The sequence below is a fragment of the Cellulosimicrobium sp. MI9406 genome, from assembly GCF_040595865.1.
Taxonomy (GTDB): domain Bacteria; phylum Actinomycetota; class Actinomycetes; order Actinomycetales; family Cellulomonadaceae; genus Cellulosimicrobium; species Cellulosimicrobium funkei.
Window position 1 is genome coordinate 1 of record NZ_JALIZI010000011.1, and the last position, 57,671, is coordinate 57,671.

The 57,671-nt window shown below is 73.7% G+C and carries 49 protein-coding genes (1 of these 49 running past the window's edge); 39 read left to right on the forward strand and 10 right to left on the reverse strand.

Annotated features, from left to right (window positions below; all coding sequences use genetic code 11):
- Positions 1–869: 869 nt before the first annotated feature.
- Genes gatC through MT994_RS18165 form a run of 4 tightly spaced genes read left to right on the forward strand, consistent with a single transcriptional unit; the run spans position 870 to position 4,819 of the window.
- On the forward strand, positions 870–1,166 hold the full coding sequence (gene gatC / locus MT994_RS18150; RefSeq protein ID WP_034652217.1) for an Asp-tRNA(Asn)/Glu-tRNA(Gln) amidotransferase subunit GatC: 297 nt from the start codon (positions 870–872) through the stop codon (positions 1,164–1,166).
- Between the two features lies 1 nt (position 1,167).
- Entirely contained in the window at positions 1,168–2,706 is a 1,539-nt protein-coding gene (gatA, locus tag MT994_RS18155) for an Asp-tRNA(Asn)/Glu-tRNA(Gln) amidotransferase subunit GatA (protein ID WP_354807385.1), read from the forward strand.
- Complete coding sequence (gene gatB, locus MT994_RS18160; protein WP_061268762.1) at positions 2,703–4,208, forward strand: Asp-tRNA(Asn)/Glu-tRNA(Gln) amidotransferase subunit GatB; 1,506 nt, start codon at positions 2,703–2,705, stop codon at positions 4,206–4,208. Before gatA ends, gatB begins: the two co-directional genes overlap by 4 nt.
- Before the next feature lie 5 nt (positions 4,209–4,213).
- On the forward strand, positions 4,214–4,819 hold the full coding sequence (locus MT994_RS18165) for a GNAT family protein (protein ID WP_043654210.1): 606 nt from the start codon (positions 4,214–4,216) through the stop codon (positions 4,817–4,819).
- Between the two features lie 101 nt (positions 4,820–4,920).
- On the opposite strand, the gene MT994_RS18170 is transcribed toward MT994_RS18165, so the two are convergent.
- Positions 4,921–5,799 (reverse strand): serine hydrolase, encoded by an 879-nt coding sequence (locus tag MT994_RS18170; RefSeq protein ID WP_308820959.1) that lies wholly within the window; start codon positions 5,797–5,799, stop codon positions 4,921–4,923.
- Positions 5,800–5,993: 194 nt separating this feature from the next.
- Between MT994_RS18170 and uraD the strand changes: the two genes are divergently transcribed.
- Genes uraD through pucL form a run of 3 tightly spaced genes read left to right on the forward strand, consistent with a single transcriptional unit; the run spans position 5,994 to position 7,796 of the window.
- Positions 5,994–6,491, forward strand: coding sequence for a 2-oxo-4-hydroxy-4-carboxy-5-ureidoimidazoline decarboxylase (gene uraD, locus MT994_RS18175; RefSeq protein ID WP_021480423.1), 498 nt, complete (start codon positions 5,994–5,996; stop codon positions 6,489–6,491).
- Positions 6,488–6,856 carry a hydroxyisourate hydrolase gene (gene uraH / locus MT994_RS18180; protein ID WP_021480424.1) on the forward strand — a complete coding sequence of 123 codons (369 nt, stop codon included), beginning with the start codon at positions 6,488–6,490 and terminating at the stop codon, positions 6,854–6,856. The genes uraD and uraH overlap by 4 nt, the downstream gene beginning before the upstream one ends.
- Before the next feature lies 1 nt (position 6,857).
- Entirely contained in the window at positions 6,858–7,796 is a 939-nt protein-coding gene (gene pucL, locus MT994_RS18185; protein WP_354807388.1) for a factor-independent urate hydroxylase, read from the forward strand.
- Positions 7,797–7,865: 69 nt separating this feature from the next.
- Here the strand turns inward: pucL and MT994_RS18190 are convergent, their stop codons facing one another.
- Complete coding sequence (locus MT994_RS18190) at positions 7,866–8,678, reverse strand: IclR family transcriptional regulator (protein WP_354807390.1); 813 nt, start codon at positions 8,676–8,678, stop codon at positions 7,866–7,868.
- 129 nt (positions 8,679–8,807) lie between these two features.
- Here MT994_RS18190 and MT994_RS18195 point away from each other — a divergent pair, with 129 nt between their 5' ends.
- The 8 genes from MT994_RS18195 to allB all read left to right on the forward strand — a co-directional run bounded on the left by MT994_RS18195 (position 8,808) and on the right by allB (position 19,436).
- Positions 8,808–10,304 (forward strand): NAD-dependent malic enzyme, encoded by a 1,497-nt coding sequence (locus tag MT994_RS18195; protein WP_021480427.1) that lies wholly within the window; start codon positions 8,808–8,810, stop codon positions 10,302–10,304.
- A 44-nt stretch (positions 10,305–10,348) separates the two neighbouring features.
- The gene (aceB, locus tag MT994_RS18200) at positions 10,349–11,995 is read left to right on the forward strand and encodes a malate synthase A (RefSeq protein ID WP_354807391.1); all 1,647 of its coding nucleotides are present in this window, start codon (positions 10,349–10,351) and stop codon (positions 11,993–11,995) included.
- Complete coding sequence (locus MT994_RS18205) at positions 11,995–13,344, forward strand: aldolase/citrate lyase family protein (protein ID WP_354807393.1); 1,350 nt, start codon at positions 11,995–11,997, stop codon at positions 13,342–13,344. The genes aceB and MT994_RS18205 overlap by 1 nt, the downstream gene beginning before the upstream one ends.
- 78 nt (positions 13,345–13,422) lie before the next feature.
- Entirely contained in the window at positions 13,423–14,253 is an 831-nt protein-coding gene (locus MT994_RS18210) for a bifunctional allantoicase/(S)-ureidoglycine aminohydrolase (RefSeq protein WP_354807395.1), read from the forward strand.
- Between the two features lie 200 nt (positions 14,254–14,453).
- Positions 14,454–15,260, forward strand: a complete 807-nt coding sequence (locus MT994_RS18215) for a TIM barrel protein (RefSeq protein ID WP_021481127.1) — start codon at positions 14,454–14,456, stop codon at positions 15,258–15,260.
- A 64-nt stretch (positions 15,261–15,324) separates the two neighbouring features.
- Positions 15,325–16,209, forward strand: coding sequence for a 2-hydroxy-3-oxopropionate reductase (locus MT994_RS18220; protein WP_354807397.1), 885 nt, complete (start codon positions 15,325–15,327; stop codon positions 16,207–16,209).
- Between the two features lie 44 nt (positions 16,210–16,253).
- Positions 16,254–18,029, forward strand: a complete 1,776-nt coding sequence (gene gcl / locus MT994_RS18225; protein ID WP_021481125.1) for a glyoxylate carboligase — start codon at positions 16,254–16,256, stop codon at positions 18,027–18,029.
- Between the two features lie 27 nt (positions 18,030–18,056).
- Entirely contained in the window at positions 18,057–19,436 is a 1,380-nt protein-coding gene (allB, locus tag MT994_RS18230) for an allantoinase AllB (protein ID WP_085387609.1), read from the forward strand.
- A gap of 208 nt (positions 19,437–19,644) precedes the next feature.
- Here allB and MT994_RS18235 read toward each other — a convergent pair whose 3' ends face one another.
- The 3 genes from MT994_RS18235 to MT994_RS18245 form a co-directional block, all read right to left on the reverse strand.
- Entirely contained in the window at positions 19,645–20,133 is a 489-nt protein-coding gene (locus tag MT994_RS18235) for an SRPBCC family protein (protein WP_085387610.1), read from the reverse strand.
- Positions 20,130–20,498, reverse strand: coding sequence for a metalloregulator ArsR/SmtB family transcription factor (locus MT994_RS18240; RefSeq protein ID WP_043654229.1), 369 nt, complete (start codon positions 20,496–20,498; stop codon positions 20,130–20,132). Before MT994_RS18240 ends, MT994_RS18235 begins: the two co-directional genes overlap by 4 nt.
- Positions 20,499–20,611: 113 nt before the next feature.
- The gene (locus tag MT994_RS18245) at positions 20,612–21,991 is read right to left on the reverse strand and encodes a deoxyribodipyrimidine photo-lyase (RefSeq protein WP_354807401.1); all 1,380 of its coding nucleotides are present in this window, start codon (positions 21,989–21,991) and stop codon (positions 20,612–20,614) included.
- Between the two features lie 51 nt (positions 21,992–22,042).
- Between MT994_RS18245 and MT994_RS18250 the strand changes: the two genes are divergently transcribed.
- Positions 22,043–23,674, forward strand: a complete 1,632-nt coding sequence (locus MT994_RS18250; RefSeq protein WP_354807403.1) for a peptide MFS transporter — start codon at positions 22,043–22,045, stop codon at positions 23,672–23,674.
- An 86-nt stretch (positions 23,675–23,760) separates the two neighbouring features.
- On the opposite strand, the gene MT994_RS18255 is transcribed toward MT994_RS18250, so the two are convergent.
- The gene (locus MT994_RS18255; RefSeq protein ID WP_354807405.1) at positions 23,761–24,345 is read right to left on the reverse strand and encodes a DoxX family protein; all 585 of its coding nucleotides are present in this window, start codon (positions 24,343–24,345) and stop codon (positions 23,761–23,763) included.
- Positions 24,346–24,665: 320 nt separating this feature from the next.
- Here MT994_RS18255 and ilvD (MT994_RS18260) point away from each other — a divergent pair, with 320 nt between their 5' ends.
- Complete coding sequence (gene ilvD, locus MT994_RS18260; protein ID WP_085387612.1) at positions 24,666–26,528, forward strand: dihydroxy-acid dehydratase; 1,863 nt, start codon at positions 24,666–24,668, stop codon at positions 26,526–26,528.
- Between the two features lie 78 nt (positions 26,529–26,606).
- Here the strand turns inward: ilvD (MT994_RS18260) and MT994_RS18265 are convergent, their stop codons facing one another.
- Positions 26,607–27,167 (reverse strand): hypothetical protein, encoded by a 561-nt coding sequence (locus tag MT994_RS18265; protein ID WP_354807407.1) that lies wholly within the window; start codon positions 27,165–27,167, stop codon positions 26,607–26,609.
- A gap of 135 nt (positions 27,168–27,302) precedes the next feature.
- Between MT994_RS18265 and ilvD (MT994_RS18270) the strand changes: the two genes are divergently transcribed.
- From ilvD (MT994_RS18270) to MT994_RS18280, 3 genes are all read left to right on the forward strand, one after another.
- Entirely contained in the window at positions 27,303–29,021 is a 1,719-nt protein-coding gene (gene ilvD, locus MT994_RS18270) for a dihydroxy-acid dehydratase (protein WP_021482630.1), read from the forward strand.
- Positions 29,022–29,101: 80 nt separating this feature from the next.
- Positions 29,102–29,776 (forward strand): VOC family protein, encoded by a 675-nt coding sequence (locus tag MT994_RS18275; protein ID WP_354807409.1) that lies wholly within the window; start codon positions 29,102–29,104, stop codon positions 29,774–29,776.
- 68 nt (positions 29,777–29,844) lie between these two features.
- The gene (locus MT994_RS18280) at positions 29,845–30,657 is read left to right on the forward strand and encodes a hypothetical protein (RefSeq protein WP_354807411.1); all 813 of its coding nucleotides are present in this window, start codon (positions 29,845–29,847) and stop codon (positions 30,655–30,657) included.
- A 36-nt stretch (positions 30,658–30,693) separates the two neighbouring features.
- Here MT994_RS18280 and MT994_RS18285 read toward each other — a convergent pair whose 3' ends face one another.
- Positions 30,694–32,058 carry a cytochrome P450 gene (locus tag MT994_RS18285; protein ID WP_354807412.1) on the reverse strand — a complete coding sequence of 455 codons (1,365 nt, stop codon included), beginning with the start codon at positions 32,056–32,058 and terminating at the stop codon, positions 30,694–30,696.
- 128 nt (positions 32,059–32,186) lie between these two features.
- On the opposite strand from MT994_RS18285, the gene MT994_RS18290 reads away from it, so the two are divergent.
- The 11 genes from MT994_RS18290 to MT994_RS18340 all read left to right on the forward strand — a co-directional run bounded on the left by MT994_RS18290 (position 32,187) and on the right by MT994_RS18340 (position 45,918).
- Positions 32,187–33,281: a ketoacyl-ACP synthase III gene (locus MT994_RS18290; protein WP_240696671.1), complete on the forward strand. Its 1,095-nt coding sequence runs from the start codon at positions 32,187–32,189 to the stop codon at positions 33,279–33,281.
- Positions 33,282–33,304: 23 nt separating this feature from the next.
- The gene (locus MT994_RS18295; RefSeq protein ID WP_194523028.1) at positions 33,305–34,069 is read left to right on the forward strand and encodes a glycosyltransferase family 2 protein; all 765 of its coding nucleotides are present in this window, start codon (positions 33,305–33,307) and stop codon (positions 34,067–34,069) included.
- Positions 34,066–35,358, forward strand: coding sequence for a cytochrome P450 (locus tag MT994_RS18300; RefSeq protein WP_354807415.1), 1,293 nt, complete (start codon positions 34,066–34,068; stop codon positions 35,356–35,358). Before MT994_RS18295 ends, MT994_RS18300 begins: the two co-directional genes overlap by 4 nt.
- Positions 35,355–37,187, forward strand: a complete 1,833-nt coding sequence (locus tag MT994_RS18305; RefSeq protein ID WP_354807417.1) for a class I adenylate-forming enzyme family protein — start codon at positions 35,355–35,357, stop codon at positions 37,185–37,187. Before MT994_RS18300 ends, MT994_RS18305 begins: the two co-directional genes overlap by 4 nt.
- Positions 37,184–38,164 (forward strand): NAD(P)-dependent oxidoreductase, encoded by a 981-nt coding sequence (locus tag MT994_RS18310; RefSeq protein ID WP_354807419.1) that lies wholly within the window; start codon positions 37,184–37,186, stop codon positions 38,162–38,164. The genes MT994_RS18305 and MT994_RS18310 overlap by 4 nt, the downstream gene beginning before the upstream one ends.
- A 47-nt stretch (positions 38,165–38,211) precedes the next feature.
- Positions 38,212–39,258: a DUF4037 domain-containing protein gene (locus MT994_RS18315; protein WP_354807420.1), complete on the forward strand. Its 1,047-nt coding sequence runs from the start codon at positions 38,212–38,214 to the stop codon at positions 39,256–39,258.
- A 19-nt stretch (positions 39,259–39,277) separates the two neighbouring features.
- Positions 39,278–41,146, forward strand: a complete 1,869-nt coding sequence (locus MT994_RS18320) for an alpha-glucosidase (protein ID WP_354807422.1) — start codon at positions 39,278–39,280, stop codon at positions 41,144–41,146.
- A 376-nt stretch (positions 41,147–41,522) separates the two neighbouring features.
- A complete protein-coding gene (locus tag MT994_RS18325; protein WP_061268746.1) occupies positions 41,523–43,433 on the forward strand; it encodes an acetolactate synthase large subunit in 1,911 nt (636 codons plus the stop codon).
- Between the two features lie 98 nt (positions 43,434–43,531).
- On the forward strand, positions 43,532–44,056 hold the full coding sequence (gene ilvN, locus MT994_RS18330) for an acetolactate synthase small subunit (protein ID WP_021481958.1): 525 nt from the start codon (positions 43,532–43,534) through the stop codon (positions 44,054–44,056).
- A gap of 114 nt (positions 44,057–44,170) precedes the next feature.
- The gene (gene ilvC / locus MT994_RS18335) at positions 44,171–45,196 is read left to right on the forward strand and encodes a ketol-acid reductoisomerase (RefSeq protein WP_021481959.1); all 1,026 of its coding nucleotides are present in this window, start codon (positions 44,171–44,173) and stop codon (positions 45,194–45,196) included.
- Between the two features lie 182 nt (positions 45,197–45,378).
- Positions 45,379–45,918 carry an ASCH domain-containing protein gene (locus MT994_RS18340; RefSeq protein WP_354807424.1) on the forward strand — a complete coding sequence of 180 codons (540 nt, stop codon included), beginning with the start codon at positions 45,379–45,381 and terminating at the stop codon, positions 45,916–45,918.
- A 73-nt stretch (positions 45,919–45,991) separates the two neighbouring features.
- On the opposite strand, the gene MT994_RS18345 is transcribed toward MT994_RS18340, so the two are convergent.
- The gene (locus tag MT994_RS18345) at positions 45,992–47,212 is read right to left on the reverse strand and encodes an ROK family transcriptional regulator (RefSeq protein ID WP_354807425.1); all 1,221 of its coding nucleotides are present in this window, start codon (positions 47,210–47,212) and stop codon (positions 45,992–45,994) included.
- A 132-nt stretch (positions 47,213–47,344) separates the two neighbouring features.
- On the opposite strand from MT994_RS18345, the gene MT994_RS18350 reads away from it, so the two are divergent.
- The gene (locus tag MT994_RS18350; RefSeq protein ID WP_076405733.1) at positions 47,345–48,388 is read left to right on the forward strand and encodes a 3-isopropylmalate dehydrogenase; all 1,044 of its coding nucleotides are present in this window, start codon (positions 47,345–47,347) and stop codon (positions 48,386–48,388) included.
- Positions 48,389–48,595: 207 nt separating this feature from the next.
- Positions 48,596–49,729 carry a branched-chain amino acid aminotransferase gene (locus MT994_RS18355; RefSeq protein ID WP_031317075.1) on the forward strand — a complete coding sequence of 378 codons (1,134 nt, stop codon included), beginning with the start codon at positions 48,596–48,598 and terminating at the stop codon, positions 49,727–49,729.
- Between the two features lie 110 nt (positions 49,730–49,839).
- Here MT994_RS18355 and MT994_RS18360 read toward each other — a convergent pair whose 3' ends face one another.
- A complete protein-coding gene (locus tag MT994_RS18360; RefSeq protein WP_354807427.1) occupies positions 49,840–50,433 on the reverse strand; it encodes a hypothetical protein in 594 nt (197 codons plus the stop codon).
- A gap of 335 nt (positions 50,434–50,768) precedes the next feature.
- On the opposite strand from MT994_RS18360, the gene cimA reads away from it, so the two are divergent.
- From cimA to MT994_RS18390, 6 genes are all read left to right on the forward strand, one after another.
- The gene (gene cimA, locus MT994_RS18365) at positions 50,769–52,427 is read left to right on the forward strand and encodes a citramalate synthase (protein ID WP_354807428.1); all 1,659 of its coding nucleotides are present in this window, start codon (positions 50,769–50,771) and stop codon (positions 52,425–52,427) included.
- A 35-nt stretch (positions 52,428–52,462) separates the two neighbouring features.
- Positions 52,463–53,512 (forward strand): biotin/lipoate A/B protein ligase family protein, encoded by a 1,050-nt coding sequence (locus tag MT994_RS18370; protein WP_354807429.1) that lies wholly within the window; start codon positions 52,463–52,465, stop codon positions 53,510–53,512.
- A gap of 296 nt (positions 53,513–53,808) precedes the next feature.
- The gene (locus MT994_RS18375; protein ID WP_043654072.1) at positions 53,809–55,116 is read left to right on the forward strand and encodes a sugar ABC transporter substrate-binding protein; all 1,308 of its coding nucleotides are present in this window, start codon (positions 53,809–53,811) and stop codon (positions 55,114–55,116) included.
- A 112-nt stretch (positions 55,117–55,228) separates the two neighbouring features.
- Positions 55,229–56,233, forward strand: a complete 1,005-nt coding sequence (locus tag MT994_RS18380; protein WP_085387622.1) for a sugar ABC transporter permease — start codon at positions 55,229–55,231, stop codon at positions 56,231–56,233.
- Between the two features lie 59 nt (positions 56,234–56,292).
- Positions 56,293–57,126: a carbohydrate ABC transporter permease gene (locus MT994_RS18385; RefSeq protein WP_228087653.1), complete on the forward strand. Its 834-nt coding sequence runs from the start codon at positions 56,293–56,295 to the stop codon at positions 57,124–57,126.
- Positions 57,123–57,671, forward strand: the beginning of a protein-coding gene (locus MT994_RS18390; RefSeq protein WP_354807430.1) for a glycoside hydrolase family 3 N-terminal domain-containing protein. 1,164 nt of this gene lie beyond the right edge of the window; only the first 549 of its 1,713 coding nucleotides appear in the window; its start codon is at positions 57,123–57,125; its stop codon lies off the right edge, out of view. Before MT994_RS18385 ends, MT994_RS18390 begins: the two co-directional genes overlap by 4 nt.

Sequence of the window (57,671 nt, forward strand, 5' to 3'; positions counted from 1 at the left end):
ACCCGGAAGCTAAGCCCTTCAGCGCCGATGGTACTGCCCTGGAGACGGGGTGGGAGAGTAGGACGCCGCCGGACAACCCTTCACCGAAGGCCCACCCCACACGGGGTGGGCCTTCGGCATATCCGCACCCGTAGTGCTGAGCTCTCGGCCGGCCGAGACAGGCCTGCGGTTCGCCAGACAGGACCGCGGTCGCGAGAAGCAGAACCGTGGTCGCGAGGTAGAACGGCTGCCGGGCGAGGTAGAGCCGTGGTTCTCGTGCTCGACGGCGCGCGGCCGGCCTGGACCGTCGAGGTGGTTGGTGGTGCCGCGTCTACCATCCGCCGCTCGTTCCTCGCGGATCCCACCAGGCCCGCCACGAGGCGGCACCAGCACCCACCCCGCCCGGCTTGTCTCACCTTGTCGTGGCTCGCCCGGCGTCCGCGCGCGGTGTCGTCTGTTGCTGGCGCGGTCCCGTCTTGCTCCGGCCCGCGCGGCTGGCTTTCGGGTCGCCTGACCACCGCTCACCCGGGTGCCCCGTGGTGTCGGCTTCACGAGCGAAGCTCGGCTGCCACGTCCGGTCGCCGCGCGTTGTTGCCCACCACCTTCCGCACTGCTGCGACGCAGGTTGGGGGCTCGCTGTCCTGGTCGCCTTCGTGACCGCCCTCGCGGTGGTGACGTCATGCCGAGCGGGCGGTTTCGGCTCATCTGGGGAGCCAGGAGAGCCATGGTTGCCTGTTCGTCCTGTCAGCAGCGCCTGGTCGGCCCGTCCCCAGACCGTCCAGCTCGCGCGGGCATGCTCGCTCTTCGGCCGCACGGTCTCGGTCACATCCGTGTGCCGGGAGGCCGGCGACGCGGTGGGCACGACGTCGGTCCCCACTAGAATGGCTGTCATGTCCACCATCTCCCGTGACGAGGTCGCGCGCGTCGCCGCGCTGGCCCGCATCGATCTGCGACCCGAGGAGCTGGACCGGCTCTCCGGCGAGCTCGACGTGATCGTCGACGCCATCGCCAAGGTCAGCGAGGTCGCGACGCCCGACGTCCCCGCGACGAGCCACCCGATCCCGATGTCGAACGTCTTCCGTGACGACATCCCCGAGCCGCCGCTGCCCGTCGAGGACGTCCTCGCGGCCGCGCCCGCGGCGGAGGACGGCCGGTTCTCCGTACCGCAGATCCTCGGGGAGGAGTGAGATGACGGACCTGACACGGCTCTCCGCGGCCGAGCTCGCCGAAGGGCTCGAGGCGCGCGACTTCTCGAGCGTCGAGGCCACCCAGGCGCACCTCGACCGGATCGGCGCGGTCGAGGGCGCGGTCAACGCGTTCCTCCACGTCAACACCGACGATGCGCTGGCGACGGCCCGCTCGGTCGACGACCGCCGCGTCGCCGGCGAGCCGGTGCACCGGCTCGCCGGTGTGCCGATCGCGGTCAAGGACGTCGTCGTGACGAAGAGCATGCCGACGACGGCCGGCTCCAAGATCCTCGAGGGCTGGGTGCCGCCGTACGACGCGACGCTCGTCGAGAAGATCCGCGCCGCCGGGCTGCCGATCCTCGGCAAGACGAACATGGACGAGTTCGCCATGGGCTCGTCGACCGAGCACTCCGCGTACGGCAACACCCGCAACCCGTGGGACCTCGACCGGATCCCCGGCGGGTCGGGCGGCGGCTCCGCCGCGGCGGTGGCGGCGTTCGAGGCCCCGCTCGCGATCGGCACGGACACGGGCGGCTCGATCCGTCAGCCCGGGGCCGTCACCGGCACCGTCGGCGTCAAGCCGACGTACGGCGGCGTCTCCCGGTACGGGCTCATCGCGATGGCGTCCTCGCTCGACCAGGCGGGCCCCGTCACGCGCACCGTGCTCGACGCCGCGCTGCTGCACGAGCTCATCGGCGGCTACGACCCGCGCGACTCCACGTCGATCCCCGGCCGCGGGCCGGCGCTCGTCGACGCCGCGGTCCAGGGCGCCACGGGCGACCTCTCGGGCCTGCGCGTCGGCGTGGTCAAGGAGCTCACGGGCGAGGGCTACCAGGAGGGCGTGAGCGCGCGCTTCGCGCAGTCGCTCGACCTCCTGCGCGGGCTCGGCGCCGAGATCGTCGAGGTCTCCTGCCCGCACTTCGAGTACGCGCTCGGCGCGTACTACCTGATCATGCCGTCGGAGGCGTCGAGCAACCTCGCGAAGTTCGACGGCATGCGCTTCGGCCTGCGCGTGGAGCCCGAGGAGGGCCCTGTGACCGCGGAGCGCGTCATGGCCGCCACGCGCGGCGCCGGCTTCGGCGACGAGGTGAAGCGCCGCATCATCCTCGGCACCTACGCGCTCTCGGCCGGCTACTACGACGCCTACTACGGCAGCGCGCAGAAGGTCCGCACGCTCATCCAGCGGGACTTCGCCGCCGCCTTCGAGCAGGCGGACGTCCTGGTCTCGCCGACGGCGCCGACCACGGCGTTCCGGTTCGGCGAGAAGCTCGACGACCCGCTCGCCATGTACCTCAACGACGTCGCGACGATCCCCGCCAACCTCGCGGGGGTCCCCGGGATGTCGGTGCCCTCGGGTTTGTCGGACGACGGCCTGCCCGTCGGGTTCCAGATCCTCGCGCCGGCCAAGGCCGACGACCGCATGTACCGGGTGGGCGCCGCGCTCGAGGCCGCCCTGGTCGGCTCGTGGGGCGGACCGCTGCTCGACCGCGCGCCCGCGCTGCCCACGGCCACGAACGCACAGGAGGGCCAGGTCGGATGACCGCCACGACCGTCGACCTCGTCGACTACGCCGACGCCACGCGCCGCTACGACCCCGTCATCGGGATCGAGGTGCACGTCGAGCTCGGCACGCTGACCAAGATGTTCTGCCCGGCCGAGGTGAGCTTCGGCGCCGAGCCGAACACCCAGGTGACCCCGGTCTCGCTCGGGCTCCCGGGCGCCCTGCCGGTCGTCAACGGCAAGGCCGTCGAGTACGCGATCCGCATCGGCCTCGCGCTCAACTGCCAGATCGCCGAGACGTGCCGGTTCGCGCGCAAGAACTACTTCTACCCGGACGTCCCGAAGAACTTCCAGACGTCCCAGTACGACGAGCCCATCGCCTACGACGGGTGGATCGACGTCGAGCTCGAGGACGGGACCGTGTTCCGCGTCGAGATCGAGCGCGCGCACATGGAGGAGGACGCCGGCAAGAACACCCACGTGGGTGGGGCGACCGGTCGCATCCACGGTGCCGAGTACTCGCTCGTCGACTACAACCGCGCCGGCATCCCGCTCGTCGAGATCGTCACGCGGCCGATCACGGGCGCGGGCGACCGCGCCCCCGAGGTCGCGCGCGCGTACGTGCAGACGCTGCGCGACATCTTCCGGGCGCTCGACGTGTCCGAGGCGCGCATGGAGCGCGGCAACGTCCGCGCCGACGTGAACCTCTCGCTGCGCCCGACACCCGAGTCGCCGCTCGGCACGCGCACCGAGACGAAGAACGTCAACTCGTTCCGCTCCGTCGAGCGGGCCGTGCGCTACGAGGTCTCGCGCCAGGCCGCCGTGCTCGACGCGGGCGGCACTGTGGTCCAGGAGACCCGGCACTGGCACGAGGACACGGGCATCACGACGTCGGGCCGCGTGAAGTCGGACGCCGAGGACTACCGGTACTTCCCGGAGCCCGACCTCGTCCCGATCGCGCCGCCGCGCGAGTGGATCGAGGAGATCCGTGCCGGGCTCCCCGAGCTCCCGGTCGCGCGCCGCCGTCGGCTCCAGGGCGAGTGGGGCTACGCCGACGCCGAGATGCGCGACGTCGTCAACGCGGGCGCGCTCGACCTCATCGAGGCCACCGTCGCGGCGGGCACCAGCCCGGCCGGAGCGCGTAAGTGGTGGATGGGCGAGCTCGCGCGCCGCGCCAAGCAGGACGAGGTGGCGCTCGAGGCGCTGCCCGTCACGCCCGCGCAGATCGCCGCGCTGCAGGGTCTCGTCGACGCGGGCCGCATCAACGACAAGCTCGCGCGCCAGGTGCTCGACGGCGTGCTCGCCGGCGAGGGGGACCCGGAGGCGGTCGTCACCGCCCGGGGCCTCGAGGTCGTCTCCGACGACGGTGCGCTGCTCGCCGCGATCGACGAGGCGCTCGCCGCGCAGCCGGACATCGTGGAGAAGGTCCGGGGCGGGAACCTCGGGCCCGTCGGCGCGATCATCGGCGCCGTGATGAAGGCGACGCGCGGCCAGGCGGACGCGGGCCGCGTGCGCGAGCTCGTCCTCGAGCGGATCGGCTGACCGCCGTGACGCGCGGACCGGTCGTCCTGGGGGAGATGGTGCGTCTGCGCCCGATCGAGGCGCGGGACGCGGACCGCATGTGGGAGTCGCTGCAGGACCCGGAGGCCAACCGGCTCACGGGGACGACGGCGACCTTCACGCGCGACCAGATCGACGAGTGGGTGGCGACCGTCAGCGACCGGGACGGCCGGTACGACTGGGCCATCACGCCGGGCGCGGTGCGTGACGGGCAGCCGGTGAGCGACGAGCTGATCGGCGAGATCGTGCTCAACGACCTCGACGAGCACGCGCGCTCGGCGAACCTGCGGCTCGCGCTGCTCCCGAACTACCGCGGGCGCGGCTACGGTCGCGAGGCCATCTTCGAGGTGCTGCGGTTCGCGTTCGACGGGTCGACGGACGTGGACGGCGTCCGGCACGAGGGACCGCGCCTGCACCGCGTGAGCCTCGACGTGCTGAGCATCAACCCCCGCGCCCGGATGCTCTACGAGTCGTTGGGCTTCCGCGAGGAGGGGCGACTGCGCGACGTCTACCGCGACGGCGACGGGTGGGCGGACGCGACGGTCATGAGCATCCTCGAGGACGAGTTCCGGGCGGGCCTCGGCGCGTCCTGAGCCGTCCGCGGGCACGACCGCACGAAGGGCCCGGCAGCATCCGCTGCCGGGCCCTTCGTCGTCCCGTCCTGCACCAGCTCCTCGCCGCGCGGACGTGCCCGTCAGGCGCGGTACGCCTGGCGCAGCAGCTCCACGCCGTCCAGCGTGCCCTCGAAGGACGTGCCACCGGTCATGACGACCACGAGCTCCTGGTCGGGGAAGAGCGCCAGGAGCTGGCCGCCCAGGCCGAGGGCGAAGACCATGCCGAGGTCCGGGTCGGCCCACCAGTGCCAGCCGTACGCGCCGATCCAGGGGTAGGTCCGGGTGCGGGGGCGCCAGCACTCGCGCAGCCAGTCGAGCGGCGCGACCTCCTCGCGCAGCACGGCGGTCCCGAGGCGCGCGAGGTCGGTCGGGAGGAGGCACAGCCCGTTGCCCGCGTGGCTGTAGCCGTTCCGGTCCGCGTAGAAGCGCCAGCGGCGGATGCCCGACGGGCGGAAGAGGTGCTCCTCCGCCAGCTGCTCGACGCTGCGACCCGTGCGCCGGTGGAGCACCGCACCGAGCAGGTGCGAGGACCCCGTGGAGTACCACATCGTGCGTCCGGGCTCGTCGACCAGCGGCCGCTCCACGACGGCGCGCAGCAGGTCCTTGCTCGCCGTGAGCGGCGGGGCCGAGCCCCGCCAGGCGCCGAACTCCGGCCACTCGAGCCCCGACGTCATCCCCAGCAGGTGCTCGACGGTGATGGCGCGCTTGCGCTCGTCGTCGACCGGCACGTGCGGCAGGTGCGCAAGCGCCGAGGACGACAGGTCGACGTCGACGAGGCCCGCGAGGATGCCGGTGACGCTCTTCGTCACCGAGTTCAGCTTGGCGAGGCGGTCCGCTCCGTCGTGCCGGCGGAACCACGTGCGCTCGGTGGTCCCCGCGTGCACGACGACGAGCGCGTGCACGCCGGCGGTGCGCAGCCGCCGCTCCCAGCGCGGGCCGGTCCAGAGGTCGTCGATCATGGGGCAGGAACGTAGCGGCTCCGGCTCGCGGCGGACGACGGGATTACCGACGCGTGGCCGGGACGCACCGTGGTTGACATCACCCGACCCACGACGTACATTCATAAGACGGAAACAAACTTCCGAGATGTGGAATCCACTCCGAAGGTCGGGCGGTGTGCCGCCCGGCCCGGTCGTCGAGAGGGAACGCAGCGATGACGCTGGACGAGTTCAACCGGTGGTCGCCGGACGAGGCGCGGGACGCGCTCCTCGCGTGCGCCCACGTGGACCGCTGGGCCGAGGAGGTCGCGGCCGGGCGCCCGTACGCGACCGTGGAGGACGCCGCCGAGGCGGCGCTCACCGCCGCCGACCCGTGGACGGACGACGAGGTCGACTCCGCGCTGGCGCGCCACCCCCGGATCGGCGAGCGTGCCGAGGGGGAGGCCGCGGACGCGAGCATGTCGCGCTCCGAGCAGGCCGGCGTCGACACCTCCGACGACGACGTGACGCGCCGGCTCGCCGAGGGGAACCGCGCGTACGAGCAGCGGTTCGGCCACGTGTTCCTCGTCCGGGCCGCCGGGCGCAGCGCCGAGGAGATCCTCGAGCAGCTCACCGAGCGGCTGGGCAACGACGCCGAGACCGAGCGGGCGAACGCCGCCCGCAACCTGCGCGAGATCGCCGCGCTGCGGCTGAAGGGAATGCTGACGGCATGAGCACCCACGCCAGCCACATCACCACGCACGTACTCGACGCGGCCAGCGGTAGGCCCGCCGAGGGGATCACCGTCCGCCTGGAGGCGGCTCCGGAGATCGCGGAGGGGACGACGGGGCAGGGCTGGTCCCTGGTGGCGTCCTCCCGCACGAACGACGACGGTCGCGTGCCCCAGCTCGGGCCCGAGACCCTCGTCCCCGGTACGTACCGGCTCGTGTTCGACACGGCCGAGTACTTCGACCGGCGAGACACCGTGTCCTTCTACCCGGAGGTCGTCATCGTCTTCCGGGTGGCGAGCGCTGAGCAGCACTACCACGTCCCCGTCCTGCTCAGCCCGTTCGCCTACTCGACCTATCGAGGGAGCTGACATGAGCACCACCACGACTGCCGAGCAGTCGGCGGCCACGCAGAGCAGCGGGGCCATCGTCCTGGGCAACAACCAGTGGGGCAAGGCGGAGGTGCGCCTCGTGCGCGTCGACCGCTCCACGCCCCGCCACGAGATCACGGACGTCAACGTCTCCTCACAGCTGAGGGGCGGGCAGGAGGCCACGCACCGCGAGGGGGACAACTCCCGGTGCGTCGCGACGGACACGCAGAAGAACACGATCTACGCGTTCGCCCGTGACGGCGTCGGCGCGATCGAGGACTTCGCGATCCGACTCGGGCAGCACTTCGTCGAGGACTTCGAGTGGATCGAGGGCGGGCGCTGGGAGATCGAGCAGTACTCCTGGAACCGGATCGAGACCTCGGACGGCGAGCACGACCACGCGTTCGTCCGCAACAACCAGGAGACGCGCACCACGGTCGTGCAGCGCGACGGCGACGAGGTCTTCGTCGTCTCGGGCCTCACGGACCTCGTCGTCCTCAAGTCGACGGGCTCGGAGTTCCACGGGTTCCCCCGCGACCGCTACACGACGCTCGTCGAGACGGACGACCGCATCCTCGCGACGTCGGTCACCTCGCGCTGGCGCTACACGACCACCGACGTCGACTTCGACGCGGTGTACGCGAAGGTCCGCGCGATCCAGCTCGAGGCGTTCGCGACGACGCACTCGCTCGCGCTCCAGCAGACGCTCTTCGCGATGGGCAAGGCCGTCCTGGAGGCCGTCCCGGAGATCGCGGAGATCAAGTTCTCGATGCCGAACAAGCACCACTTCCTCGTGGACCTGGCGCCGTTCGGCCTCGACAACCCGAACGAGGTCTTCTACGCGGCCGACCGCCCGTACGGTCTCATCGAGGCGACCGTCCTGCGTGAGGACGTCCCGGCCGAGCCGCGCGCCTGGGCGACCGTCACCGGGTTCTGCTGAGCCGACATGACGGACGGACGCGCCCTGCCCGGCCGCGGAGCCCCCGCGGCCGGGCAGGGCGCGCCCATCTCAGGGCGCCGCGGTGATGAGCTCGCGCGTGAGCTCGCTCGCGACGCGGTGCAGCACCGGGACCGCGTGCTCGCCGAACTCGTACGTCACGCGGGCCGCGGGCCCGGAGACGGACAGCGCGGTGGGGGTCGGGGCGTCGGGCACCGCGACGGCGAAGCAGCGCACGCCGAGCTCCTGCTCGCCGTCGTCGATCGCGTACCCGCGCTCGCGGGTCGCGGCGAGCTCCGCGAGGAGCGCGTCGACGTCGGTGATCGACTGGTCCGTCGCGGGGGGCATGCCGACGCGGCCCATGATCTCGCGCACCGTCTGGTCGGGGAGCTGGGCGAGGACCGCCTTGCCGACGCCCGTGCAGTGCGTGTAGACGCGCCGTCCGACCTCGGTGAACATGCGCATCGAGTGGCTCGACGACGCCTGGGCGACATAGACCGCCATGTCGCGGTCGATCATCGCGAGGTTCGCCGACTCGCCGAGGTCGTGGGCGAGGCGCTCCAGGTAGGGGCGCGCACCGGCGCCGAGCTGGCGGCCCGCCGACTCGCCGAGCCGGATGAGGCGCGGGCCGAGGGTGTACCGCCGCGACGGCGTCTGGCGCACGTAGCCCTGGGCGAGCAGCGTGCGCAGCAGGCGGTGGATCGTGGGCAGGGGGAGCCCCGCGTGCTGCGCGAGCTCGCTCAGGCCGGACTCCCCGCCGAAGTCGGCGAGCAGCTCGAGCAGCTCGATCGCGCGGTCCACGGACTGCACGCCCCCGGCCGGCTTCGTCGTCCGCGTGCCCGGCGCGGTCTCCGTCGGCTCCGTCGCCGCCGGTGTCTCGGCCATCTCACCATCTCCTGTCCACCAGGTGCCGCCCGACGGCGGGCGCACCTCGCCTGAGCAGTGCGGGAACCTCCCGCACTCCCTTCCGCATCACGGAAGACACGCATCAGCATACGAGAAGAAGGAACGAACATGACGTCCGAGACGAAGGCCCCGGAGACGCAGGCCGCGACGGCGAAGAACGCCGCGACCAGCCCGAGCTACTCCATCACGCTGCGCGTCGAGGCCCCCAGCGGTCACCGCACGGCGAGCGACCTCGTCGCGGCCGTGAGCGCGACGGGTGCCGCGATCACGGGCGTCGACGTCTCGGAGTCGGGCGCCGACCGCCTCGTCGTCGACATCACGGCCGACACCGTCGACGCCGCGCACGTGGAGCAGATCCGGGACGCGCTGAGCGCGCTCGACGGCCTCACCGTGCGGCACGTGAGCGACGCGACGTTCCTCATGCACCTCGGCGGCAAGCTCGAGGTCAACCCCAAGGTGCCGCTGCGCCACCGCGCCGACCTGGCCCGTGCCTACACGCCGGGCGTGGCGCGCGTGTGCCTCGCCATCGCGGAGCGGCCCGAGGACGCGCGCCGTCTGACGGTCAAGCGCAACACGGTCGCGGTCGTGACCGACGGCACCGCCGTCCTCGGCCTGGGCGACATCGGTCCCGCCGCGGCCCTCCCCGTCATGGAGGGCAAGGCCGCGCTGTTCAAGCAGTTCGCGGGCGTCGACGCCTGGCCGGTGTGCCTCGACACGACCGACACCGAGGAGATCATCCGCACGGTGAAGGCCATCGCGCCCGTGTACGGCGGGATCAACCTCGAGGACATCTCCGCGCCCCGCTGCTTCGAGATCGAGCGCCGCCTGCGCGAGGAGCTCGACATCCCCGTGTTCCACGACGACCAGCACGGCACGGCGATCGTCGTGCTCGCGGCGCTGACGAACGCGCTGCGCGTGGTGGGCAAGGCCATCGAGGACGTGCGCATCGTCGTCTCCGGCGTCGGCGCGGCGGGCAACGCGATCATCGCGCTGCTCCAGGGCCAGGGCGCGGGCAACATCGTCGCGTTCGACCGCCAGGGCGCGATCCACCCCGGCGCGAGCCTCACCGACGAGCACCGCCGCCGCCTGGCGGAGACGACCAACCCCGAGGGTTTCACGGGCACGCTGCGCGAGGGCCTGGCCGGTGCCGACGTCTTCATCGGCGTCTCGGGGCCGAACATCCTCACGGGCGACGACGTGGCCACCATGGCCGACGACGCGATCGTCTTCGCGCTGGCGAACCCCACGCCGGAGGTCGACCCGATCGCCGCGGCGCAGCACGCGACGGTCGTCGCCACGGGCCGGAGCGACTACCCGAACCAGATCAACAACGTGCTCGCCTTCCCGGGCCTCTTCCGAGGCCTGCTGGACGTCGGCGCGAGCGAGATCACCGACGAGATGCTGCGCGCCGCGGCCGTCGCGATCGCCGACGCGGTCGCGCCCGAGGAGCTCAGCGCGAGCTACATCGTCCCGAGCGTCTTCGAGCCGGCCGTCTCCACGGCCGTCGCGCGCGCCGTCGCCGAGGTCGCGGAGCGCGACCGCGCGGGCCAGGCTCAGGAGAGCAGCACGTCGGGCCACCACGTCGGGTCGGCAGCCCGGTCCTGACGCACCCTCGTCAGCCCGGCCCGCCCCGCAGAAAGGACACCACCATGACCACCACCACGGCCGTCACCGTCCACGGACCCGCCGTCGAGCGGTCCGACGAGATCCTCACGCCGGACGCGCTCGACTTCGTCGCCGACCTGCAGCGCCGGTTCGGCGCCCGCCGCGACGAGCTGCTCGCCGCCCGGGCCGCGCGGCGCGAGCAGGTCGCCCGCACGGGTCGCCTCGACTTCCTGCCCGAGACCGCCGACGTGCGCGCGGGGGACTGGACGGTCGCCGGCGCGCCCGCCGACCTCCGGGACCGCCGCGTCGAGATCACCGGGCCCCCGACGCCCAAGATGGCGATCAACGCCCTCAACTCGGGCGCGAAGGTCTGGCTCGCCGACCTCGAGGACGCGTCGACGCCGCACTGGAGCAACGTCGTCGGGGGGCAGGTCGCCCTGCACGACGCGACGCGCCGCACGCTCGCGTTCACGTCGCCCGAGGGCAAGCAGTACGCGCTGCGCCCGGAGACCGACGGCGACCCGCTCGCCGTCATGGTCGTGCGGCCCCGTGGGTGGCACTTCGACGAGGTGCACCTCACCGTGGACGGGACGCCCGCCGTGGGCGCGCTCGTCGACTTCGGGCTGCACTTCTTCCACAACGCCGCGGAGCTCGTCGCGCGCGGCTCCGGGCCGTACTACTACCTGCCGAAGATGGAGTCCCACCTCGAGGCGCGCCTGTGGGACGAGGTCTTCACGCACGCGGAGCAGGCGCTCGGCATCCCGCACGGGACGATCCGGGCGACGGTCCTCATCGAGACGATCCCGGCCGCGTTCGAGATGGACGAGATCCTCTACGAGCTGCGCGACCACGCGTCCGGGCTCAACGCGGGCCGCTGGGACTACCTGTTCTCCGTGATCAAGTACTTCCGCGACTCCGGGCCGTCGTTCACGCTGCCCGACCGCGGGTCCATCACGATGACCGCGCCGTTCATGCGCGCGTACACCGAGCTGCTGGTGCAGACGTGCCACCGGCGCGGCGCGTTCGCGATGGGCGGCATGGCGGCCGTCATCCCGAACCGCCGCGAGCCCGAGGTCACCGCCCAGGCGTTCGAGAAGGTGCGCGCCGACAAGCAGCGCGAGGCCGGCGACGGCTTCGACGGGTCGTGGGTCGCGCACCCGGACCTCGTGCCGGTGTGCCGCGAGGTGTTCGACGGGGTGCTCGGCGAGCGACCCAACCAGCTCGACCGGCAGCGCCCCGACGTCCACGTCACCGCCGACCAGCTCCTCGACGTGGCGTCCGCGCAGGGCGACGTCACCGAGGCCGGGCTGCGCAACAACCTCTACGTGTCCGTCGCGTACGTCGCGGCGTGGCTCGCGGGCAACGGCGCGGTCGCGATCCACAACCTCATGGAGGACGCCGCGACCGCGGAGATCTCGCGCTCGCAGGTGTGGCAGTGGGTGCGCTCGGGCGCGTCGTTCACCGCGGGCGAGAGCGCGGGCACGACCGTCACCGCCGACCTGGTCCGCACGCTCCTGCGCGAGGAGACCGCGCGGCTGCGGGACGACGTCGGGCACGAGGCCTACGACGCCGGGCCGTACGACCGGGCGGCGGCGCTCGTCGAGGACATCGCGCTCAACGAGCACTACGTCGACTTCCTCACGCTGCCCGCGTACGAGGACGTCGTCGCGCACGAGCAGGACGCGTCCTGATGCCGGCCGGTCCCGAGGCGGGCTCGGTCCGCGGCTTCAGCGAGGACGGCGTCGCGGCGCTGCACGCGTCGCTCGACGGTCTGCTCGCGCCCTGGGACGCGGAGCTCGCGGCCCGCTACCCGGGCGACGACGGCTCGCGCCAGCCCGTGCACACCGTCTACGTGCCGGGCGACCGGTACACGGCCGGCCTCGCACCGGAGTGGGCGGCCCGGGCGCGCGAGGCGGTCGACGGCGCAGGCGGCGTCCGCCGGCTCGTGGACCTGCTGGGCGTCGGGGAGGGGGCCGGGGGCGACCTCGCGGACGCCGTCGCGGAGCGCGTGAGCGCGAAGCTCGCGGTCGAGGCGATCGAGGACCTCCGGATCGACTTCGAGGACGGGTTCGGCGACCGCGGCGACGCGGCGGAGGACGCCGCGGTGATCGCGGCGGCGCGCGAGCTCGTCCGGGCCGAGGCGCGGGGCACGGCGACGCCGTTCGCGGGCATCCGCATCAAGTGCCTCGAGGAGGCGACGCGCCGACGCGGCGTGCGCACCCTCGCGCTGTTCGTCGCGGAGCTCGTCGCGGGTCGCGCCGCGGCCGGCGAGGCCCGCGCCCTGCCGGACGGGTTCGTCGTGACGCTCGCCAAGGTCACCGCGCCGCAGCAGGTCGAGGCGATGGCGCGCGCGTGCGAGCACGTCGAGGAGGCGAACGGCCTCGAACCGGGCACCCTGCGGTTCGAGGTCCAGGTCGAGACGCCGCAGGCGCTGCTCGCGGCCGACGGCACGGCGACGGTCGCCCGCCTGGTGCACGCCGCGCCGGGTCGTGTGACGGCGCTGCACTACGGCACGTACGACTACTCGGCGTCGCTCGGCATCGCGGCGGCGTACCAGTCGATGGAGCACCCCGCGGCCGACCACGCGAAGTCGGTCATGCAGCTCGCCGTCGCGGGCACGGGCGTGCGCCTGTCGGACGGGTCGACGAACGTCCTGCCCGTCGGTGACCCCCAGGCCGTCGACGCCGCGTGGCGACTGCACGGGCGGCTCGTGCGCCGCTCGCTCGAGCGCGGGTACTACCAGGGCTGGGACCTGCACCCCGCGCAGCTCCCGAGCCGGTTCGCCGCGACGTACGCCTTCTACCGCGAGGGCGCGGCGTCGGCGCTCGCGCGCCTCGCGGCGTACGTCGGGTTCGTGCCCGACGCCGGGGGCGTCCTCGACGAGCCGGCGACCGCCAAGGCGATGGCCTGGTTCCTCGGACGCGGCGTCGACTGCGGCGCGCTCACCGAGACCGAGGTCCGCACCGCGACCGGCCTCGACCGCGCCGGGCTCGACGCGGTCCGCGTCTCCGGGCGCGCGCCGCAGCCGGTCGCGGGCTGAGCGCCCGCCCTCCCATCCTTCCCGCCGTCCGCCGTGGTACCGCCACCGGCACGGCCACGACCTCCGAGGAGTGACCCCATGACCCAGACCACCTCCTACTACACCCCGCAGGGTGGCCTGCCCGGCCAGACCGAGCTGCTCACCGACCGCGCGATCGTCACCGAGGCGTACACGGTGATCCCGCGCGGCGTGCTGCGCGACATCGTCACGAGCAACCTGCCCGGCTGGGACAAGACCCGGCTGTGGGTGCTCGCCCGGCCGATCGAGGGCTTCGCGACGACGTTCGCGCAGTACGTCATGGAGGTCTCGCCCGGCGGCGGGTCGGACCAGGGCGAGGACGAGGAGACCGTGCAGTCCGTCGTCTTCGTCACCGAGGGCACGCTCGTGCTCACGCTCGCCGGGGTCGAGCACGTGCTCGAGCCGGGCGGGTACGCGTACCTGGCGGCGGGGGAGCGGTGGGCGCTGCACAACCGCTCGGACGCGAAGGCGGCGTTCCAGTGGATCCGCAAGGTGTACGAGCCGATCCCGGGCCACACCGCGACGTCGTTCGTCACGCGCGAGCAGGACGTCGAGCCGCGTGCGATGCCGGACACGGACGGCGTGTGGGTGACGACGCGGTTCGTCGACCCCGACGACCTCGCGCACGACATGCACGTCAACATCGTGACGTTCCAGCCCGGCGGGTCCATCCCGTTCGCGGAGACGCACATCATGGAGCACGGCCTCTACGTGCTCGAGGGCAAGGCGGTCTACCGCCTCAACGGCGACTGGGTCGAGGTGCAGGAGGGCGACTTCATGTGGCTCCGGGCGTTCTGCCCGCAGGCCTGCTACGCGGGCGGCCCCAAGCCGTTCCGCTACCTGCTCTACAAGGACGTGAACCGGCAGGTCAAGCTCGACCGTCGGCGCTGACGACCGTCGGCGACGTCGCGCGAAGGGCCCGGTCCCCCTGGAGGGACCGGGCCCTTCGTCGTCCGTGCGCTCCGGGTCGACGGCGATGTCGCTGTTGACGCCCGGCGACGCGCGTGCCTACACTTCCATACAGCAGAAGAAAAGTTCCGCAAGATGGAATCGCAACGCAGCGAGACGCGGACGGACCCAGGGAGACGACGATGAGCCCCGCACCGACGTACACCGTCAACTGCTCGATCCTGCTCACGGACCTGCCGCTGCTCGAGCGGCCGGCCGCCGCCGCGGCGGCGGGGTTCCGGGGCGTCGAGTTCTGGTGGCCGTTCGCGTCGCCCACGCCCGCACGCGACGAGGTCGACGCGTTCGTCGGCGCGATCGAGACGGCGGGCGTGCAGCTCACGGGCCTGAACTTCGACGCCGGGAACATGCCCGGCGGCGACCGCGGCCTCGTGTCGTGGCCCGCGCGCTCGGCCGACCTGCGCGCGAACCTCGACGTCGTCACCGCGATCGGGGAGCGCACCGGCTGCCGTGCGTTCAACGCGCTCTACGGCAACCGCCAGGAGGGCGCGACGCCCGAGGCGCAGGACGAGCTCGGCGCCGAGAACCTCGCGCTCGCGGCGCGGGCCGTCGGGCGCATCGGCGGCACGGTGCTCGTCGAGCCCGTGAGCGGTGCGCCGGCCTACCCGCTGAAGACCGCGGCCGACGCCGTGCGCGTCATCGACCGGGTCGCCGCCGACCACGGCGAGACGAACCTGGGTCTCCTGTTCGACGTCTACCACCTGGCCGTGAACGGCGACGACGTCGACGCGGCCCTGTCGACCTACCGCGGCCGCATCGCGCACGTGCAGGTCGCGGACGCGCCCGGTCGGGGCGAGCCCGGCACGGGCGACCTGCCGATCGAGCGCTGGACGAAGGACCTGCGCGCCGGCGGCTACGACGGCTGGATCGGCCTCGAGTACAAGACCGCGGCCGCCGACCCGTTCGCGTGGCTCCCTGCCGCCGAGCGCTGACGCGACCCCCGGCCGTCCGTCGGCCGCCCCGACCCCCGACCTGAACCACCCAGAGGAGCACACCATGGCCTCCATCGCCTTCATCGGACTCGGCATCATGGGCAGCCCCATGGCCGTCCACCTGCAGAACGCCGGGCACGACGTCGCGGGCTACAACCGCAGCCCCGAGAAGACCGCGCCGCTCGTCGAGGCGGGCGGTCGCGCGGCCGCGTCGGTCGCCGACGCGGTCTCGGGCGCCGACGTCGTCGCGATCATGGTCCCGGACTCGCCCGACGTGGAGGCGGTGCTCACCGGCGACGACGGCGTCCTCGCGAACGCGAAGCCCGGCGCGCTCGTCGTCGACTTCTCCTCGATCCGCCCGGACGTCACGGTCGCGCTCGCGCAGCAGGCGAAGGACGCGGGCCTGCGGATCGTCGACGCCCCCGTCTCGGGCGGCGAGCCGGGCGCGATCAACGCCGCGCTCTCGATCATGGTCGGCGGCACGCCCGAGGACTTCGAGGCAGCCAAGCCGTTCCTCGACGTCGTGGGCAAGACGGTCGTGCACGTGGGCCCGAACGGCTCCGGCCAGACGGTCAAGGCCGCGAACCAGCTCGTCGTCGCCGCGAACATCCAGGCGCTCGCCGAGGCGGTCGTCTTCCTCGAGGCCTACGGCGTCGACACCGAGGCCGCGATCGAGGTCCTGGGCGGCGGCCTCGCGGGCTCGGCGGTGCTGAACCAGAAGGCGCGCAAGATGCTCGACCGCGACTTCGGCCCCGGCTTCCGGATCGAGCTCCACCACAAGGACCTCGGCATCGTCACCGCCGCGGCCCGCGAGGCGGGCGTCGTCGCGCCGCTCGGCGGCCTCGTCGCCCAGCTCATGGCCTCCGCCCGCGCGAACGGCGACGGCGGCCTCGACCACTCCGGCCTGTTCCGCGGCGTCGAGCGCCTGTCCGGCCGCGACGGCTCCTGACCTTCCCCCTGACGACGACGTCACCTCCAGCAAGGAGAGAAACCATGCCTCGTATGCGTGCGGTGGACGCCGCAGTGGCGATCCTCGAGATCGAGGGCGCGACCCAGGCCTTCGGCCTGCCCGGCGCCGCCATCAACCCCTTCTACTCCGCGATGCGCGCGCACGGCGGCATCGACCACGTGCTCGCGCGTCACGTCGAGGGCGCGTCGCACATGGCCGACGGCTACTCCCGTGCGAAGCCGGGGAACATCGGCATCTGCATCGGGACGTCGGGCCCCGCGGGCACCGACATGATCACCGGCCTCTACGCCGCGTGGGCCGACTCGATCCCGATGCTCTGCATCACGGGCCAGGCGCCGGTCGCCAAGCTCGACAAGGAGGACTTCCAGGCCGTCGACATCGCGAGCATCGCCGCTCCGGTGACGAAGATGGCCAAGACCGTCCTCGAGGCCGGGCAGGTGCCGCAGGTCTTCCAGCAGGCGTTCCACCTCATGCGCTCGGGCCGCCCGGGCCCGGTGCTCGTCGACCTGCCGATCGACGTGCAGCTCACGGAGATCGAGTTCGACCCGGCGACCTACGAGCCGCTGCCCGTGCACCGCCCGACGGCGACGCGCGCCCAGGCCGAGAAGGCGATCGACCTGCTGCTCGCGGCGGAGCGTCCCCTGCTGGTCGCGGGCGGCGGCATCGTCAACGCGGGCGGCGAGGACCTGCTCGTCGAGCTCGCCGAGACGCTCGGCGTCCCCGTGATCCCCACGCTCATGGGCTGGGGCGTCATCCCGGACGACCACGCGCTCATGGCCGGCATGGCCGGTCTCCAGACGTCGCACCGCTACGGCAACGCGAACCTGCTCGCGTCCGACTTCGTGCTCGGCATCGGCAACCGCTGGGCCAACCGCCACACGGGCGGCCTCGACACGTACCGCGCGGGCCGCACGTTCGTCCACGTCGACATCGAGCCGACGCAGATCGGTCGCGTGTTCGCGCCCGACTACGGCATCGTCTCGGACGCGAAGGCGGCCCTCGAGCTGTTCGTCGAGGTCGCGCGCGAGCGCCGCGACGCCGGCCGTGCGCGCGACTACGCGGGCTGGGCGGCCGAGTGCGCCGAGCGCAAGCGGACGCTGCAGCGCAAGACGCACTTCACCGAGATCCCGATCAAGCCGCAGCGCGTGTACGAGGAGATGAACAAGGCCTTCGGCCCCGAGACGCGCTACGTCACGACCATCGGGCTCTCGCAGATCGCCGGTGCGCAGTTCCTCCACGTGTACAAGCCGCGGCACTGGATCAACGCGGGCCAGGCCGGGCCCCTCGGCTGGACGGGGCCGGCGGCGCTCGGCGTCGCGAAGGCCGTGCCGGACGAGCCGGTCGTCGCGCTCTCGGGCGACTACGACTTCCAGTTCATGATCGAGGAGCTCGCGGTCGGTGCGCAGTTCAACCTGCCGTACGTGCACGTCGTCGTGAACAACTCCTACCTGGGCCTGATCCGCCAGGCGCAGCGGGCCTTCGACATGGACTACCACGTCCAGCTGTCGTTCGAGAACGTCAACTCGCCCGAGCTGGGCGGCTACGGCGTCGACCACGTCAAGGTGGCCGAGGGCCTGGGCTGCAAGGCGATCCGCGTGACCGACCCCGAGGGGCTCGGCGAGGCGTTCGCGAAGGCGCAGGCCATGGCGGCGGAGTTCCGCGTGCCGGTCGTGGTCGAGGTCATCCTCGAGCGCGTCACGAACATCGCCATGGGCGTCGAGATCACGGGCGTCAACGAGTTCGAGGACCTCGCGATCTCGGCCGAGGACGCCCCCACCGCCACCGCGCTGCTCGACTGAGCACGCCGCACCCAGGGAGCAGGAGACATGACGGAGGGCGCGATGGGCACGGGTGAGGTGAGCGGTCGCGGGCACGAGTACGACCTCGTCGTGCGCGGCGAGCGCGTGCTCGTCGCCGGTGGCGAGCACCCGCGCGAGGTAGGTGTCGTCGGGGGAGTGGTCCGCGCGATCGAGCCGCTCGGCGCGGGGCTCGACGGCGCGCGCGTCGTCGAGCTGGGGCCGCACCAGGTGCTGGTCCCCGGGCTCGTCGACACGCACGTGCACGTGAACGAGCCGGGGCGCACCGAGTGGGAGGGGTTCGCGTCCGCGACGCGGGCCGCCGCCGCGGGCGGGGTGACGACGATCGTCGACATGCCGCTCAACTCGATCCCCCCGACGGTCGACGTCGAGGCGCTCGAGACCAAGCAGAAGGTCGCGCGCGACCAGGCGTTCGTCGACGTCGGGTTCTGGGGCGGCGCCGTGCCCGGCAACGCGGACGAGCTGCGGCCCCTGTGGGACGCGGGCGTGTTCGGGTTCAAGTGCTTCCTGCTGCACTCGGGGGTCGAGGAGTTCGGGTACCTCGAGCCGGACGAGCTGGAGGCCGACCTGCGCCTGCTCGCCGACTTCGACGGGCTCATGCTCGTGCACGCCGAGGACTCGCGCGCGATCGAGCGGGCGCCCACCCCGCACGGCGACCACTACGACACGTTCCTCGCGTCGCGCCCGCGCGGCGCGGAGAACGTCGCGATCGCCGCGGTGATCGAGGCGGCGCGCTGGACCGGGGCGCGCGCGCACGTGCTGCACCTGTCGAGCTCGGACGCGCTGCCGATGATCCGGAGCGCGAAGCGCGAGGGCGTGCGCCTCACGGTCGAGACGTGCCCGCACTACCTGGCGCTCGCGGCCGAGGAGATCCCCGACGGCGCGACGCAGTTCAAGTGCTGCCCGCCCATCCGGGAGATCGACAACCGCGAGCTGCTCTGGGAGGGGCTGCTCGACGGCACGATCGACTGCATCGTCTCGGACCACTCGCCGAGCACGCCCGACCTCAAGGAGCTCGACACGGGCGACTTCGGGACGGCGTGGGGCGGCGTGTCGTCGCTCCAGCTCGGGCTCGCGATCGTGTGGACCGAGGCGCGGACGCGCGGCGTGCCGTTCGCGCGCGTCGTCGAGTGGATGTCGGCTCGCCCGGCGGCCGTCGCGGGCCTGCGGCGCAAGGGCTCGATCGCGCTCGGCTTCGACGCGGACCTCGCGGTGGTCGAGCCGGACACGGCGTTCGTCGTCGACCCGAAGGCCCTGCACCACAAGAACCCCATCACGCCGTACGCCGACCGCGCGCTCTCGGGCGCCGTCGTCGCGACGTACCTGCGGGGCGAGGAGATCACCCTCGACCGCCCCACGGGCCGCCTGCTCTCGCGCGGCGACGCGTGAGGGGCTGAGACTCCCGTGCCCGGCCGCGGGGGCCGGGCACGGGGAACCACCTGACCCGTACACGACGAGGGGCGGCACCGCTGGTGGGTGCCGCCCCTCGTCGAGCGCGAGGTAGAGCCCTGGTCGCCCGAGGTAGAGCCCTGGTCGCGACCACGGCTCTACCTCGGCGGACCGGGGCTCTACCTCGGCGGGGTGGAGGGCGTCGGGGTCAGGACTGCGCGAGGAGCTCGTCGAGCTGCTCGTAGCCCTCGCGGACGCCGACCTCCATGCCGCTCGCGACGAAGCCGTCGCGGCCCTCGAACGAGTCGACGAGCGACGTCGCGGTGAGCCGGCTGCGGCCGTCGGGCAGGTCCTCGAACACGAGGCGGTCGAGCGAGACGCCGTCGGGGAAGCCCTCGAACGTGAACGTCTGGACGATGAGCTCGTCCGGGCGCACCTCGTGGACGCTGCCGAAGAACGCGTACTCGTTGCCGTCCGGGTCGACCTGGACGTACCGGTACGCGCCGCCCGTGCGCACGTCCCAGAGCTCGTTGCGCTGGGTGAGGTAGCGCGGGCCGTTCCAGCGCGCGAAGAGCTCCGGGTCGAGGTGGGCGCGGAAGACCTTCGCCGCGGGCGCGTCGAACTCGCGCACGATGCGGACGATCGGGAGGTCCGTGGGGACGACGATCTCGGTCTCGTGGGTGCCGGTGGTGGTCATGGTGCTGCTCCTGTCGTCGGGTCGTTCTCGGTGGTGCCCGGTCGGTCGGGCAGGTCGCGCAGGACGTCGTCGAGGCGGCGGTAGCGGTCCTCGGCCTCGCGCCGGTAGCGCTCGATCCACTTCGTCATGAGGTCCAGCACCTCCGCCTCGAGGTGCACGGGGGCGCGCCGGGCGTCCGTCGTGCGGGTCACCAGGCCGGAGTCCTCGAGCACGCGCAGGTGCTTGGACACCGCCTGGACGGACATGTCGTACGGCCGGGCGAGCTCGCCGACGCTGGCGTCTCCCGACGCGAGCCGGGCCACCATGTCGCGGCGCGTGGGGTCGGCGAGCGCCGAGAACACGCGGGAGAGCGGGTCGGCCGTCACAGGACCTCCTCGTGGGGCGCCGGGGTGCGGCGTCCGGTTCGTCAACTCATTGGTTGACAACGACGCTACGCCGCGTCCGCAGAGTCGTCAACCCTCTGGTTGAGAAAAATGCGTCAGGCGCGCCGGGCCCGCTCGAAGTCGTCGAGCGAGACCTTCCGCTCGACGGCGTGGTCGACGATCCGCTCCGGGTACCCGGTCGGCTGCTCGCGCAGCGTCCACGGCTCGTGGACCGCCCGGCCCTCGACCTCCCGCAGCTCCGGCACCCACCGGCGCACGTACGAGCCGTCGGGGTCGAACTTCTTCGCCTGGGTGACGGGGTTGAAGATGCGGAAGTACGGCGCGGCGTCGCGGCCCGTCCCGGCGACCCACTGCCAGTTCAGCTGGTTCTGCGAGACGTCGCCGTCCGCGAGGTGCGCCATGAAGTGCTCCGCGCCGCGCTGCCACCGCACGTGCAGGTCCTTGACGAGGAACGACGCCACGACCATCCGCACGCGGTTGTGCATCCACCCCTCGCCGAGGAGCTGGCGCATCCCGGCGTCGACGAGCGGGTAGCCCGTGCGGCCCTCGGCCCACGCGGCGAGGTACGCGTCCTCGGCGGCACCCTCCGCCCACGCGTCCTCGGGCACGACGTCCCGGAGCGACCGCTGCGCCGCCCCCGGGTGGTGGAACAGGACGTCGGCGTGGAACTCGCGCCACGCGAGCTCGGAGCGGTAGGCGAGCGCGTCGTCGGACGGCGCGGACCCGTCGTGCAGGGCGCTCCGCACGTCGGCGAGGAGCGTGCGCGGGTGCAGCTCGCCCCACTTCAGCGGCACGGACATGCCCGACGTCGCGGGCCGGTCCGGGCGGTCGCGCTCCGTCGCGTAGCCCGCGAGGTGGTCCGCGAGGAAGTCGCGCCAGCGGCGCCGCGCCGCGGCCTCGCCCGCGGCGGGGAGCCGGGCGTCGGTACCGGGGTCGGCGGGGACGCCGTCCGACCGGAGCGTGGCCCACGGCACGTCGCGCGGTCGCGGCGCCGGGTCGCGCCAGCCGTGCTCGACCCACGCGTCGCGGAACGGCGTGAAGACCTGGAACGGGGTCCCGGTGCGCGTGCGCAGGCGCCCCGGCGCGACGGCGTAGGGCGAGCCGGTGCGCACGAGGTGCGCGCCGGCGTCGGGCAGCGCCTCCTCGACCGCGACGTCGCGGGCGACGCCGTAGGGCTCGAACGACGCCGCGACGTGCACCTCGCGCGCCTCGACCTCGCGCGCGACGGCGGGCACGACGGCGCGCGGGTCGCCGTGCCGGACGACGAGCCGGCCGCCGGTCGCCTCGTCGAGCGCGGCGAGGCTCCGCGCGAGGTAGGCGCGGCGCGGGTCGCCCGCGGAGCCCCACAGGCGCGGGTCGAGCACGTAGAGCGCGACGACCTCGTCGTCCGCGTCCCGGGCGGCCTGCACCGCCGCGACGAGGGCCGGGTTGTCGGCGAGGCGGAGGTCGCGGCGGCACCACCAGAGCGTCGGCATCCGGCCACGCTAACGGTCGCAGGCGGTGCACGCCGGTGGGAGCATCGCAGGATGGGTGGCGACGACCGACGAGAGCAGGACGACGCGCGACGCCGCGCGCTCGGGCGCGAGGCGCGCACCGAGCCGGAGGCCGGGGCGCCGCCCCTCGGGCCGGGTACCGCGGCCGGAGTGGGCGCGGCCGACGGGCCCGCCGCGGGGGCCATCGTCGGGGACCACGCGTTCTTCGGGCACCCGCGCGGGCTGCTGACGCTCTTCACCACCGAGCTGTGGGAGCGGTTCAGCTACTACGGGATGCGCGCGATCCTGCTGTTCTACCTCACGGACACCGTGGCGAACGGCGGCCTGGGCATCGGGGAGACGACGGGCCTCGCGCTCGTGTCGATCTACGGCACGAGCGTGTACCTGCTGTCCGTCGTGGGCGGCTGGCTCGCGGACCGCGTGATCGGGTCCCGGCGCTCGGTCCTGTACGGCGGCATCATCATCGCGGCCGGGCACGTGAGCCTCACGATCCCCGGCACGGGCTTCTCGATGGTGGGCATCGCGCTCGTCGCGCTCGGCACCGGCCTGCTCAAGCCCAACGTGTCGTCGATGGTCGGCGAGCTGTACGCGCGCGACGACCCGCGCCGCGACTCGGGCTTCTCGATCTTCTACATGGGCATCAACCTCGGCTCGTTCGTCGCGCCGTTCCTCGTGGGCGCCGCGCGCGCCTGGGGCGGGTACCACGCGGGCTTCGCCGTGGCCGCGGTGGGCATGGCGGTCGCGCTCGTGTTCTTCGTCGCGGGCCGGCGCTACCTCGGCGAGGCGGGCGCGCACGTGCCCAACCCCGTCCGCCCCGAGGAGCGCGCGAAGATCGCGCGGATCTTCCTCCTCATCGCGGGCGGCGTGGTGCTCGTCGGTCTGGTCGCCGTCCTCGTCGCGGGCGGGTTCGAGATCTCGACCTTCATCGACACGATGTCCTACCTGGCGTTCCTCGCGCCGATCGCGTACTTCATCGTCATGTACCGCTCGCCGCGCGTGACGGACGCCGAGCGGCCGCGTGTCATCGCGTACATCCCGCTGTTCGTCGCGGCGATGCTCTTCTGGATGATCTTCGAGCAGGCGGCCACGACGCTCTCGGCGTTCGCGAAGGACCGCACCGACCTGACGTTCTTCGGCGTGGGCATCAGCCCCGAGTTCTTCCAGTCGGTGAACCCGCTGTCGATCATCGTCCTCGCGCCCGTGTTCGCGTGGATCTGGCTCAAGACGGGCGACCGCCCGACGACGGCCAACAAGTTCGCGATCGGCCTCACCCTCGCGTCGGTGTCGTTCCTCTTCCTCGCGGCCGCGTCGGCCGTCGTCGGCGACGGCAAGGCGCCGTCGTGGGTGCTCGTGCTCGTCTACGTGATCCAGACGCTCGGCGAGCTGTGCCTGTCGCCGGTCGGCCTCGCCGCGACGACCCTGCTCGCGCCGAAGGCGTTCCGGTCCCAGGCGATGGCCCTGTGGTTCCTCGCGCCCGCCGCCGGGCAGGCCATCACGGCGCAGGTCGTGCAGGTCACCGAGGGTGCCTCCGACACCGCGTACTTCGGCGGCATCGGCGCGATCACCCTCGTGTTCGCGCTCGCGCTGTTCGCGCTCGCGCCGTGGGTCACGCGGCACATCCGCCACGCCGACGAGCTCGAGGGCGCGCACACCGCCGGGGCCTGAGGGCGGCGTCGGACGACGGAGCGGGGCCGCGACGTCGCGGCCCCGCTCCGGTCCTGCACCCGTGGTGGTGCCAGTCCCGCGGCGCGTCAGCGCAGCCAGGCCGCCCGGCGCACGAGGGGGAGGGCCGCCCAGCGTCGGCCGAGGCCCCACGTGTCGCCCGCGAGCGTCGTCGCGAGGACGGCGAGTAGCAGGATCACGAGGACGTGGTCGTCGACGACCGGGTTGTTCGAACCGGCCGCGAGCGGCCACTGCGAGAGCCACAGCATCGCGAACAGGACCGTGCCGCTCACCGCGGCGACCCGCAGGCCGATCCCCAGCAGGAGCGCGAGGCCGACGCCCAGCAGCCCGAGCATGAAGAGCCAGTCGGTGACGGGGCTCGCCATCGCGGCGAACGTGCTCGCGAGCGGGCCCTGGGCGCCGTTCTCGAGGTAGCCCTGCGTGGGTGCGCCCCCCGCGAGCCACGCGCGCTCGCGCGGGGTCGCGTACCCGAGGCCGACGAGCTTGTCGGTGAACGGCCACAGGAAGACGACGGCCGTGCCGATCCGCGTGAGCGCGAGGGCGTGGCGGGCCGACGAGCGCGTGACGACGTCGCCCTGGGTGACGGGGTCGGTGGTGCGCGCTGCGGCCCCCGGGGTGGCGCCGGGCGGCGCGGACGTGGTGGACGTGGACATGGAGGTGCCCCCTCGGGGAGAGAAGTGGTCGGGTCGGGGCCGGCGAGGACCTGCCCCGACCCGAGCGGTGTGCCGCTCCCCGTCGAGGCGTCGCGGTGGTCGTCCGGCCGTGACGTGCTCGCCCACGGTGGCAGGGGTACGCGAGGCGGTTCAACCCTTACGTCCGGATCGCGTGGACATCCCGTAGGTCCCTCGTGGCTACGTACGTAGGCCGCACGACCACGAGGCGGACGCCTCGGCCGGACCGCCCCGACGAGGCGTAATGTGACCCGGCGGCCGGAGGATCGGTCGCAGCACCCCGTCGAAGGAGCTGACCCGGAATGAGCCGCCCCCTGCGCTCTCGGACGTCCACCCACGGCCGCAACATGGCCGGCGCCCGCGCCCTCTGGCGCGCGACCGGCATGGGCGCGGAGGACTTCGGCAAGCCGATCATCGCGATCGCCAACTCGTACACGCAGTTCGTCCCCGGCCACGTACACCTCAAGGACATGGGCGACCTCGTCGCGTCCGCGATCCGCGAGGCCGGCGGCGTCTCCAAGGAGTTCAACACCATCGCCGTCGACGACGGCATCGCCATGGGCCACGGCGGCATGCTCTACTCGCTCCCGAGCCGCGACCTCATCGCCGACTCGGTCGAGTACATGGTCAACGCGCACTGCGCCGACGCCCTCGTGTGCATCTCGAACTGCGACAAGATCACGCCCGGCATGCTCAACGCCGCGCTGCGGCTCAACATCCCCGTGATCTTCGTGTCCGGCGGGCCCATGGAGGCGGGCAAGGCGGTCGTCGCCGACGGCGTCGCGAAGACCCCGCTCAACCTCGTCAACGCGATCAACTACTCGGCCGACGACGCGGTGTCCGACGCCGCGCTCGCCCAGGTCGAGGAGAACGCGTGCCCCACGTGCGGGTCGTGCTCCGGCATGTTCACCGCGAACTCGATGAACTGCCTCACCGAGGCGCTCGGCCTGTCGCTCCCCGGCAACGGCTCGACCCTCGCGACGCACGCCGCGCGCAAGGAGCTCTTCCTCGAGGCCGGCCGCACGATCGTCGGGCTCGCGAAGCGCTACTACGAGGACGAGGACGACTCCGTCGCGCCCCGCTCGATCGCGACCAAGGCCGCGTTCTCGAACGCCATGGCGCTCGACGTCGCGATGGGCGGCTCGACGAACACCGTGCTGCACATCCTCGCCGCTGCGCAGGAGGGGGGCGTCGACTTCGACCTCACCGACATCGAGCGCATCAGCCGCCAGGTGCCGTGCCTGTCCAAGGTCGCGCCGAACCACCCGAACTTCCACATGGAGGACGTGCACCGCGCCGGCGGCATCCCCGCCCTCCTGGGCGAGCTCGACCGCGCGGGCCTGCTCGACCACGACGTCACGAGCGTGCACACGCCGACGCTGCGCGAGTGGCTCGACGACTGGGACGTCCGGGGCGGCAAGGCGACCGAGCGGGCCGTCGAGCTGTTCCACGCGGCGCCCGGGGGAGTGCGCACCACGCAGGCGTTCTCGACGTCGAACCGCTGGGAGTCGCTCGACACCGACGCGGCCGAGGGCTGCATCCGCGACCTCGAGCACGCGTACACCGTCGAGGGCGGGCTCGCCGTGCTGCGCGGCAACCTCGCCGAGGACGGCGCCGTGTTCAAGACCGCCGGCGTCGACCCGGACGTCTTCCACTTCGTCGGGAAGGCGCTCGTCTGCGAGTCGCAGGACGAGGCCGTCGAGAAGATCCTCACCAAGCAGGTCCAGCCCGGCCACGTCGTCGTCGTGCGCTACGAGGGGCCCGCGGGCGGCCCCGGCATGCAGGAGATGCTGTACCCGACGTCGTTCATCAAGGGCCGCGGCCTCGGCAAGGTCACCGCGCTCATCACCGACGGCCGCTTCTCCGGCGGCTCGTCGGGCATCTCCGTCGGCCACGTCTCGCCCGAGGCCGCCGCGGGCGGCGTCATCGGCCTCGTCGAGGACGGCGACGAGATCGAGATCGACGTCGACACCCGCCTCATCCGCCTCAACGTGCCCGACGACGTGCTCGCCGAACGTCGCGCCAAGATGGAGGCGCGCGAGAACCCGTGGCAGCCGGTCGACCGCGACCGCTACGTCTCGCCCGCCCTCCAGGCCTACGCCGCCATGGCGACGTCCGCCGACCGCGGCGCCGTCCGCGACGTGTCGCTGATCAAGCGCCGCTGACCCGACGACGACGGGCCCGCACCTCCCGAGGTGCGGGCCCGTCGTCGTGCCCGGGCGCGGAGCCCTACGCGGCGAGGGTCAGCACTCCTCCTCGGACTGCTCGGTGACGACCCACCGCGTGCCCTGCGGCACCATGACGGCGGTCCCGCAGTCGCCGCCGTCGTAGACGACGGACAGCACCGTCGCGTCGGCGCGCTCCTCGCGGACGCCGACCTCGACCTCCGGCACGTCGCCCACGGCCGCGTAGAGAACGGCGGTGGTCGTGGTCATCGACGCGCAGTCCGTGATGCCCGGCCACCCCTGTGCCGTCATCTCGGCGACCATCCGGTCGACGAGCTCCGGTGCGAGGTAGCCGCACGCGACCTCGACGTCCGGCGCGCGGCTCGCGGCCAGCCACGCGCGGAACGACTCCTCGGGCGTCTCGACCTGCCCCTGGGGAGCCTCCTCGGCGCTCGCGGTCTCCGTCGCGGTCGCGGCGTCGTCGGGCGTCCCGGTCGTCGCGTCCGGTGCGGGGGCGGACGTCGCGGAGGTAGGGGAGCCGGGGCTCGTGCCCGACGGCGCGGGAGCCGCGCACGCGGCGGTCGCGGCCAGGGCGAGGACGGGCAGGAGAGCTCGGACGGCTCCGGGGCGTGTGTGCACGGCCCCATGATGCCGTGCGCCTCGCGCCGCGGTCGGCCCGTCTCGGGCCTGCACGGGCCGGGCGCGCCTCCGTGCCGCGGCGCGTCCGGCGCGTCCCGCCGCGCCCCGCGCCGGTGCCGTTCCTAGAGTGGGGTCATGACTGGGCACACCTCGGGGTCCGACGCCGGACCCGACCTCAAGCCGCGCTCCCGCCAGGTCACCGACGGCCTGGAGGCGACGGCGTCGCGCGGCATGCTGCGCGCCGTCGGCATGGGCGACGAGGACTTCGCCAAGCCGCAGATCGGCATCGCGAGCTCGTGGAACGAGATCACGCCGTGCAACCTGTCGCTCGACCGGCTCGCGCAGGGCGCGAAGGAGGGCGTGCACGCGGGCGGCGGGTACCCGCTGCAGTTCGGGACGATCTCCGTCTCCGACGGCATCTCCATGGGCCACGAGGGGATGCACTTCTCGCTCGTGAGCCGCGACATCATCGCGGACTCGGTCGAGACGGTCGTCCAGGCGGAGCGCCTCGACGGGACGGTCCTCCTCGCCGGGTGCGACAAGTCCCTGCCCGGGATGCTCATGGCGGCCGCGCGGCTGGACCTGGCGAGCGTGTTCCTCTACGCGGGCTCGATCATGCCCGGCTGGGTCAAGCTCTCCGACGGCACGGAGAAGGACGTCACGCTCATCGACGCGTTCGAGGCGGTCGGCGCGTGCGCGCGCGGGCTCATGAGCCGCGAGGACGTGGACCGCATCGAGCGCGCCATCTGCCCCGGCGAGGGCGCGTGCGGCGGCATGTACACGGCGAACACGATGGCGTCGGTCGCCGAGGCGATGGGCATGTCGCTGCCCGGCTCGGCGGCGCCGCCGTCGGCGGACCGGCGCCGGGACGCGTTCGCGCACCGCTCGGGCGAGGCCGTCGTCAACCTGCTGCGGCTCGGCATCACGGCGCGCGACATCATGACGAAGGAGGCGTTCGAGAACGCGATCGCCGTCGTCATGGCGTTCGGCGGCTCCACCAACGCGGTGCTGCACCTGCTCGCCATCGCGCACGAGGCCGAGGTCGACCTCACGCTCGCCGACTTCGACCGCGTCGCGAGCCGCGTGCCGCACCTCGGCGACCTCAAGCCGTTCGGGCGCTACGTGATGAACGACGTCGACCGCATCGGCGGCGTGCCCGTCGTCATGAAGGCCCTGCTCGACGCCGGCCTGCTGCACGGCGACGCGCTCACCGTCACGGGCCGCACCGTCGCGGAGAACCTCGCCGAGATCGACCCGCCCGACCCGGACGGCAAGATCCTGCGGGCCCTCGACGACCCGATCCACCACACGGGCGGCATCACGATCCTGCACGGGTCGCTCGCACCCGAGGGCGCCGTCGTGAAGTCCGCCGGGTTCGACGAGGACGTGTTCGAGGGCACCGCCCGCGTCTTCGAGCGCGAGCGCGCGGCGCTCGACGCCCTGGAGGACGGCACGATCACGGACGGGGACGTCGTCGTCATCCGGTACGAGGGGCCCAAGGGCGGCCCGGGGATGCGCGAGATGCTCGCCATCACGGGCGCGATCAAGGGCGCGGGGCTCGGCAAGACGGTCCTGCTGCTCACGGACGGCCGCTTCTCCGGCGGGACGACCGGCCTGTGCGTCGGGCACGTCGCGCCCGAGGCGGTCGACGGGGGCCCCATCGCGTTCGTGCGCGACGGCGACCCGATCCGGCTCGACGTCGCGAACAAGACGCTCGACCTGCTCGTCGACGCGGACACTCTCGCCGCGCGTCGCGACGGGTGGGCGCCGCTGCCCCCGACGTTCACGCGCGGGGTGCTCGCCAAGTACGCCAAGCTGGTCCAGTCGGCGTCGCGCGGCGCGATCCTCGAGTGACCGCGGAGCGCGCGGGCGTCGGAGGCGCGCACTAGCGTGGTGTCGCACCTCGCCGCAGCGACGCACCCCGGAGGACGGCCATGACCCAGACGGCGGACGACCGCATCACCGCGCGCCAGTTCCACGACAGCGACGGCGTCGAGGACTGGCGGTTCATCCTCAGGACGGTGCAGACGCTGTTCCGCACGGGGTCGTTCACCGCGGGGGTGGAGCTCGTCGACGCGATCGGCGAGCTCGCCGAGGCGGCGAACCACCACCCCGACGTCGACCTGCGGTACGGGACGGTGACGGTCCGGCTGGCCTCGCACGACGTCGGGGGCGTCAGCGCGCGCGATGTGGCCCTCGCCCGGCAGATCTCCGCGGCGGCGCGCGAGCTCGACCTCGTCGCGGACCCGACGGCGGTGCAGGACCTCGAGATCGCGATCGACACCCTCGTCGGCACGGCGGTGCAGCCGTTCTGGCGCGCGGTCCTCGGGTTCGACGAGGGCGCCCCGGAGCTGCCCGCGCCCGAGCTCCGCGACCCGAGCGGGCGCGCCCCGGCGTTCTGGTTCCAGCAGATGGATGCGCCGCGCGAGCAGCGCAACCGCATCCACGTGGACGTGACGGTCCCGCACGACGTCGCGGAGGCGCGCGTCACCGCCGCCATCGCCGCGGGCGGGCACCTCGTGTCCGACCGTCGCGCGCCCGCGTTCTGGGTCCTGGCCGACGCCGAGGGCAACGAGGCGTGCGTGTGCACCTGGCAGGCGCGCGACTGACCGGGGCCGGTGGCGTCGGGGATGAGACGAGCGCGCAGGAACCGTCCGGTCCCTGCGAGGCTGGTCCCGTGAGCGCACGTCCGGAGAGATCGCCGCGCCGTCGCCGGGCTGCGTCCGCCGTCGTCACGCTGGCCATCGTGACGGCCGCGGTCGTCGCGCTCGGCGGGTGCACGGCCACCGGGGAGCCGGAGGTCGCTCCGGGGGCCTCCGCCCCGAGCCCGACGGCCACCGAAGACGCGCCGGGCACGCGCGACGAGCCGTCGGAGGAGACGACGCCCGAGGTGGTCGACCCGCTCGCCGACCGTCCCTCCGCGCCACCCGCTCAGGCGGTGGACGCGGGAACGGTCGCCGCCGGTGCACCCGCCGCGGCGAGCGGGACAGGGAGCGCCGCCGTGACGTTCGCGCGCGACGGCGACTTCGCCGTCGTCGTGCACCTGGACTGCGGCGACTGCGCAGGGACGCGCGCGTTCATGGCGCCGACGGACGTCACGCCGTACCCGGGCGCGCTCGGTGAGACGACCGGGTCGTACCTCATGGACGTCTTCGAGGACTCCGCGCCGCAGCAGTCGATCTGGCTCGAAGCGTCGGGGGAGTGGTCCCTGCGGTTCGAGAGCTGGAACGACCTGCCGCCCGTCGCAGGGCCGCAGTCGGGCACGGGGCCGACCGTCTTGCGGCTCGACGGCAGCACGACGAGCGCGGAGGTGTCGTGGACGCCGGCGGGCCCCGAGGACTCGTTCCAGGGCCGGTACTTCGGGGTCACGCGCGAGGCGTCGCGCATGTTCGGCGACTCCGAGGCGTTCACCGAGACGTACGACCTCGCGCTGCCAGGCGTCCTCGCCGTGAAGACCGCCGGCACGTGGAGCGTCACCCCGCAGGGCTGACGCCCGGTGTGCCGCTGACGAGACCCGGCCTGCGGGTCAGGCGCGCGCGACGACGAGCTCGTCGTAGCCGGGCACCAGGACCCGCCGCTTGGCGCGGCGCGAGACGACGCGCAGGAGCGCGCCGTCGTCGAACAGCGCGTGCAGGAGCGCGGCGATCTCGGCGCGGGCGAGCGCGGCGCCGAGGCACAGGTGGCGCCCCGCGCCGAACCAGAGCTGACGCGTCTCGCGCACGTACGGGCGGTCGGCGCGGAACGGCCCGGCCGCCGCGTTCGCCGCCCACGTGAGGATCATGACGCGCTCCCCGGCGCGCAGGGTGCGGCCCGCGACCTCGACGTCGGCCGACACGCCCCGGCCGATCACCGACGCCGGGCTCGTCACGCGCAGACCCTCGCGCACGGCGTTCTCGACGGCGTCCGGCTCGCCGGCCGCCCGCTCGACGGGGTGGGCGCGCTCGTCGGCCAGGAGCCGGAGCAGGCGGTGCTGCTCGCCCGTGTCGATCAGGAGCGCCGTGGTGCGGGCCATCGCGGACGCCGACGTCTCGGTGCCCGCGACCATGAGCAGGCTCGCGAGCCCCGTCGTCTCCTCCAGCCCGAGGCCGAGCTCGCGGCACCGGCCGAGCAGGCGGTCGGACGGCGCGTGCCGCCACCCGTCCGGGACGCCCTGGGTCAGCTCGGTGACGATCTCCCGCGCCGCGGCGACCTGGCCCGGCGCGAGGTACGTCGAGCCGGCGCTCCCGAGCGCGATCGACGCGAGCCGCTCGCCCGTCGCGAAGGCCGCCAGGGCGTCGTCGTCCGTCGGGACGGCCTCCGGCGTCGCACCGGTCCCGGCGCCTGCCGCTGAGCCCGGCGCTGAGCCCGCCCCTGAGCTCGCCCCGGTGGCCGCCGGGGACGGGATGCCGAGCAGCGAGATCATCATCCGGCCGACGAGCACGCGCGCGAGCCGTCCGACGTCGACCGTCCCGCCGGCGGCGAGGGTGCGGCGCGCGTCGTCGAGCGCGAGCGACCACGCGCCGTCGACCAGCGCCACGGCGCTCGTCTCGGTGAAGAGCTCGCGCGAGCGGGTGCGCAGGTCGTGGTGGCCGGGCCCGTCGAACAGGTCGAGGACCCAGTCGCCGAGGATCTGGGCCCACAGGTGCCCGACCCCGCCCTCGCCGACGATCGTGAAGTGCCGGTGGTCGGTGAGGATGCGGCGACCCACGGTCGGGTCGGCCGTCACCCACCCGAGGCCCGGGACCCGGCGCAGCCCTCCGCCCGGACGCGGCCCGGTCAGCGCGCCGCCCACGAGCAGCACGCCGGCCATCGCGGGGCGCGCGGCGGCGAGGACCTGCAGCTCGTGCCGGGTCGTGGGCAGGGCGCGACGTCGTTCGCGGGTGGGCACGGGTCCGGTCGTGGTCGCAGTCACGGGGTCAGTGTGGCGCACCGGTAGGGCCACGGGGCTGCCGCGCCGCCGTCCGGGGATGGGCACTTCACCCCATCGGAACCTGTGGACGACCGCCGTCCGAGGGGGTCTGCTTGGCTACTGTGTCGCGCGTGCCAGAGAACCCACCCCGCCCGGTAGCCCCCGGGTCCGCACCCGTGCGTCCCGCGGCGGTGATCGCCGCCGTCGGGGTCCACCTGCCCGAGCGCGTGGTCGACGTGCGCGAGGCGGAGCGCGCGCTCGCGGAGCGCAACCCGGGCGCGGCGCCGCGCGTGCCGATGGTCTCGCGCCTCACGGGCGTGCGGCAGGTCCACGTGCTCCCCGACGACTGGGACGCCTCCGACCTCGCCGTCGCGGCCGCGGAGAAGCTGCTGGCGACCCAGGGCCTCGCGCCCGACGACGTCGACCTGCTGCTCTTCGCGTCGGCGAGCCAGGACATGGTCGAGCCCGCGACGAGCCACATCGTCGCCGCGAAGCTCGGGGTCCGGGCGCCCGTCATGGACGTCAAGAACGCGTGCAACTCCGTGCTCAACGCGATCGAGGTCGCCGAGGCGCTCGTCGCGACGGGCCGGTACGGGACGGTCCTCGTCGCGTGCGGGGAGGCGCCGTCGCGCGCCGTGCGCTGGGACGTTCCCGACCGCGCGACCTACCTGCTCTCCGCCCCGGGCTACACCATGTCCGACGCCGGGGCCGCCGTCCTCGTGCGCCGCGCCACCGCGGCGGAGGCCGACGCGCGCGACGGCTCCGGCGCCCCCGCGCCTCGCGGCATCCTCGCGAGCGCGTTCGGCGCCGAGTCGACGCACTGGGACGTCGGCATGCTCCCCGGGGGCGGCACCGCGCACCCGCGCGACCTCGAGCGCACCTACTTCGAGATCGACGGGTCGCGGCTGAGGGACGCGTTCCTCGCGCTCGGGCCGGGCGTCGTCCTCGACGCGCTCGGCCGTGCGGGGCTCACGTGGGACGACGTCGCGCTCGTCGCCGTGCACCAGGTCGCCGTCGCCTACCTCGACGACGTGCACGCCGCGCTCGGCCTGCCGACCGGCCGCACGCTCGTCACCGTCGCCGACCACGGCAACGTCGCCTCCGCGACGCTTCCGCTGCAGCTCGCGACCGCGCTCGAGACAGGTCGGGTCGGGCCGGGCGACGTCGTCGTGCTCGTCGGCCTCGCGGGCGGCATCAGCATCGGCGCGACGGTGGTGCGGCTGTGAGCACCCGGCGGTTCACGCGAGGAGTGACGAGCACGCAGCGGCTCGCCGTCGTGGTGCCCGCGCGCGACGAGGCGCACGGGATCGTCGCGACGCTGGAGGCGCTGCGCGACCAGCAGGACACGGACTTCGACCTCGTCGTCGTGGACAACGGGTCGTCGGACGGCACGGGCGACCTGGTGCGCGCGACCGCGGCGGCGTGGGGCATGACGCGGTGGCGCGTCGTCGACGAGCCGCAGAAGGGCACGGGCGCGGCGGCCGACACGGGCATGCGGGCGGCGATCGCGCAGGGCGCGACGCACCTCGCGCGCACCGACGCCGACTGCCTGCCGCTGCCCGACTGGACCCGACGCGTGCGCGCCGCGTTCGCGAGCGGGCACGACCTCGTCGCGGGACGGCTCGTGCCGCGCACCGACGACCGCCCGGTCTCGCGCGTCCAGCAGGGCGTGCTCTCCGCGGCGGTGAGCGTCGCGAGCACGTTCGGGCGCTTCCGCCCCGGCAACCAGGACCCGTCCTACCTCGGGCCCTACGTCATGGCGCCGGGCTGCAACATGGCGATCACGGCGGCGCTGTACGAGGCGGCGGGCGGGTTCCCGCGCACCGCGATCGAGGACGTCCACGAGGACCGGGCGCTCGTCAACGCGGTGCGCCGCCTCACGCGACGGTACGGCGCGCACCGCGACGTCGTCGTGCGGGCCTCGACACGCCGCGCGCACGCGTGGGGCCTCGTCCGCACGCTCGGCTGGTACGCCGACCACCGCTACCGGCCCGAGCTCGTGGACATCCGATGACCGGTACGGCGCTCGCCCCCGCACCCGCCGGGCTCGCCGCGGCGATGCGCTGGGAGGAGCGGGTCCAGCGCGGGGCGCACCCGCTCGTCTACCCGGCGATCCGGGCCCTGCGGCACCGCGGCCCGGTCGTGCGCGTCCCCGGGATCGGGGTGGTCGTGTCCGACGCCGCGACGGCGCGCGCCGTGCTGCTCGACACCGAGCACTTCTCCAAGGTGGGCCCGGGGTCGCCGTCGGACCTGTGGACGCCCGTGCTCGGCCCGTCCGTGCTCCTCAACATGGAGGGCGCCGACCACGCGCGCCTGCGCCGGGCGCTGTCGGGTCTCTTCACGCCCCGCGCGGTGCGCGACCTCGTCGCGGTGAGCGTGCCCGACGTCCTCGCGGGCCTCGCTCCGCGGCTGCTCGCGGGGGAGCGCGTCGACCTCGTGGCGGAGACGGCGACCATGGCCGGGACGGTCGTCTGCGCGATGACCGGGCTGCCCCCGACGGACGCCGCCGTCCGCGAGGCGATGACCGCCGCGCAGTCCGTGGTCGGGCTCGTGCGCCTGCACCGGCGCAGCCTCACGCCCAGCCAGGTGCGGCACGCGCGCGCCGTCCTCGCACGGCTGTCCGCGCCGGCGCGCGACGCGTACCGCGCGGGGGACCCCGCGACCGTCCCCGGGCGCATGCGCGAGCTCGGGCTCTCGGAGGAGGAGGCGCTCGGCGCCGTCGGCGCGTTCGTCCTCACGGGCACCGAGACCATCCAGTCGTTCGTGCCGCGCCTCGTGGCACTCACCGCGGACACCGGTTGGCTCGACCGGCTCCTCGGGGCCGACCCCGGCGCCGGGCCGGAGGCCGCGGCGCTGCGCGGCCGCGTCGTCGAGGAGGCGCTGCGCGTCACGGCACCGACGCCCGCGATGCTGCGCTCGGTGCGCGCCGACGCGACCGTGGGCGACGTCCGCGTCCGCGCGGGCGACCGGGTCGTGATCGCGACGATCTCCTGCTGCCAGGACGCGGGCCCCTTCGACCCGGACGCCCCCGTCGACCCGGTGGTGCGGCACCTGTGGTTCGGCGCCGGACCGCACTTCTGCCTCGGGATGCCGCTCGCGACGGCCCAGGTCGACGCCGTCCTGGACGCCCTGCGCCCGGTCGCCGCAGCGGGTCGGAGCCTTCAGGTCACCGACCGCGCCGTCGCCCGCGGGGTGCTCATCCCGGCGTACCGCTCGCTCGTCGTGCGGGCGGTCGGCGGCGAGGTGCGTGCGTCGGGCCCGGTCGCCGGATCGGCCGCGTCGTCGGCGGGGGAGGCGGCATGACCGCGCCCGACGCCGTACCCCGCCACCTGCTCGCCCCGATCCTCGCGCGCGGGGCCGCCGGGCACGCGTCCGCCGACGCGGTCGCGCTCCGGCGCTGGACGCGGCCGGGCCGCCGCGGTGCGCGCGTGCGCGAGGAGGCCTCGTACGCCGACCTCGCGCGGCGCGTCGAGGCGACCGCGACGGCGCTCGCGGCCGACGGCCTCGCGCCGGGCGACCGCGCCCTGTTCTCGGTGCGGCCCCGGCCGGAGGGCGTCGTGCTCGCGTTCGGGGTCGTCCGGGCGGGCGGGACCGTCGTCTTCGTCGACCCCGGCTCGACGCCCGAGCTCTTCGCGGCGCGCGTGGGCGCGGCCGGGCCGTCGCTCGCGACGACCGAGTCGCTCCTCTACGCCGTCTCGCGCGGGCCGCTGCGCCGTCTGGCCCGGTCACGGGGCCTGCTCCTGCCCGACTACGCGAGCCTCCCGCTGCGGCACGTGCACGCCGGCCCGTGGCTCCCCGGGGTGCCGCGCGGCTCGCGCGCCGCCCGCCGCCTCGCCGCGAGCCCGGTCGACCGCGCGGCGCTACCGCCGCTCGATCCGGACCGTGAGGCGCTCACCGTCTTCACGTCCGGCACGACGGCGCAGCCGAAGGCCGTCGTGCACACGGCCGGGTCGCTGCTCGCCGGGTGCGACCTGCTGCGCGACGTGTTCGCGCTCGCGCCGGGCGACGTCGTGCACACCGACCAGATGCTGCTCGGCGTCCCGGCGCTGCTGGCGGGCGCCACGTGGTCCGTGCCGGCCGACCCGCCGGGCCCCGACATCACGACCTTCGCGCGCCAGCTCGACGGCGTCGCAGGCACGTACCTCGTGCCCGCGGACGTCACGGCGCTGCTCGACGCGATCGAGGCCGGGGCGGTGCCCGCGCACGGGCCGCGCGTCGCGCTCGTCGGCGGCGCTCCCGTGACCCGCGCGCTCCTGGAGCGCGCGACGCGCGTGCTGCCCGGCACGCGGTGGGTCGCGGTGTACGGGATGACCGAGATCCTGCCGGTCGCGGTGGTCGAGGCCCGCGAGAAGCTCGCGCACGCGGGCGACGGCGACCTCGTCGGCGCGCCGCTGCCCGGCACGGTCGTGCGGCTCGACCCGGTCGAGGAGGAGGAGCCCGAGGTCGGCCGTGACACCGTAGCGGAGCCCGGCCGCGACGACGTCGGGGAGCTCGTGCTGTCCGGGCCGTCGCTCATGGCGGGCTACCTGCACGACCTCGACGCCCCCGCCCGGGGCGCGGGCGCACGGGCCGCAGAGCACCGCACCGGCGACCTCGCGCGCCTCGACGACGCGGGGCGGCTCGTCCTCGTCGGCCGCACGCGGGACATGATCATCCGCGGCACGACGAACATCTACCCCGGCCTCTACGAGCCGCGCGTCGCGGCGCTCGACGGCGTCGGCGAGGCGCTGCTCGTGGGGGTGCCCCAGGTGGACGGCGACGAGCGGGTCGCGCTCGTCGTCACCTCGGCGTCGGAAGACTCTCGGCCGGACGCGGGCGCCGGGACCGATCCTCGGCCCGACGCCGGTGCGGCGGTGCATCTGGACCCGCACCACCCGCTCGTGGACCGGGTGCGCGCCGCGCTGCCGAGCGTTCTCGACCACGACGCGCTGCCCGACGTCGTGCTGCACGCCGACCGCGTGCCGCTCGCCGGTCGCTCGCGCAAGCCCGACCGGGCCGCGCTCTCGCGCGCCGCCGCGCCGCTGGTGCCCGCCGCACCGCTGGAGACCGCCGCGCCGAGCGCGCCCGCCGCGCCGCTGGTGCCCGCTGAGTCGGCCGCCGTCGGCCGAGACACGCCCGGCACCCGCGCGTGAGGGTCGTCGTCACCGGGGCGTCGGGGTTCGTCGGCGGAGCGGTCGCGCGCGGGCTGGTCGCCGACGGCCACGAGGTCTGGACGTCCTCCCGCCGCGACCCGGCGGTCGACGGCGCCCGGCACCTCGCCTGGGACCTCACCACCGGTCCGCTCGCCGACCCGCCCACGGTGGACGCCGTCGTGCACGCGGGCGCCGCCGTGTCCGACTGGTGCGCGCTCGACGTCGCGCGCGCCACGAACGTCGCCGGGACGCTCGCGGTCCGCGACACGTTCCCCGACGCCCGGTTCGTGCACGTCTCGTCAGGCAGCGTGTACGACCCGTACCGCCCGAGCGTCCGCGCCCGCGAGCACGAGGCGCCGGTCGCCCGGTACCTCGACGCCTACGGCACGACGAAGGCAGAGGCCGAACGCGCGCTGGCCCGCGACGTCGCGCGGCACCCGGACCGCGGCGCTGTCGTCGTGCTGCGCCCGCACGCCGTCTACGGGCCGGGCGACACGACGCTCCTGCCGCGCGTCGAGGCCGCCGTACGGGGCGGACGGCTCGTCCTGCCCGGCGGCGGACGCGTGCTCCAGTCCCTGACCCACGTGGACACGCTGCTCGCCGCGGTGCGCGCCGCCGTCGTGCTGCCCGACGCCGCGGCCCGCGCGCCCGGCGGCGAGGGAGGGCCCACACCGGGGTGGCTCGTCGCGAACGTCGCCGACGCCGAGCCGGTGGTGCTGCGCGACGCGCTCGCCGACGCGCTGCGCCGCCGCGGTACCGCCGTGCGGGTCGTCGCCGTCCCGGTGCGCCCCGCCTGGGCGCTCGCGGGCGCGGTCGAGACGGTCGCCCGGCGGCTGCGCCGCCCCGAGCCGCCGCGCCTGACCTGGTACGCGCTGAGCCACCTCGCGATGGAACGCACCTACGACCTCGCGGTCCTGCGCGACGTGCTGGGCGTCGACCCGGCTCCCACGAGCTTCGTCGGGGCCGAGCGGTGGTAGCGGCGAAAGCCCTGGGTGTCGTGACGCCGACCCGCTAGGTTGCCCGGGTGGAGACCGGGACCGACCTCGCGCGGCGCTACTACGACGAGGTCGTCGGGCCGATCCTGCTCGGCCGCTGGCCCGGGCTGCCGCACGCGGCGGGACGCCTCGGGAGCGGGTCCGACGTCCTCGGGCTCGACGACGCGACGTCGCGCGACCACGACTGGGGTCTGCGCCTGACGTTGCTGGTCGACGAGCCGATGGTCGACGAGGTCGACGCGCTGCTCGGCGCGGCGCTGCCCGACACGTTCGCCGGGCACCCGACCCGGTTCCCGACCACGTGGAGCCCGCACGGTCCGCACCAGGTCGAGGTCGCGTCGCCGTCGGGCTTCGTCACGTCGCGCCTCGGCGTCGACGCGACGCGACCGCTCGCCGTCGACGACTGGCTCACGCTCACCGGTCAGGCGGTCCTCGAGGTGACGGCCGGGCCGGTGTTCGTGGACACCGGCGGCCAGGTCACCGCGGCGCGCGAGCGCCTCGCCTGGTATCCCGACGACCTGTGGCGGTACGCGGTCGCCGTCGACTGGGCGCGGATCGGGCAGGAGCTGCCGTTCGTCGGCCGGACGGCGGAGCGCGGCGACGACCTCGGGTCGCGCGTCGTCGCCGCCCGCCTCGCGCGCGCAGCGATGCACCTCGGCTTCCTGCTCGAGCGGCACTGGACGCCGTACGCGAAGTGGTTCGGGACGACGTTCGCCGCGCTCCCGCGTGCCGCCGCCGCCGCGCCCGACCTCGCGGAGGCGCTCGCGGCCGACGACTGGCGGGCGCGCGAGGCGGCGCTGTGCCGAGGGCTGGAGACCCTGCACGACCTCCAGGGCGAGGTGGGCCTCCCGACCGTGACCGACGTCGTCGTCCCGTTCTTCGACCGGCCCTTCCGGGGGCTCGGGCCGGTGGCCGACGTGGTGACTTCCGCGATCCAGGACCCGGTGGTGCAGGCGCTGCCACCGGGCGTCGGGACCGTCGAGCAGTGGGTCGACGACGTCGACGTCCTCACGGACGCCGCCCGTCGCGTCGCCGCGGCGCGCGGCGTCGGGCAGGCTGGGACCAGGACCCCCTGACCTGAGAGGAAGCCGTGCGATGACCTCGTCCGCACCCACCCCGGACCCCCTGCCCCGCGGCGGGTGGCCCGGCGCCGAGACGCCCGGTGACGCCCCCTGGTGGACGCGCTCGGTCGTCTACCAGGTGTACCCGCGCTCGTTCCAGGACACCGACGGCGACGGCATCGGGGACCTCCCCGGGATCACGCGACGCCTCGACCACCTGGAGCGGCTGGGCGTCGACGTCGTGTGGCTGTCCCCGGTGTACCGGTCGCCGCAGGCGGACAACGGCTACGACATCAGCGACTACGAGGACGTCGACCCGCTGTTCGGGTCGCTCGCAGACCTCGACACCCTGATCGAGGGGCTGCACGCGCGCGGGATGAAGCTCGTCATGGACCTCGTCGTCAACCACACGAGCGACGAGCACCCGTGGTTCGTCGAGTCGCGCTCGTCCGCGCAGAGCCCGCGGCGCGACTGGTACTGGTGGCGCCCCGCGCGCGAGGGCATGGAGCCCGGCGCCCCGGGCGCCGAGCCGACGAACTGGCGCTCGTTCTTCGGGGGCAGCGCGTGGCGGTTCGACGAGGCCTCGGGCGAGTACTACCTGCACCTGTTCGACACCAAGCAGCCGGACCTCAACTGGGAGAACCCCGACGTCCGCGAGGCGGTCTACGCGATGATGCGGCGGTGGCTCGACCGCGGGGTCGACGGCTTCCGCATGGACGTCATCAACCTCATCTCCAAGGACGTCGCGCCCGACGGCTCGCTGCCCGACGGCGAGGTGCACTGGGGCACGTACGGGGACGGGAGCCCGCACTACACGGACGGCCCGCGCGTGCACGAGTTCCTCGCCGAGATGCACCGCGAGGTGTTCGCGCCGTACCTCGCCCAGGGCCGGGAGATCCTCACGGTGGGGGAGACGCCGGGCGTGACGGTCGAGCACGGCGTGCGGTACACCGACCCGGACCGTCGCGAGGTCGACATGGTGTTCCAGTTCGAGCACATGGGCATCGACCACGGCGCGACCCGCTACGACCCGGTCCGGTGGGACCTCGCCGACCTCAAGGCGACCCTCGGCCGGTGGCAGGCGGGCCTCGCCCACCGGGGCTGGAACGCCCTCTACTGGGACAACCACGACCAGCCGCGCGTCGTCTCGCGGTTCGGCGACGACTCCCCGGAGCACCGCGTCGCCTCGGCGAAGGCGCTCGCCCTCCTGCTGCACCTGCACCGCGGCACGCCGTACGTCTACCAGGGCGAGGAGCTCGCCATGACGAACGCGCCGTTCACGCGGATCGAGCAGTACCAGGACGTCGAGTCGCTCGGGTACTTCCGCGAGCTCACCGGTCGCACGGGCGCCCCGCGCCTGCGGACCGACGGCGAGATGCTCGCCGTGCTCGCGCACGCGAGCCGCGACCACGCCCGCACGCCCGTGCAGTGGGACGCGAGCGCGAACGCCGGCTTCACGACGGGGACGCCGTGGCTCGAGGTCAACCCCAACCACACGACGATCAACGCGGAGGCCGCCTGGGCCGACGAGGACTCCGTGCTGCACTTCTACCGGCGGCTCGTCGCGCTGCGCCGGGAGGAGCCGGTCGTCGCGCTCGGCGACTTCCGCATGCTGCTGCCCGACCACGAGGCGGTCTACGCGTTCACGCGCGCCCTCGACGCGCCCGGGCCCGACGGCACGACCGTCCGGGACGAGCTCCTCGTGCTCGTCAACGTCGGCGGCGTCCCGCAGGACGTCCCGACCGGGACGCTCACGGGCTGGGAGGAGGCGTCGGTCCTCGTGACCACGCACCCCGGGCGGGCCGACGACGGCGCCCGGCCGGGCGCCGTCGGGCACCTGGAGCCGTGGGAGGGGCGGGTGCTCCGGCGCACCGGGCCGCGCGCCGCACGTCCCAGTGCGTGAGACGGCCGCCTCGACACGTGACATCACCGGGACATGGGCGTACAGTCCCAGACGTGCAGACGATCCTCCTTGTAGTACTTCCTGAGCGCGCCGGCTGAGGCCACGCCACCAGGCTTCGTCAGCGCGCTCACCCCTCGTCCAGCCCGGCATCCCGGGTTCGAGGGGTTTTTTGTTGCCACCACAACGCCATCAGCACGGCAGACAGACCGCGGCAGGCCTACCCGGCCACCGCGAGCGCCGCACCCGCGAGACCCGCGAGGACCGGCACCCGCACACCGCGACCAGCACGACCGCACCACCACGGTCGGCTCCGGCTCCCGGCGGAGCGCCCCACGGGGCGCCCGCCGGGCCGAGGCCACGACACGCAGGAGACACCATGGCCCAGGGTCCCACCCCGGCACCTCCGCGACAGGGCGCCCCGGCGCCCGCCGCGGCGCCGAAGCCCGCCCCGACACCCGCGTCGGTCGCCCCGCGCGGCGACGTCCGGCGCGCAGCCACGGCTCGCCCGGCCGGCGCCTCGAACGGCGCCCCGACGGGCGAGGAGATGACGGGCGCGCAGTCGATCGTCCGCTCGCTCGAGGAGGCCGGTGCCGAGGTCGTCTTCGGCATCCCGGGTGGTGCGATCCTCCCGACGTACGACCCGCTCATGGACTCCCAGCGCCTGCGCCACATCCTCGTGCGCCACGAGCAGGGCGGCGGCCACGCGGCGCAGGGCTACGCCCACGCGACGGGACGTGTCGGTGTCACGATGGCGACGTCGGGCCCGGGCGCGACGAACCTCGTGACCCCGATCGCCGACGCGAACATGGACTCGATCCCGCTCGTCGCGATCACGGGCCAGGTCGCCGAGTCGATGATCGGCACCGACGGCTTCCAGGAGGCGGACATCGTCGGCATCACGATGCCGATCACCAAGCACTCCTACCTGGTCACCGACCCGGACGACATCCCGCGCACCATCGCCGAGGCGTTCCACATCGCCTCGACCGGCCGCCCGGGCCCGGTGCTCGTCGACATCGCGAAGTCGGCGATGCAGTCCCGCACCACGTTCTCCTGGCCGCAGGACGTGCAGCTCCCCGGCTACCACCCGGTGACGAAGCCGCACAGCAAGCAGATCAAGGAGGCCGCACGCCTGCTCGCGACGGCCCGCCGCCCGGTCCTGTACGTGGGCGGCGGCGTGATCCGCGCGAACGCGTCGGCCGAGCTGCGCCGCCTCGTCGACCTGTCGGGCGCGCCCGTCGTGACGACGCTCATGGCGCGCGGCGCGGTGCCCGACACGCACCCCCAGAACCTCGGCATGCCCGGCATGCACGGGACCGTGCCGGCCGTGGCGGCGCTGCAGAAGGCCGACCTCGTCGTGTCGCTCGGCGCCCGCTTCGACGACCGCGTCACCGGCGCGCTGTCGAGCTTCGCCCCGCACGCGCAGGTGGTGCACGCCGACATCGACCCCGCGGAGATCGGCAAGAACCGCGACGTGGACGTGCCGATCGTCGGCGACCTCAAGGAGGTCATCACCGACCTGCTGCCGGAGCTCGAGCGTGAGCACGAGGCCAAGGGCAAGCCGGACGTCGAGGCCTGGTGGCGCCAGATCGACGACTGGCGCGAGACGTACCCGCTCGGCTACACGGAGCCCGACGACGGCCACCTCGCCCCGCAGCACGTCATCTCCCGCCTGGGTGAGATCTCGGGCCCCGAGTCGATCTACGTCGCGGGCGTCGGGCAGCACCAGATGTGGGCGGCCCAGTTCATCCGCTACGAGCACCCGCGGACGTGGCTCAACTCCGGCGGCCTCGGCACCATGGGCTTCTCGATCCCGGCGGCCATGGGCGCGAAGGTCGGACGCCCCGACGCCACGGTGTGGGCGATCGACGGCGACGGCTGCTTCCAGATGACCAACCAGGAGCTCGCCACCTGCACGATCAACGAGATCCCCATCAAGGTCGCGCTGATCAACAACAGCTCGCTCGGCATGGTGCGCCAGTGGCAGACGCTGTTCTACGACCAGCGCTACTCGAACACGGACCTGCACACCGGCCACGGCACGGCGCGCGTGCCCGACTTCGTCAAGCTCGCCGACGCGTACGGGTGCGAGGGCATCCGCGTCGAGTCGATGGGCGAGGTGGACGCCGCGATCAAGCGCGCGATGGAGATCGACGACCGTCCGGTCGTCATCGACTTCAACGTCTCGCGCGACGCGATGGTGTGGCCGATGGTCGCCGCCGGTGTGAGCAACGACGACATCCAGTACGCGCGGGGCATCTCGCCCGCCTGGGACCGGGAGGACTGAGCGGAATGCAGCGGAGGTTGAGGGCCGCAGCGAAGCAAGGCACTCGGCTGCAGCGCAATGCAGCCCCGATCCGACCCCTGTCCCTGGAGGACTGACCGATGTCCCGCCACACCCTCTCCGTGCTCGTCGAGAACAAGCCCGGCGTGCTGACGCGCGTCGCGGGCCTGTTCGCCCGCCGCGCCTTCAACATCCACTCCCTCGCCGTCGGCCCCACGGAGCACGAGGAGATCTCGCGCATCACCGTGGTCGTCGACGTGGAGGAGCGCCCGCTCGAGCAGGTGACGAAGCAGCTCAACAAGCTGGTCAACGTCATCAAGATCGTCGAGCTCGACTCGTCCGCGTCGGTCCAGCGCGAGCTCCTGCTCGTCAAGGTGCGTGCCGACGGCGCCCACCGCACCGGCGTGCTCGAGGTCGTCAACCTGTTCCGCGCGAAGGTGGTCGACGTCGTCCCCGACGCCGTGACCATCGAGGCGACGGGCACGGGGGAGAAGCTCGACGCGCTGCTCGGGGCCCTCGAGCCCTACGGCGTGCGCGAGATCGTGAAGTCGGGGACCGTCGCCGTCGGGCGCGGGTCCCGCTCCATCACGGACCGCGCGCTGGAACGCGTCGTCCGCTCCGCCTGACCATCGCCTACCCTCGCACCGAGACCCCCGTGGGCGTCGGCGCGCACCGGTCGCCGTTCCGCGCGACACCGCAACAGACCCCTGCACCGCAACGAAGAACCGAGGAGATCCATCGTGGCTGAGCTGTTCTACGACGACGACGCCGACCTGTCCATCATCCAGAGCAAGAAGGTCGCGATCGTCGGCTACGGGAGCCAGGGCCACGCGCACGCCCAGAACCTGCGCGACTCGGGCGTCGAGGTCGTCGTCGCCCTGCGCGAGGGCTCCAAGTCCGTCGCGAAGGCCCAGGACGAGGGCTTCGAGGTCAAGTCCGTGGCGGACGCCGCCGCGTGGGCCGACCTGATCATGATCCTCGCGCCGGACCAGCACCAGCGCTCGATCTACAACGACGAGATCAAGCCAAACCTCGCCACGGGCAAGACGCTCGCGTTCGCGCACGGGTTCAACATCCGCTTCGGCTACATCGAGGCCCCCGAGGGCGTCGACGTCATCCTCGTCGCCCCGAAGGCGCCGGGCCACACGGTGCGTCGCGAGTTCGTCGCGGGCCGCGGCATCCCGGACATCATCGCCGTCGAGAAGGACGCGTCGGGCCAGGCCTGGGACGTCGCGCTGTCGTACGCGAAGGCGATCGGCGGCACGCGCGCGGGCGTCATCAAGACGACGTTCACCGAGGAGACCGAGACCGACCTGTTCGGCGAGCAGGCCGTGCTCTGCGGCGGTGTGTCGCAGCTCGTCCAGTACGGCTTCGAGACGCTGACCGAGGCCGGCTACCAGCCGGAGATCGCGTACTTCGAGGTGCTGCACGAGCTCAAGCTCATCGTCGACCTCATGTGGGAGGGCGGCATCGCCAAGCAGCGCTGGTCCGTCTCGGACACCGCCGAGTACGGCGACTACGTCTCCGGCCCGCGCGTCATCGACGCCCGCGTCAAGGAGAACATGCAGGGCGTCCTCGCCGACATCCAGTCGGGCGCGTTCGCCAAGCGCTTCATCGACGACCAGGACGCGGGCGCGCCGGAGTTCACGGCGCTCCGCGAGAAGGCCGCGCAGCACCCGATCGAGAAGGTCGGCAAGGAGCTGCGGTCGCTGTTCGCGTGGAAGCAGCAGGACGCCGACTACACCGAGGGCAGCGCCGCACGCTGATCCTCGACTTCTGAGCTCGGCTCACCTCTGGGGGTGGGTGACCCCTGTCGCGCGACAGGGGTCACCCACCCCTTCGTCGTCCCACCGGCCCGGCCGGCCGTTCGTCGTCGCGTCGCGACCGGCCGACGACCGGTGGGCGGGCGGTGCGGGTGGTGCGCGGCCCTGTGCGCCAGGATGGGGGCATGACCCGACAGGCGGACGAGGGAGACCCGGTGACGGACGACGTGACGGTGGACGAGCGGGCGGCGGAGATCCTGGCGTTCTGGGAGCTGGCGCGGCCCAGCGCGGGCATGGCGCGGCTCGGCGTCGTCACGGGCACCACGGTGTCCGAGAGCGTGCCGCCTCCGGCGTGGTCGTTCGGGGACAACCCGGCGCTGGCGGACGACCTGCTCATGGCGGTGCTCACGGAGGAGAAGACGGCGACGTCGTCGGCCCTGTGGGAGTACGAGGAGACGGGCGAGGCGGTGCCGCGCGTCGGCGAGCTGTCGATCCTGCTCGACGGCGCGGGCCACCCGCGCGCGCTGATCCGCACGACGTCGGTCGAGGTGGTCGCGTTCGAGGACGTCGACGCGGACTTCGCGCACGCGGAGGGCGAGGACGACCGGTCGCTGGAGTCGTGGCGCGTCGAGCACGAGAAGTACTTCCGTCGCGTCCTGTCGCGCGAGTTCGCGCCGGACATGTCGCTGGTGTGCGAGCGGTTCGAGCTGCGCTACCCGCGCTGAGCGCGGCGAGGATGAGCGGTGGCCGGCCGTGCCACGGTCGGCCGGCCACCGCTCGCGAGGTAGGTGAAGAGGACTACCCCGGGACGGTGGGCGCGACGACCGGGTGGTCCGGTCGTCCCGCGGCGGCGAGCAGGAGGGTGCGCACGTCCTCGGCGACGACGGAGCGCGCGCCGCGCAGGACGGCGAGCTCGGGGACGGCGCTCGCGACGACCGCTCCCGTCCGCTGGTCGGTGCCGCGCAGGACGGCGGCGGTCGCCTCGGCGAGCGGCGCGCCGCACGCGACGCCCGTGGGCCCGCCGAGCACGACGGCGTCCGGCTCGAGGATGGCGACGACGGGCTGGAGGACGATCGCGACGCGGAGCGCGAGGTCCTGCACGAGGTCGTGCACCGCGGTGCTGTCGCGGTGCGCGGCGAGGGCGGCGACGGCGTCGCCGTAGGAGGAGCCCTCCTCGGTGATGCCGGGGACCCCCGCGCGGGCGCACAGCTCGACGAGGCGGAGACCGCCGACGAGGTCCTGCACGTTGACCGAGTCGTCGATGCCGGCGGCGGGGACGGGGAGGTAGCCGATCTCACCGGCGCCACCCGCGGTGCCGTGGTGCACGCGGCCCTCGAGCCACGCGCCCATGCCGATGCCCTCGCCCAGCCACAGCAGCGCGAAGCTCTCCTCGTCGCGGCCGGCGTCGCGCTCGGCGATCGCGGCGAGGTTGACGTCGTTCTCGACGTGGACGTCGATGCCGAGCGCGTCCTGGAGGTGCGCGCGCAGCCCGCGGCGCGGCCAGCCGGGGAGCTCCCCGACGAGGGCGATGTCGCCGGTGCGCGGCGCGACGGCGGCCTGCACGCCGACGACCGCGGTCGCGACGCGGGAGACGGGGATGCCGGCGTCGGCGCAGGCCTCGTCGCGCGCGGCGAGGACGTCGGCGGCTGCCGAGCGCTCGGGACCGGCGGTGACGGTCGTCTCGCCGAGCGTGCGGCCGAGCGCGTCGACGACGCTGGCGCGCACCCCGGCGGGCACGACGTCGAGCGCGAGTCCCACGACGACGTCGGTCCGGGCGGCGTACTGCGTGGCCTGGGGGCCGCGCGCGCCCTGCACGGAGCCGGTGGGCTCGATGAGTCCCGACTGCTCGAGCCGTGCGACGATCTGGGAGGCGGTCGGTCGCGAGACGCCGGTGCGGTCACCGATCTGGGACCGGGTCAGCGGCCCGACGTCGAGGAGGAGCTCCAGGGCCGCGCGGTCGTTGATGGTGCGCAGGAGCCCCGGGGTGCCGGGAACCCTCGACGTGGCGGGCGCGGTCATGGTCGGTCCTTCGACGGGCTTTAGGAAAGTTTACTAATAGTGGACCGGCTGCGCGCGGAACGCAACTCGACGCCCGTCCGAGACGTGAGACCACCGTCCCGAAGGGTGGCGGCGCGGCGTAGGCTCGCCGGCATGACGCGCACCATTGATCTGGCAGTCGTGGCCGGCGACGGCATCGGGACCGAGGTCGTCGAGCAGGGGCTCGCCGTGCTCGAGGCCGCCGTGGCCGGCTCGGACGTGAAGGTCTCCACGACGCCGTTCGACCTGGGTGCGCGCCGCTGGCACGCCACGGGGGAGACGCTCACCGACGCGGACCTCGACGCGATCCGCGGGCACGACGCGATCCTCCTGGGCGCGATCGGCGACCCGAGCGTCCCGTCCGGCGTCCTCGAGCGCGGCCTGCTGCTCAAGCTGCGCTTCGCGCTCGACCACTACGTCAACCTCCGCCCGGGCAAGCTGTACCCGGGCGTCACGTCGCCGCTCGCCGACCCGGGCGAGATCGACTTCGTCGTCGTGCGCGAGGGCACCGAGGGCCCGTACGTCGGCAACGGCGGCTCGCTGCGCACCGGCACGCCGCACGAGATCGCGACCGAGGTCTCCCTCAACACGGCGTTCGGCGTCGAGCGGGTCGTGCGCGACGCGTTCGCCCGCGCCCAGGCGCGTCCGCGCAAGCACCTCACGCTCGTGCACAAGCACAACGTCCTCGTGCACGCGGGCCACCTGTGGCGTCGCACGGTCGAGGCCGTCAACGCGGAGTTCCCCGACGTCACGACCGACTACCTGCACGTCGACGCCGCGACGATCTTCCTCACGACGAAGCCCTCGCGCTTCGACGTGATCGTCACCGACAACCTGTTCGGCGACATCCTCACCGACCAGGCCGCCGCGATCACGGGCGGGATCGGCCTCGCCGCGTCCGCGAACATCAACCCCGACCGCACCGCGCCGTCGATGTTCGAGCCCGTGCACGGCTCGGCACCGGACATCGCCGGGCAGGGCAAGGCCGACCCGACCGCCACGGTGCTGTCGGTCGCGCTGCTCCTCGACCACCTGGGCCTCGGCGACGAGGCGCGGCGCGTCGAGGCGGCCGTCGCCGCCGACCTCGCCGAGCGGGGGAGCCGAGTACGCTCGACGGCCGAGGTGGGCCGCGAGCTCGCCGCTCGCGTCGCCGGCTGACACGCCGTCACGGGCCCCTCGCGGGCCCGGGCACCGGTTCGCCGCAGTCCCCGCACCTCGGTCGTCATCGCCCCAGGACCGGATCCCTCCCGTTCTGACCCGGTGGCGCCCCGCGTCGTCGTGCCCTCGCGCGGATCCCCGCACGAGCCGCACCGGCGTGGAAAACTAGGCGGAGACCACCCGGGTCGCCAGGTGAAAGGCCTCATGATGAGCACCCTCGCAGCGCAGCACCAGCCGTCCTCCTCGGCGGAGGACCTCGTCGCCCTGTTCGACGTCCGCCCCACGGACTCCCCGACGCCGCCCGCCGAGCGCGAGGCCGCCATCGCGGCCCCGAAGTTCGGCACCGTCTTCACGGACCACATGGCGCGGATCAGCTGGAACTCGACCGACGGGTGGGTCGACCGCCGCATCGAGAGGTACGGCCCGCTCCTCCTGGACCCGGCGACCGCCGTCCTGCACTACGCGCAGGAGATCTTCGAGGGCATGAAGGCGTACCGCCACGCCGACGGTTCGGTGTGGACGTTCCGGCCCGAGGCCAATGCCGCGCGCTTCGCCCGGTCGGCGCACCGCCTCGCGCTGCCCGCGCTGTCGGTGGACGACTTCGTCGGCTCGATCACCGCGCTCGTGCGCACGGACGTGGACTGGGTCCCGTCGGGCGAGGAGGCGAGCCTCTACCTGCGCCCGTTCATGTACGCCTCGGAGGCGTTCCTCGGCGTGCGCCCGTCGCTCGAGGCGGAGTACCTCGTCATCGCGTCGCCCGTCGGCCCGTACTTCTCGGGCGGCGTGAAGCCCGTGTCCATCTGGGTGGACCGCGAGTACAGCCGCGCCGGCGCGGGCGGCACCGGCGACGCGAAGTGCGGCGGCAACTACGCCTCGAGCCTGCTCCCGCAGGTGGTCGCGCAGCAGCACGGGTGCGAGCAGGTGTGCTTCCTCGACTCCGCGACGCGCACCTTCCTCGAGGAGCTCGGCGGCATGAACGTGTTCGTCGTCAAGGCCGACGGCTCGGTCGAGACGCCGGAGCTCAGCGGCTCGATCCTCGAGGGCGTGACGCGCTCGTCGATCATCCGCCTCCTCACCGACCGCGGGCACGAGGTCGTCGAGCGCCGCATCCCGCTGACCGACGTCCTCGCCGGGATCCGGGACGGCTCCGTCACGGAGGTCTTCGCGTGCGGCACGGCCGCCGTGATCACGCCGATCGGCCGGCTCGCCGGCTCGGACTTCGACCACACGATCGGCACCGGCGAGGCGGGCTCGCTGACCATGACGATCCGCACCGAGCTCACGGACATCCAGACCGGTCGCGCCGCCGACCGCCACGGCTGGCTGCGCCGGCTCGCCTGAGCGCCGGCTCGCCCGAGCCGGCCGGCACGACACGGGGCGCCCCTCCCGCGGGAGGGGCGCCCCGTCGTCGTCCGGCGTGCGGCGCGGCTGGCGCGCCCGGGTGCTCCAGGTCAGACGACGGGCGCGGGCCGCGCGACGATCGTCCGCCCCGCGACGCCCGCGAGCAGCGACCACACCGCGACGCCGATGAGCAGGTTGATGAGCCCGGACAGCGCCGCCGCGGTGACGTCGCTCGACCACGCGAACGGCAGGACGGCGATCGCCACCACGACGAGCGCCATGATCCAGCCGAAGAACGCGCGCGGCCGGGGCGTGCTGAGGATGAGCAGGTGCAGCACCCCGGCGGCGAGCAGCGCGAGGATCGTGCCGTCGATCGCCCACGCCGCCTGGCGCGACCCCGTGGCGAAGAGGTCGGGCGGCGGGACGAGGGTGATCGCGAAGATGCGCTCGAAGATGATCACGCCGAGCAGCCCGATGAGGGCGGCGACGAGCGCGGTCGCGGCGGCGCCCGCCCAGAACCGGCCGGCCTCGACCGTGAGGCGCGGGTCCGCCGGGCTCACCGGGGTGCGGGGCTCGGGAAACTGGGCCTGCGGGTCCGTCGGGCGGATCGCCGGGGGCGGGGACTGCGGGGGGACCGGCGGCTGGCCGTAGCGCCGCGTCGGAGGGTTCTGCGGGTCGTAACCGCCCGGGGTCGGGTCGCTCATCGTCACTCCTCGCTCGGTCGCCGTCGCGCCGACGGGCGGCGGGCGGCTCAGTGGATGGACGCTCTGGTCCATCCTGGCGGAACCTGTGGCACCATGTGCCCTGTGACACACCTCGTCTCCCAGCTCATTATCGAGTAGCGCGCCCGGTAGCACCCACCGGACGCGCAGACCTCCCGCACCCTCGGGGGGTTTTTTTGTTGCTGGGCACCACCTCCGCCCGGCGGCACGGACGCCGGGCCCACCGCCTCACGAGGGCCCCGCCCGGCGTCGGGAGACGCACCGCAGGGGCGGGCGCAGCGACGCCCGCGACACGACGAACGGCAGGAAGAGGCACCATGACCTCGGCGACGACCCCCGGGACCGGCCCCCACGAGCCCCGGGTCTTCCACGTCTACGACACGACCCTGCGCGACGGCGCGCAGCAGGAGGGCATGAACCTCTCCGTCGCCGACAAGCTCGCCATCGCCCCGCTGCTCGACGAGCTCGGCGTCGGCTTCATCGAGGGCGGCTGGCCGGGCGCCGTGCCCAAGGACACCGAGTTCTTCCGTCGCGCGGCGAAGGAGCTCGACCTGCGCCGGGCGGTGCTCGCGGCGTTCGGCGCGACGCGCAAGGCCGGGCTGCGCGCGTGGGACGACCCGCAGGTGCGGGCGCTCGTCGACTCCGAGGCGCCGGTGGTCACGCTGGTCGCGAAGTCCGACGTGCGGCACGTCGAGCGCGCGCTGCGCACGACGCCCGACGAGGGCCTCGCGATGATCACCGACACGGTGGCGTTCCTCGTGGGCGAGGGGCGCCGGGTCGTCGTCGACGCGGAGCACTTCTTCGACGGCTACCGGTACGACGCGGCGTTCACGCGCGCGGCCGTGCAGGCCGCGTTCGAGGCGGGCGCCGAGGTCGTCGCGCTGTGCGACACGAACGGCGGCATGCTCCCCACGTGGGTCGCCGAGACCGTCGCGGAGCTGCGCGACGCCGTCGGGCTCCCGCACGGGCGCGACGCGCTGCCGGGGGACGCGCTGCTCGGGATGCACGCGCACAACGACTCGGGCTGCGCCGTCGCGAACACGCTCGCCGCCGTCGAGGCGGGCGCCGCGCACGTGCAGGGCACGGTGAACGGGTACGGGGAGCGCACGGGCAACGTCGACCTGCTCACGGTCGTGGCGAACCTCGAGCTCAAGCACGGGGTGCGCACGCTCACGGGCGAGGGCCTGGAGGAGGCGACGCGCATCTCGCACGCGATCAGCGAGATCACGAACATCTCCCCGTACGCGCGCCAGCCGTACGTCGGGGCGAGCGCGTTCGCGCACAAGGCGGGCCTGCACGCGAGCGCCATCAAGGTCGACCCGGACCTGTACCAGCACATCGACCCGACGGCGGTAGGCAACGACATCCGCATGCTCGTCTCCGACATGGCGGGCCGGGCGTCGATCGAGCTCAAGGGCCGCGAGCTCGGGTTCGACCTGTCGGGCCAGGGCGACCTCCTCACCCGCGTGACGAACCGCGTCAAGGACGACGAGGCGCGCGGCTACACGTACGAGGCCGCCGACGCGTCGTTCGAGCTGCTGCTGCGCGAGGAGATCGCGGGGGAGCGCCCGCCGTACTTCCGGGTCGAGAGCTGGCGCACGATCGTCGAGCGCGCCGGGTCGCGCGGCACCGAGGCGACGGCGGAGGCGACCGTCAAGCTGCACGCCGGGGGCGAGCGCATCGTCTCCACGGGCGAGGGCAACGGCCCCGTCAACGCGCTCGACCACGCGCTGCGGCTCGCGCTCGGGCGCGTCTACCCGGAGATCGAGGTGTTCGAGCTCATCGACTTCAAGGTGCGCATCCTCGACACCGAGCAGGGCACGGACGCCATCACGCGCGTGCTCATCGAGACGACCGACGGCTCGACGTCGTGGTCGACGGTCGGCGTCGGGCCCAACCTCATCGAGGCGGCCTGGGAGGCGCTCACCGACTCGGCGATCTACGGGCTGGTCCACGCGGGCGTCGAGCCGCGCTGAGCCGGAGCTGCGCGCGTCGGGCTTAGGGTGGACGCGTGCGTGGTGAGTACAAGGTCCCCGGTGGCAAGCTCGTGGCGGTCGACGTCGAGGTGGAGGCCGGGCGGCTCGCCCGGGTCGCGGTCAGCGGCGACTTCTTCCTCGAGCCGGACGACGCGCTCGAGGACATCGACGGCGCCCTGACGGGCATGCCGGAGACGGCGACGGTCGCGCAGCTCGCGAGCGCCGTGCAGGCCGCGCTCGGGCCCGACGTGACGATGGTCGGGTTCTCGCCCGAGGCGGTCGCGATCGCGGTGCGCCGGGCGCTCGGCCGGGCGACGGGGTGGGACGACCACACGTTCGAGATCGTCCACGAGGGGCCCGAGGAGCCGGCGATGCACCTCGCGCTCGACCAGGTGCTCACGGAGGAGCTCGACGAGGGCCGTCGCGGCCCGACGCTGCGGATCTGGGAGTGGGCGTCGCCCGCGGTGATCATCGGCTCGTTCCAGTCGCTGCGCAACGAGGTCGACCCGGAGGGCGCGGAGCGGCACGGGGTGACGGTCGTGCGGCGCATCTCGGGCGGGGGCGCGATGTTCGTCGAGCCCGGGAACACCATCACCTACTCGCTGTACGTGCCGGGGTCGCTCGTCGAGGGGCTCAGCTTCGAGCGCTCGTACGCGTTCCTCGACGACTGGGTGCTGGGCGCCCTCGCCGACCTGGGCGTGGAGGCGACGTACAAGCCGCTCAACGACATCGCGTCGCCGGCCGGCAAGATCGCGGGCGCGGCGCAGAAGCGGCTGCGCGGGGGAGCGGTGCTCCACCACGTGACCATGGCGTACGACATCGACGCCGACAAGATGACCGAGGTGCTGCGCATCGGGCGCGAGAAGCTCTCGGACAAGGGCACCACGAGCGCCAACAAGCGCGTCGACCCCGTGCGCTCGCAGACGGGCATGGCGCGCGAGGACGTCATCGAGGCGTTCAAGGACCACTTCCGCTCGCGGTACCGCACGGTCGAGGGTGCGGTCACCCCCGAGGAGCGCGAGCGCGCGCAGGAGCTCGCGCGGACGAAGTTCTCCACGCCGGAGTGGACCGCGCGCGTCCCGTGACGCGCGGGTGATGCGCCGGGACGTGCGCGGCCGGGGCGTGAGCACGACGCCCGCCCGCGCGTCGGGCCCCGCGGCCTGAGCGGTCGCCCGAGCCGGGCGACGCCCGGCGATTGTTAAGAACGTGCAACATCTGCCGTCGTGGCTTCCGTTCGCGCACGCGTGGCAGTAATCTCCACACATACGTCCACTGATGGAAGTAAGTTTCACACCGCGGGAGCCGACCGGCCGCGCGGGACCGTCAGGACACACGACCCGGCCGTTCCCCCGACGGCCGACCAGAAAGGAAGTGTCACGGCATGCAGCGACGCAGCACGGTGGCCGTCACGGGCACCCTCGTCCTCGCGCTCGGCCTGGCCGCGTGCAGCTCCGGCGGCGGGTCCGGCTCCGAGGGGACCGGTGGCGACGACGCGACCGACTTCTCGGGCGAGACCCTCACCGTCTGGATCATGGAGGGCACCAACCCCGACGCGGACGCGTTCTTCGACGAGGTGACGACCGCGTTCAAGGACGAGACCGGCGCCGACCTCCAGATCGAGTTCCAGCCGTGGGCCAGCGCCCACGACAAGTTCACGACCGCCATCGCCGGCGGCACGACGCCGGACGTCGCCGAGGTGGGCACCACCTGGACGGGCGAGTTCGCAGACGTCGGCGCGCTCGCCGACCTCTCCGACCGCATCGCGGACGCCGGCCTCGAGGACGACCTCGTCCCCGGGCTCGTCGAGTCCGCGACCCTCGACGGCGGCGTCTACGGCATGCCGTGGTACGCGGGCGTGCGCTCGGTCGTCTACCGCGCGGACCTCTTCGAGGCGGCGGGCATCGAGACCCCGACGTCGTGGGACGAGCTCGTCGCCGCGGCGGACGCGCTCAAGGCGGCGAACCCGGAGATCATCCCGTTCCCCGTCGCGGGCGACAGCCAGTACGGCGCCATGCCGTTCATCTGGGGCGCGGGCGGTGACCTCGCGGTGAAGGACGGCGACACCTGGACGTCGGAGATCAGCTCGCCGGAGTCGGTCGAGGGCCTCGAGTTCTACACCGGCCTCGCGACCGAGCACGGCTTCTCGACCGCCGCCGCGACGACGTGGAAGGAGACGGACCTCCTCGCCGCGTTCGAGCAGGGCCAGGTCGGCATGATGATCTCCGGCAGCTGGACGCCGGGCAAGATCCTCGCCGACGTCCCGGACATGGAGGGCAAGATCGGCGCCTTCCCGATCCCCGGCCAGACCGAGGGTCTGTCCGACTCGTTCCTCGGCGGCTCGCACCTCGGCGTCTTCGAGGCCAGCGAGAAGCAGGACCTCGCGTGGAAGTTCGTCGAGATGATGACGACCGGCGAGTTCGCGCAGGCGTGGGGCGAGCAGTCCGGCTACTTCCCGGGCCAGACGTCGCTCCTCGAGAAGGTCATCGAGGAGGACGACCCGATCGTCGCGCCGTTCGCCCAGCAGATGGTCGAGGCCGGCCGCTCGGTCCCGGTCACGCCGCTCTACGGCCAGATCCAGGGCAAGAAGACGCTGGAGACGATGCTCCAGTCCGTCCTGTCGGGCAGCGCGACCGTCCAGGAGGCCGCCGACACCGCGGCCGCCGACATGGACGAGACGTTCGGCTCCTGACCTGACGCGTCCGGCCGCGGGCAGCACGCCCGCGGCCGGACGCCGCCCTCCGCCGGCACCCCGACCGCCGGCGCCCGCACCACGCCCCGCACCCCGCGACAGGACCTCTCCCATGGCAGACCTTCGAGCCGCGCCCGGCGCCTCGCCGGCCCCGGCCGCCCCGGCCGACCGGCCGCCGTCGAGCACCGTGCCGACCGCCGCACGACGGCGCCGCACGGGCCTCGGCCACCGTTCCCCGCTGCGCCCCTGGCTGCTGCTGGCCCCGGGACTCGTCGTCCTCGGCGTCCTGCTCCTGTGGCCGCTCGTGCGCGTCGTGCTGCTCTCGCTGCAGGACTACGGCCTGCGGCAGATCGCGAGCGGCGAGTCGAACTGGATCGGGCTCCAGAACTACGCCGACCTGCTCGGCGACAGCTACCTGTGGACCACGGTCCTGCCCAACACCGTGCTGTTCGCGCTCGCGTGCGTCGTGCTCACGGTCGCGCTCGGGACGGCGGTCGCGCTGTTCCTCAACACGCTCGGCGGGTTCTGGCGGGGCGTCGGCGCGACGGCGATCATGGTCGCCTGGGCGGTCCCGGCGATCACGGGTACGTACGTGTGGGTGTGGATCTTCGACCCGCTGAACGGCCTCGTCGCCTCGGTGCTCGAGGGCGTGGGCGCGATCGAGCCCGGCACGGTCAACTGGTTCACGGAGCGCCTGTCGTTCTACGCCATCGCGACGCTCAACGTGGTGCACCACGGGTTCCCGTTCGTCGCGATCACCGTGCTCGCGGGGCTCATGACGATCCCGCACGAGCTGCACGAGGCCGCCAAGGTCGACGGCGCGACGGCGTGGCGCCGGTTCTGGGCCATCACCGCGCCCATCCTGCGCCCCGTGTTCGCGGTCGTGACGATCCTGTCGACCATCTGGGACTTCAAGGTCTTCACGCAGATCTACCTCATGCCCGGCGGCAACGGCGGGAACAAGGACGTCTTCAACCTCGGCGTGTGGTCGTACATCCAGTCGTTCGCGCAGGGCAAGTACGGCATGGGCGCGGCGATCGCGGTCCTGCTCACGCTCATCCTGCTCGGCATCACGCTCGTGTACATGCGCACCCTGTTCAAGGAGGAGGAGCTGTGAGCGCCGCCGTCGCCGACACCCGCGCCGCCCCCGGGCCCGGCGCCCGCACCGAGCAGGTGCTGCGCGCCCGCCGCCGTCGTCCCGGCGTGGCGGCCGCCAAGACGGTGGGGATCGTCGCCCTCCTCGCCTTCTCGCTCTTCCCCGCCTACTGGATGTTCTCCTCGGCGATCGACCCGGAGGCCGCGACGCGCGGCGCCCGCCTCCTGCCCGCCGGGGTCACGTGGGACAACTTCGTCACCGTGATCGACGACGGCGGGTTCGGCCACTACCTGCGCAACTCGGTGCTCGTCGCGCTCGGCACGGTGCTCGCGTCGTCGGTCGTGGCGCTCCTCGCCGCCGTCGCGGTGAGCCGGTTCCGCTTCCGGTTCCGCAAGTCGATGCTCGTGCTCATCCTCATGGTGCAGATGGTGCCGCTCGAGGCGCTCGTCATCCCGCTGTTCATCCAGATGCGCAACCTCAACATGCTCAACTCGCTCCTGGGCCTGGCGGTCGTGTACCTCGCGTTCGCGCTGCCCTTCGCGATCTGGACGCTGCGCGGCTTCGTCGCCGCGGTCCCGGTCGAGCTCGAGGAGGCGGCGTTCCTCGACGGCGCGTCGTGGGGGCGCATGTTCTGGAAGGTCCTGGTGCCGCTCGTCGCGCCCGGGGTCGTCGCGACGAGCGTCTTCTCCTTCATCACCGCGTGGAACGAGTTCATCTTCGCGCTGACGTTCCTCCAGCAGTCGAGCAAGTACACCGTGCCGATCGGGCTGCAGAAGTTCTTCGGCGAGAACACGACCGACTGGGGCGCCGTCATGGCCGCGTCGACGATCATCACGCTGCCCGTGCTCGTGTTCTTCGTCCTCGTGCAGCGCAACCTGTCCTCGGGCCTCACCGCCGGGTCGGTGAAGGGATGAGCGGCGCGACGCCCCCGACCGCGGCCCCGACCGGGGCGCAGCGTGCGACCGACGTGGTGCGCGCCGTGAACGGCATGCTCCTGCCCGGGTTCACCGGCACGGACGACCTGCCGGCGTGGCTCGTCGACGCGGCGCGCGACGGCCTGGCCGGGGTCGTGCTGTTCGGGCACAACACGCCCGACGTCGCGACCACCGCGCGGCTCACCGCGCGCCTGCGCGGCGCGTCGCCCGACCTGCTCGTCGCGGTCGACGAGGAGGGCGGGGACGTGTCCCGGCTCGAGGCGGCGACCGGCTCGAGCCTGCCCGGCAACGCGGCCCTCGGGCTGGTCGACGACGTCGCGGTCACCGAGGAGGTCGGCGCCGCGCTCGGTCGTCTGCTCACCGCGACGGGCGTCGACCTCGACCTCGCGCCCGACCTCGACGTGAACTCCGACCCCGACAACCCCGTGATCGGCGTGCGCTCGTTCGGCGCGGACCCGGCGCTCGTCGCCCGCCACGGCGCGGCGTTCGTCCGCGGCCTGCACGCGGGCGGCGCGGGTGCGTGC

Coding starts and splice junctions, on each gene's coding strand:
- MT994_RS18345 (WP_354807425.1), bottom strand. CDS start 47,212: ATGACCGCGCCCGCCACGTCGAGGGTTCCCGGCACCCCGGGGCTCCTG.
- allB (WP_085387609.1), top strand. CDS start 18,057: ATGACGGAGGGCGCGATGGGCACGGGTGAGGTGAGCGGTCGCGGGCAC.
- gatB (WP_061268762.1), top strand. CDS start 2,703: ATGACCGCCACGACCGTCGACCTCGTCGACTACGCCGACGCCACGCGC.
- MT994_RS18300 (WP_354807415.1), top strand. CDS start 34,066: ATGACCGGTACGGCGCTCGCCCCCGCACCCGCCGGGCTCGCCGCGGCG.
- aceB (WP_354807391.1), top strand. CDS start 10,349: ATGACCACCACCACGGCCGTCACCGTCCACGGACCCGCCGTCGAGCGG.
- MT994_RS18215 (WP_021481127.1), top strand. CDS start 14,454: ATGAGCCCCGCACCGACGTACACCGTCAACTGCTCGATCCTGCTCACG.
- MT994_RS18360 (WP_354807427.1), bottom strand. CDS start 50,433: ATGAGCGACCCGACCCCGGGCGGTTACGACCCGCAGAACCCTCCGACG.
- gcl (WP_021481125.1), top strand. CDS start 16,254: ATGCCTCGTATGCGTGCGGTGGACGCCGCAGTGGCGATCCTCGAGATC.
- MT994_RS18355 (WP_031317075.1), top strand. CDS start 48,596: ATGAGCACCCTCGCAGCGCAGCACCAGCCGTCCTCCTCGGCGGAGGAC.
- cimA (WP_354807428.1), top strand. CDS start 50,769: ATGACCTCGGCGACGACCCCCGGGACCGGCCCCCACGAGCCCCGGGTC.
- MT994_RS18210 (WP_354807395.1), top strand. CDS start 13,423: ATGACCCAGACCACCTCCTACTACACCCCGCAGGGTGGCCTGCCCGGC.
- pucL (WP_354807388.1), top strand. CDS start 6,858: ATGAGCACCACCACGACTGCCGAGCAGTCGGCGGCCACGCAGAGCAGC.
- ilvN (WP_021481958.1), top strand. CDS start 43,532: ATGTCCCGCCACACCCTCTCCGTGCTCGTCGAGAACAAGCCCGGCGTG.
- MT994_RS18255 (WP_354807405.1), bottom strand. CDS start 24,345: ATGTCCACGTCCACCACGTCCGCGCCGCCCGGCGCCACCCCGGGGGCC.
- MT994_RS18220 (WP_354807397.1), top strand. CDS start 15,325: ATGGCCTCCATCGCCTTCATCGGACTCGGCATCATGGGCAGCCCCATG.
- MT994_RS18170 (WP_308820959.1), bottom strand. CDS start 5,799: ATGATCGACGACCTCTGGACCGGCCCGCGCTGGGAGCGGCGGCTGCGC.
- MT994_RS18205 (WP_354807393.1), top strand. CDS start 11,995: ATGCCGGCCGGTCCCGAGGCGGGCTCGGTCCGCGGCTTCAGCGAGGAC.
- MT994_RS18305 (WP_354807417.1), top strand. CDS start 35,355: ATGACCGCGCCCGACGCCGTACCCCGCCACCTGCTCGCCCCGATCCTC.
- uraH (WP_021480424.1), top strand. CDS start 6,488: ATGAGCACCCACGCCAGCCACATCACCACGCACGTACTCGACGCGGCC.
- MT994_RS18195 (WP_021480427.1), top strand. CDS start 8,808: ATGACGTCCGAGACGAAGGCCCCGGAGACGCAGGCCGCGACGGCGAAG.
- gatA (WP_354807385.1), top strand. CDS start 1,168: ATGACGGACCTGACACGGCTCTCCGCGGCCGAGCTCGCCGAAGGGCTC.
- ilvD (WP_021482630.1), top strand. CDS start 27,303: ATGACTGGGCACACCTCGGGGTCCGACGCCGGACCCGACCTCAAGCCG.
- MT994_RS18245 (WP_354807401.1), bottom strand. CDS start 21,991: ATGCCGACGCTCTGGTGGTGCCGCCGCGACCTCCGCCTCGCCGACAAC.
- MT994_RS18325 (WP_061268746.1), top strand. CDS start 41,523: ATGGCCCAGGGTCCCACCCCGGCACCTCCGCGACAGGGCGCCCCGGCG.
- MT994_RS18350 (WP_076405733.1), top strand. CDS start 47,345: ATGACGCGCACCATTGATCTGGCAGTCGTGGCCGGCGACGGCATCGGG.
- MT994_RS18340 (WP_354807424.1), top strand. CDS start 45,379: ATGACCCGACAGGCGGACGAGGGAGACCCGGTGACGGACGACGTGACG.
- gatC (WP_034652217.1), top strand. CDS start 870: ATGTCCACCATCTCCCGTGACGAGGTCGCGCGCGTCGCCGCGCTGGCC.
- MT994_RS18320 (WP_354807422.1), top strand. CDS start 39,278: ATGACCTCGTCCGCACCCACCCCGGACCCCCTGCCCCGCGGCGGGTGG.
- MT994_RS18250 (WP_354807403.1), top strand. CDS start 22,043: ATGGGTGGCGACGACCGACGAGAGCAGGACGACGCGCGACGCCGCGCG.
- MT994_RS18380 (WP_085387622.1), top strand. CDS start 55,229: ATGGCAGACCTTCGAGCCGCGCCCGGCGCCTCGCCGGCCCCGGCCGCC.
- ilvD (WP_085387612.1), top strand. CDS start 24,666: ATGAGCCGCCCCCTGCGCTCTCGGACGTCCACCCACGGCCGCAACATG.
- MT994_RS18375 (WP_043654072.1), top strand. CDS start 53,809: ATGCAGCGACGCAGCACGGTGGCCGTCACGGGCACCCTCGTCCTCGCG.
- MT994_RS18190 (WP_354807390.1), bottom strand. CDS start 8,678: ATGGCCGAGACACCGGCGGCGACGGAGCCGACGGAGACCGCGCCGGGC.
- MT994_RS18275 (WP_354807409.1), top strand. CDS start 29,102: ATGACCCAGACGGCGGACGACCGCATCACCGCGCGCCAGTTCCACGAC.
- uraD (WP_021480423.1), top strand. CDS start 5,994: ATGACGCTGGACGAGTTCAACCGGTGGTCGCCGGACGAGGCGCGGGAC.
- MT994_RS18235 (WP_085387610.1), bottom strand. CDS start 20,133: ATGACCACCACCGGCACCCACGAGACCGAGATCGTCGTCCCCACGGAC.